The organism is Pseudobacillus sp. 179-B 2D1 NHS, from assembly GCF_045370945.1.
In the GTDB taxonomy this organism is placed as follows: Bacteria; Bacillota; Bacilli; order Bacillales; family Domibacillaceae; genus Pseudobacillus.
Genome location: NZ_JBIQDP010000006.1, coordinates 1 through 57671 on the forward strand (window position 1 = coordinate 1; position 57671 = coordinate 57671).

The window sequence follows — 57671 nt, forward strand, 5'->3', positions numbered from 1 at the left end:
TAGAGAAAGTACCCGAGACGGTTCAAAGCGGTAGAAAAGATTTCCCCGGTACTTTCAATCCCTTCCCCCTGTTGTCCTCCGACTTTCCAGGAAAGCTGATTTATCATAAAATATACAACTCCTTCAGTACATTCGGATCTTCAAAACTATTACTTTTTTAGTTTATCACTTTTACAGTTGAATCACTATAGCTAAACGTGACCCTCATCCCGGAAATCGACTTGAAAAATTCGTCCAAAGAAACTTTTCTACTTGGCTGGCGGAATAGTACTTTTGAAGAATCTCTGTCCATTGCTCGTAGGCCTCATATGAATCCCAACCTTGAATCATTTCGTCAATGCCATCAAAATCCGAGCCGAAACCAAGATGGTTTTCACCCCCCAGTTCACAAATATGCTCTACGTGCTTCAGCAAGTCTTGAGCATATACCTTTCCATGTTCCTTAATAAAAAACGGTACAAAGGAGAGGCCGACCACGCTATCCTTTTCAATTAATGCTTGAATTTGATCATCTTTCAAATTGCGCGGATGCGGACAAAGGGTGTAGCAATTTGAATGACTAGCAATTGGATGATCAGCCTGTTCCATTACATCCCAAAAGGCCTTCTCCGACAAATGAGATACATCTGTCCAAGCCTTCCATTCATTCAGCATACGGACAACGCGACTTCCAAATTCAGTTATACCCGCTCCCCTTTTAGTCATAGCACCGTCTGCCAAAGCATTAGTGTGATTCCACGTTAAACCGACGGACCTTACACCGAGCCGGTATAGGGTCGATAGCTTTAATGGGTCTTCTTCAATTGCCTCACCGCCTTCGAGCGTAAGTACGGCGCCAATTTCTCCGTTTTTCAGCTCTTCCAATTCCCGCCTAGTTGTAATCACTTTCATATCTGGATAGGGATCAATCACCTTCTTGTAAAATAAATCAATTTGCTCTAATGCCGAGCGGAACCGATCGTTTGGCCTCACTGAAGTTGGAAGAAAGATCGCAAAACATTGAACCTTGGCTTTCGCTCGTTTAAGTCTTTTGTGTGTCACATGCAAGGAAGGATCATCAAAATTTTTCCTTGGATCTTTTTGTAATTGATATAAGACGTCACAGTGTGCATCAAACACCATTTTTCTCATCCTTTCAGAAATGTTTCTGATTCATAAAGGCGAAACAACAAAGCGTAAAAAAAGAAAAACCCGCCTTAAGAAAGCAGAGCAGAAGACTAATCCTTCTTCTCCTGTACTATCAAAAGGCCGGTTTTTATCCATATTTATGATGTTATCGAGGTTCGACAATCAATTTGATTGCAGTTCGTTCTTCTCCTTCAATCATAATGTCTGTAAAAGCTGGGATGCAAATTAAATCTACCCCGCTTGGAGCAACAAATCCTCGTGCAATCGCTACTGCCTTGACCGCTTGATTAAGCGCACCAGCCCCAATTGCCTGAATTTCAGCCGCCCCTCTTTCCCGAAGAACACCGGCAAGTGCACCAGCTACAGAATTAGGATTAGATTTTGCCGAAACTTTTAATATCTCCATTTCTTGTCCTCCTTTTGTTAAACGATACCGAATGCTCATTTAAGTGAACATAGTTGCTCGCTATCCTTCCATTTCTACTATATTCGAGGACAGGCTCCTGTATTACAGACTTCAACTAAGAAACCCTAGGAACTTCACATAGTAGCCTTTTCAGCTAGAGAAAAAGCAGAGCGCGCTTTAGCAGGCTTATCTTGCTCGGGTCACTCGTTAAACAAAAGGGGACACCAGGCTACTCAGCAATAAATGGTGTATCCTCATTAATGAGAATACGGTCAATAGCTTTGGCTTTTCCTGTTTTTTTATCAACTTCAATCAAACAAGCGCTTAATTGTGTTCTTCCACTTTTCGGCACTTCAAACCGCACCGGCAGCCCTGTGACAAATTTCTTTAAAACTGCTTCCTTCTCCATACCAAGAATCGCATCATATGGTCCTGTCATTCCAACATCTGATAAGTACGCTGTGCCTTTTGGCAAAATGCGATTATCCGCTGTTTGCACATGAGTATGTGTTCCTATCACAGCAGACACATTTCCATCTAAAAACCAGCCAATTGCCTGTTTTTCACTTGTCGCTTCCGCATGAAAATCAACAAAAACAATCGGCGTCCGTTCACGTGCTTTGGCGACGAGTGCTTTGGCTTTTTCAAAGGGACAATCAAGAGCGGGCATAAATGTACGCCCTTGAAGATTAATCACTGCCGCTTCTACACCGGCACGCTTAATGAATAACAATCCAGTTCCTGGAGTGCCTTCTGGAAAATTAGCCGGCCGAACGAGTGCATTGGCCTCATCAATAAATTCGAAAACATCCCTATTATCCCAAGCATGGTTGCCAAGCGTAACCACGTCAGCCCCGTCTACTAAAAACTGGCGGTAAATTTTTTCGGTAATCCCCCGTCCTGAAGCAGCATTTTCTCCATTAACGATTGTCAGCTCTGGCCGATACTTATTTTTAAGTCTTGGTAAATACTGATTAATCATGTCGCGCCCTGGAGACCCGACAACATCGCCTACAAATAATATCCTCATATAAATTCCTTTCCTTACCTTTATTTCCCCATAGGGAAAGCGGTGTGATCACTCACACCGCTTTATTTCGCATATTCCACAGCACGCGTTTCTCTTATGACTGTTACTTTAATATGACCTGGATAATCAAGCTCTCCCTCAATTCGTTTCCGAATATCACGTGCCAGTCGGTGCGCTTGCAAATCATCCACCTGTTCAGGCTTAACGATAATCCGCACTTCGCGTCCAGCTTGGATAGCAAAAGATTTCTCTACGCCCTCATAAGATTCGGCAATTTCCTCGAGTTTCTCCAGGCGGCGAATATAGTTTTCCAGCGTTTCACTGCGGGCACCCGGTCTGGCAGCGGACAGTGCATCGGCTGCAGCCACGAGTACAGCAATAATAGAAGTTGGCTCAGTGTCTCCGTGGTGAGAAGCAATACTATTAATAACAACTGGATGCTCTTTATATTTTGTCGCGAGTTCCACACCAATTTCTACATGGCTTCCTTCCACTTCATGATCGACAGCTTTACCGATGTCATGAAGCAAGCCGGCACGGCGGGCAAGTGTTTCATCTTCCCCAAGCTCTGCTGCCAACAAGCCAGTAAGGAAAGCAACTTCCATGGAATGCTTCAGCACATTCTGGCCGTAGCTTGTACGATATTTCAATCGACCAAGAATTTTAATCAAATCCGGATGTAATCCATGAACACCTACTTCGAAAGTTGTCTGCTCACCGACCTCCCGGATATGCTCATCTACTTCTCTGCGCGCTTTATCTACCATTTCTTCGATACGCGCTGGATGGATACGTCCATCCTGTACGAGTTTTTCAAGAGCAATCTTGGCAGTTTCCCGACGAATTGGATCAAATCCAGAGAGAATTACTGCTTCCGGTGTATCATCAATAATCAAATCAATACCTGTCAGCGTTTCCAGTGTACGGATGTTTCGTCCTTCCCGTCCAATGATACGACCTTTCATTTCATCATTTGGCAAAGTAACAACTGATACAGTTGTTTCTGCCACATGATCGGCCGCACAGCGCTGAATGGCAAGAGAAAGGATTGACTTCGCTTTCTTGTCTGCTTCTTCTTTCGCTCGGTTTTCTTGCTCTTTTGTCATTACAGCAATATCGTGCGCAAGCTCTTGCTCCGTTCGATCCAAGATAATCGAGCGGGCTTCGTCCCGAGTAAGACTGGCGATTCGTTCTAGTTCCGCCTGCTGCTTTTTGATCATCTCTTCCACTTTGCTGTCCATCTCTTCAATATGTTGTTGTCTCTCAGCAAGAATCTCCTCTTTTTTCTCGAGCTGTAATTCGCGTTTATCCAGCGATTCATCTTTTCGGTCGAGGTTCTCTTCCTTCTGTAACAAACGATTCTCTTGTTTTTGCAATTCGTTTCTTCGTTCACGAAGTTCTAACTCCGTGTCTGTACGAAGCTTGTGAATTTCATCCTTTGCTTCAAGCAGGGCTTCTTTCTTTAGCGATTCTGCCTCACGCTTTGCGTCGTCAATAATTTGCTCTGCAGCACTTTTAGCTCCTGCAATCTTTGATTCTGCAATGGACTTTCGAACAAAATAGCCAACAACTACACCGACGATTAGGCCAAGCAAAATGAAGATGATTGTAATGGGTTCCATCCTTTCACCTCCTCTTGCTATGAACTTTTGCCATGCTTTTAACATGTCGGCTGATACATTGTGTTATCATTTCAATATACAGCTTCTCATTTCCATTTTTAAGAGAAAAAAATGTAAAATATACATCTCAATTTTATAGTTGTGAAAATTTCTTGTCAAGAGTTTCATCACGGTAACAGTCTTCTTCGAGACTAATAAAAAACAAGAGGAGCGATGTCTCCTGACACCGCTCCTGTTTATTATTCGTCAAGCAAACTGAATTCTTCTGTCTCTTCTGCTTCCTCTACTTCTACAAAGTCAGCATCAAGACCATAATGCTGGCGGATCTTCATCATAATCTCCTGACGAACAGCCGGATTTTCCTTTAAGAACTGCTTTGCATTCTCACGCCCTTGACCAAGGCGTTCCTCATTATATGAATACCAAGCACCGCTCTTTTGAACAATATCTACCTCTGATCCCATATCGATGATTTCACCTTCTCTAGAGATTCCTTCTCCATACATGATATCGACTTCTGCTACACGGAACGGAGGAGCCACTTTATTTTTCACTACTTTAATCTTTGTTTTGTTTCCTACAATTTCATTTCCTTGTTTCAGTGCTTCAGCACGGCGAACTTCCAGGCGGACGGAGCTATAAAACTTGAGCGCACGGCCTCCAGGCGTTGTTTCCGGGTTACCGAACATAATCCCGACTTTCTCACGAATTTGGTTAATGAAGATTGCAATTGTTTTAGATTTATTAATAGCACCAGACAGCTTGCGAAGCGCCTGTGACATTAAACGTGCCTGCAGGCCGACATGGGAGTCGCCCATTTCTCCTTCAATTTCAGCCTTTGGAACAAGGGCTGCAACCGAGTCAACAATCAGGATATCGATAGCACCGCTTCGTACGAGAGCTTCGGCAATTTCAAGTGCTTGCTCGCCTGTATCCGGCTGAGAAAGCAACAACTCATCAATGTTGACTCCTAATTTCTGAGCGTATACAGGATCAAGCGCATGCTCTGCATCAATGAAAGCAGCTTGACCGCCGGCAGCTTGTACTTCAGCAATAGCGTGAAGAGCCACGGTAGTTTTACCAGAGCTTTCCGGCCCATAGATCTCAACGACCCGACCGCGTGGATAACCGCCTACACCAAGGGCTGCGTCAAGAGCAAGCGAGCCGCTTGGACTAGTGGAAATTTTCCGGTCTGTTTGTTCTCCTAATTTCATGATAGACCCTTTACCAAATTGTTTTTCAATTTGCTTTAAGGCCATATCCAATGCTGCTTGACGATCGTTCACTAAAATTCCTCCTTAAAATTAACAATCTATTAAGTAAATGCACAGTGACATGTTGTTTCATAATCTATACTAACTATACCTTTTTATTGAGACAATTTCAAGTAAAAAGCGAACATTTATTCGGTTTTTTTATTTTTCCTCCTGAGAAGAAGAATGGATAAGAAACTAGAAAAGTAGTAGAAGAAATAGCGGAAAAAAAGAAGAAAAAAAAGTAACTCCTGCTTTTTTATTTTATCATAAAAAAGCAGGAGAGGATAATTTTAAGCCTGTCATATTCTTTATTTAATAAGGAAAAGCGTTAAGCTTCTACAGCTACGCCAGTCGCTTTTTCAATCGCCTGATTCAAGTCAGCAATCAGGTCCTCAGTTGACTCCAGTCCGATGGATAAACGGATCATTTCTTCTTTCGTACCCGATTTTGCTAAGTCTTCACTGCTTAATTGCTGATGTGTGGTAGAAGCCGGGTGAATAATGAGTGACTTGCCATCCCCCACATTGGCAACATGTGACCACAGTTTAATGTTATCAATCACTTTTTTACCTGCTTCGCGGCCGCCTTTAATGCCAAATACAACAATAGAACCAAACGTATTAGCCAAGTATTTCTTCGCTAATTCATGAGATGGATGATCCTCCAAGCTTGGATGAGATACCCAATCTACTGCCGGATGATTTTTCAAATAATCGACGATAGCAAGCGTGTTTTCATGATGGCGCTGAATACGTAAATGCAACGTTTCCAGCCCTTGAAGCAACAAGAAAGCGCTATGGGCACTCAAGGAAGGGCCAAAATCCCGTAACAACTGTACGCGTAATTTGATAGCAAAGGCTGGGCCTTCCAGGTCCGCAAATCTTAAACCATTATAAGATTCATCCGGCTCCGTAAAGCCAGGAAACTTTTCACTGTTCCAATTGAATGTTCCTCCATCTACTACTATACCACCGATGACTGTTCCATGGCCGCTGATCCATTTCGTAGCGGAATGAACGACAATGTCGGCCCCTCGAACAAGCGGATTAGCTCCGTAAGGAGAAGCAAACGTATTATCTACAATGAGCGGAATACCATTTTCATGAGCAATATCTGCCACCTTTTCCACATCAAGCACATTCAAGGAAGGATTTCCGATAATTTCTCCAAACAGAGCTTTTGTTTTTGGAGTGATCGCTTTGCGGAAATTTTCCGGATCAGTAGAATCAACAAACTTTACATTAATCCCGTATTTAGGAAGCGTATTGGCAAAAAGGTTATAGGTGCCTCCGTATAAATTAGCTGCCGCTATAATTTCATCGCCCGCGTGAGCCAGATTAAGAATTGAAAAGGAAATGGCAGCCATTCCTGATGAGAGCGCCACTGCTGCTGCTCCCTTTTCCAATGCAGCCACACGCTTTTCAAACACATCTACTGTCGGGTTGGTAATACGCGTATAAATATTTCCTGGCTTTTGCAAAGCAAATAGGGCGTTAGCATGATCTGTATCTTCAAATACATAAGAAGTCGTTTCATAAATCGGAACGGCACGGGCGCCAGTAACCGGATCCGGCACTTGTCCTCCATGAAGTAAAATTGTTTCTTTGTTCCACTGTTCGTTTGTCATCATTAATCCCTCCCAATTATTAAATAAAGCGCTAGTAACCTGAAGAATAACTAAAAAGCCCTCTTCTGTTGTAAGAAGAGGGCTTTATTATAGGATCCTCCTCTTATCTCTCAGGCACATACGCCTGCAGGAATTAGCACCGTTTCAGACAATTTGTCTGAAGGTTGCCGGGCTTCATCGGGCCTAATCCCTCCACCGCTCTCAATAAGAGTACTTCTATTTAATTGCGTAACTCATAATCTCTTGGTTTTTATTATATAGCATAGCGATCAGAATAGTCAATAATATTCCGAATGTTTTCACTTATCTCCAGCAAGCTCAGCCAACAAATAATGACACCCATACTTAACTGAGCGCTTTCTAATTCCTTCGCGGCTGCCTACTAATTGGAGTTTAAATACTTTTGTTTCCCTGTGCTTTGAAGCAAGACCAATCCATACAGTACCAGGCGAGTGTCCTTCCGATTTATCCGGTCCCGCCACTCCGGTAAAGCTAATACCGAAGTCAGCATTCAAAAGACTGCGGACATTTTCCGCTAATTCAATAGCACACTGTTCACTAATGGCACCATAACTTTCAAGCGTTTCTGGCTTCACTTGCACGAGTTTTTCCTTTGCTTCATTGGAGTAGCAAACAATCCCGCCATTAAAGAAAATGCTCGCTCCGGGAATAGCTGTCATTTCACTTTGAAACAATCCCCCTGTTAAGCTTTCAGCTGCTGCTAACGTATGAGATGTTTCCTTTAAGCGCTCCGCTAGCTCACGGGCAATGGACGTATCATTATAGCCATAAAAGTATTCCCCGACCCGGCGAAGAATTTCCTCCTCTGCTTCTTGTATCATCTGTAAGGCGGTTTCTTCCGATTCGTGTTTAGCAGTGATTCGCAGTGTTACCTCTCCATCACCAGCAAGCGGGGCAATCGTCGGATTTTGTTGTGCGAGTAACAAATCCTCTACTTCTGTTTCTAAAGCAGATTCTCCAATACCAAAAAACCTTAATACGCGTGACTCTATTTTTTCAACTTTTTCAAGCACATCTAATAGCGCCGGCTTTCCATAGCGGACAAACATCGGCTGCATTTCCCGGGGTGGCCCAGGCAAAAGCATATAGAAATGATTCTTTCCTTTTACCATCATCCCTGGCGCCATGCCATGATCATTCGCTAAAACGAGACAGCCCTCCATGACCAGGGCCTGTTTTTTATTGTTTGGTGTCATCGGGCGCTTCGTTTTTACAAAGTAGTTTTCAATACTTTTTAAGGCCTCTTCGTTATAAACAAGCGGACGACCAATATGAGCGGCAATTGCTTCCTTTGTTAAATCATCCTTCGTAGGACCAAGCCCACCTGTAAAGATTAGCAAGTCCGCTCTTTTTTCCGCTTCCTTTATTGCATCGAGCACACGGCTACTATTGTCCCCAACAACCGTATGATAGTACACATTCACCCCAATTTCCGCTAATTGCTGAGAGAGAAACTGGGCGTTTGTATTTGTAATTTGCCCTAACAGCAACTCGGAACCAACTGCAATAATTTCTGCATTCATTTTTGTCATCCCTTCTCTTATTCAGGCCCTGTTAAAGATGAATATTGTTTTTTCGATAGTTGATTGTAGCAGAAGAAAGTGTCTTTAGCGGAGAAAGTGAGTCCTGGTAAGATGGCGCACAGACCGCCAGCGGAAAGCGTCCGCCTGCAGTATAAATCAACAAGCAAGTAATGGAACAGGGCCTTTATTAAAAATAAGGCTGCTCCATAAGCAGCCTTATTTTATATAGTATCGTGGTAAATTTTAAATACTATAAACACAACGGGGCTTACTTTGGAGCAACCTTTTCTTTTACTTTGAATGTTTAAACACGCCACGGTTAAGATAGAAGTAATCCCAGCCGGACCAAACGGTAAAGAATGCCGCTATCCAAAGGGCGATATCTGCAAATGGAATTCCTAATCCTTCAAATGGCGCATTATGAAGCAATAAAGCCGCAATGGCAATAATCTGCGCCCACGTCTTAATTTTCCCAAGCATATTAGCCGCAACCACTTCGCCTTCTCCAGCTAAGATTAACCGTAAGCCCGTTACCGCAAACTCCCTGCTGATAATAAGAATGACAATCCAGGAAGCAGCTAAATTAAAATCAACAAGCACGATTAAGGCTGCTGATACAAGTAACTTATCAGCGAGCGGATCTAAAAATTTCCCCAAGTTTGTGACCTGGTTTAATTTTCTCGCATAATAGCCATCAACCCAGTCAGTCGTTGAGGCTAAAATAAATAGCATGGCTCCCCAAAAGTGGGCAGCCGGCATGGTGGTACCAAATACTGTAAGGTCCCCCCAATTAAACTCAACTAACATGATCACCAAAAAGAGCGGGATCATTAAAATCCTTGAAACAGTAATTTTATTCGGTAAATTCACAGTCGACCCTCCAACTATTCTATCGACAGACAACTTACAAAGAAGCTATCCAAAAAACTGCCAAATTATTGTCCGGCAGGTTTCGCCTGAATAATAATGTCTTGTCTTACCTGTTTGGCAGCCGGAAGCTGATACGCCAGCGTTTCGCCGTTTACTTTAATTTCCGTATCCGGTGCAAAGCCAACGACAATTTTCGCTTCTGTCTGTCCTGTTAAATTAAATGTTTGCGACTGTCCTTTTGCCAACATATTATTATAATAGCTTTTTCCGCTTCCATCAGTTACTCCTATCCATGTCTCCCCTTTAGATAGAATAGTTACCTCGAATTTCTCTGCATTTTGAAGAACGTATGTGGCTTTTCTGCCGCTCGCCCCTGCTGCAGTTAAGGTTTGTGCAGGCTTAGCAGGCTCTTCGACTTTCTCTTCTTTTTTAGGCTCTTTGTTCGTTTCTTTTTTTGGCTCCTTGGCTTCTTTCTTATCATCCGTCTGGTCTTTCGGCTGTTCAACAACGGTTTCTTCCTTCACCGCTTTGTCATTAGAATCACTCTTAGGGATAAGAAACCAAACTAGAAAAAGTGCTCCGACAACAAAAGCCGTCACTAAAATCCTCGGTAAATATTCAAGAAGCTTGGACGGTTCAGCTGGCGCCGTCGTCCGTACTTTCTCTACTTTTGTCGCTCTTTGAGGAATTTCATCTTCATAGGAAGAGGGAATTTCATTTTTATATTCTTCAAACAATTGCTCATGGTCAAGCCCAACCGCTTCAGCATATTGCTTGATAAACGCCCGTACATAAAATTTGCCGGGCATCAGCTCATAATTCCCCTCTTCTATGCCCTTTAAATATCTTTTCTGAATCTTTGTCATTTCCTGCACATCTGCTAAGGATAGCCCTTTCGCCTCCCGTGCTTCTCTTAAGCGGTTTCCTAATTCTGTCACCCATAACACCTTCCATAATTAAAAGTTAAAACCACCAAAGTCCATATCCTGGAATAAGTTGTTCTTCTCCACCGGCTCGTATGTAATTTCTTCATCAGGATGATTGCGAAGTTCAATAATATAATCAAAGTCCTCTAAACTGTACTCGCTATTTTGTACAAAAATATCTGGATGTTCCACTACTTTAACGGCAGGCAGTCTCATAATTTCCCGAACGAGCTGCCAATGTCTTTCATTGGCTCTCTTTATCGATACAACCCCATCCATAATAAAAAGGTGATTTGGATTGTATTCGTCCCGAATTAACTGATCACGAACAGTTTGCTTAATCATTGTCGACGAAACGAATAACCATCTCTTATTGGCACAAACACTTGCCGCTACAATGGATTCTGTTTTTCCAACTCTTGGCATGCCACGAATGCCAATTAATTTGTGCCCTTCCATTTTATACAATTCTGCCATAAAATCAACGAGAAGTCCAAGTTCATCCCGAACGAAACGGAATGTTTTTTTGTCGTCCGCATCTCTTTGGATATAGCGGCCATGCCGGACAGCCATTCGGTCTCTTAGTTTAGGTTCCCTTAATTTAATAATTTGAATCGTGTCCATCGTCATTAAAATGGATTCAAGCCTTCTGATTTGGTCTTCGCTTTCTGCCAACATTAAAAGGCCGCGGCTCGCCTCATCCACGCCATTAATTGTTACAATATTAATGGAAAGCATACCGAGTAGCGAAGCAACATCTCCTAACAGCCCTGGACGGTTTTTAACAATTTTATATTCTAAATACCATTCTTTTTTGGACATAGATAACGCTCCTAGCGGCTTCATCAAAAAGCCCATTAATGATAATGTCTAGGTACTATCATATATGATTTATCTCTGTAATGAAAGAAAAAAGAGAGGGAAAAGCTCCCTCTCTTAGCGACTACCATTATTTTGAACTAATTTTACCATCATGCTTGCAATTGCTCTTTGTTCTTCTTCTGAAGCAACGGACCACAAATCAGATAATACTCTTTCCTGCTCGTTTTTCGGGTCGACTTTGTTGGCAAGATAATCACCAACTTGATAAGCCATATTATTGATTACATCATTGTTCATTCCTGAGTTTGTGGCTTGATTTAATTTGTCTCCCAAGAAGTTTTTCCATTCGTGCCAATTTTCGAGTACTGACATGTCGTTGTCCCTCCTTTATTGAGTTGCAACATTAGTTTGTTCCCCGAGAGAAAAATTATGCATATGAATCATGTGTACCAGCCGCCATTTACAGCAAGCACTTGACCTGTTATGTAAGAAGCTGCAGGTGAACAGACGAAGTAAACCGCTTCAGCTACTTCGGCTGCAGCACCAAGACGCCCCATTGGAATATCAGCTGCTATTTCTGCTTTTTCTTCCATTGTAAATTTTTCCATCATAGGTGTATTAACCGCTCCCGGAGCAATCGCGTTCACACGAATATTGGAAGGAGCTAACTCTTTTGCTAATGCCTTCACAAATGCAATTTGGGCGCCTTTTACCGTCGAATAAGCTACCTCACAAGCGGCCCCTGTCTGTCCCCACACCGAAGAAACTAAAACAACTGAGGGTGAAATTGCTTTGCGAAGCTTTGGAATTAACTTTTGCACAATGATCATAGGACTTTTGACGTGAAGCTGCCAAAGCTTATCCATTTCCTCTTCTTCAATCTCTTGAAATAAGCTGTAGTGAGCCGTTCCTCCTGCAAATACGGCAGCCTCCAGGGCAAATAACTGGCTCGACAGAAAGTGAGCACCTGCAGCAGAAGTTAAATCTGCCTGGATCGGGATCACCTCTGCTCCCATGTTTTCCAGCTCTTTTTGTAACGACTTTATTTTTTCTTTTCCTTTATAGTATTGCAAATACAAGTTCCATCCTTCTTTTGCTAGCTTCCTGGAAATTTCTTCTCCTATTCCTCCGCTCGCTCCTGTAACAAGCGCATACTTCTTCACTGTTTACTCCCCCATTCTCTCTACACAAGGAAGCAGCTGGACTCCCTTTCCCCATGATGTCATGAAAAAAGAGAATCCAGCTGCCCTGCTACCTATTTATGCCTGTTTAGGCAAGATATAAAAAGCGGTCAGGCGGTTTTCTGCCACCATTCGTTCGGCAGTGTTCTTTACATCTTCCAGCGTAATTGCTTCCAAGAGTGGCACTACTTCAAATAAATCCATTTCATTGAAGGCATAACGAATAAATTGATTGGCAATATATTCTGGTGAATTAACCGATCGTAAAAAAGAACCGATCTTTTTTCGAATAGACCGCTGTACGGCCTCTTCTGTTAGATGCTTTCCTTCTTTCGCTTCAAGCAAAATAGTACGAATGCGTTCTCCCAGCTCCTCCGGCTTGGTTGTATCTCCACCGACCATCGCAAAACCAAAGCCCTTCTCCTGGGTAAAGTCGTAATAAAATGTTTCATCAATTAGCCCTTCTCGATAAAGCTGATAATAGAGCGGGGAACTTTTTCCAAAAAGTATATCAAGCAATATATTCATCGTCAGTTCCCGCTTTTGTAATTCTTTTCCCTGCAATTCAGTATCGATTGCTTTGATACCAACTTGACACTTCGGTAATTGAACATTCATTTTAAGAACTCGTTTTTTCTCGTTAACCTCTTCTGGCTCCTGCTCTATCAAACGTTTGATTTCCTCTTGCTTTTGATACTCTTTTTTTGCTTGATTTTCGCGAACGAACCCAATGGTTTTCTCGGGATCAACCGAGCCAACTATAAACAAAAGCATGTTGCTCGGGTGATAAAACGTGCGATAACACTCGTATAAGTGATCTTTTGTAATTTCTGCGATGGATTCTACCGTACCAGCAATATCAATCTTTACTGGATGGTTGTGGTACATATTCTCAATAAGGCCAAAATAAGCCTGCCAGTCTGGATTATCATCATACATACGTATTTCCTGACCAATAATGCCCTTTTCCTTTTCCACTGTCTGTTCAGTGAAATACGGATCTTGGACAAAGTTTATAAGTGTCTCTAGATTGTCCATTACTTTGTCTGTGCTGGAAAACAGGTAGGCTGTTCTCGTAAAAGAAGTAAAAGCATTCGCTGAGGCGCCTTGACGGCTAAAATATTGAAACACGTCGCCATCTGCTTTCTCAAACATTTTATGCTCCAAAAAGTGAGCAATCCCATCTGGTACCCGGACATACTCGCTCCCTCCCTGTGGGATAAACTGATTGTCAATGGACCCATACTTTGTCGTAAAGGTAGCGTATGTTTTATTAAAGCCTTTTTTCGGAAGTACATACACATCTAATCCATTATCCATTTTCTCAAAATACAATTCTTCCTGCAGCTGATCAAACAGAATTTTCTCCATTATTCTTCCTCCGTTCCCGACAGAAAGTACACCGTATCTATTTCCACTTTATTGGCAACCGCTACAACTTCCTCTATTGTCATTCGCTCTGCTGCCTCCAGCCAATTATCAATCGTGACTGCCGTTTTGCCTATAACATTATGATAGAGCATTTCAATAGTACCTCTCGCTGTATCAAGCGTCTCAAGTATCTGGTTGCGGATGACGGCTTTTGTTTGCTCCAGCTCTCTTTCAGAAACTTCTCCCTTTTTCATCGCTTGAAGCTGCTCAGCAATGATCTTTACAGCTTTGCTGTAATTTTTGCTGTCAATTCCTGAAAGAACCATCAAGAAGCCTTTATGGCTTTCCAAGCGGCTCGCTGCGTAGTAGGCTAGGCTTTCTTTTTCCCTCACATTCATAAACAATTTGGAGTGAGAAAATCCACCAAAAATCCCGTTAAACATCTGCAAAGCAAAGTAGTCATCGTCACCAAAAGTAATATGAGTGCGATAGCCAATATGAAGTTTTCCTTGATTGATTTCCTGCTTTTCTACAACTTCTTTGGGCTCAGAAGGTGAGGCTGCTTGTTTCGCTGATTGGGGAGATCGGGGATTTCTGTTGTTGAACTGAAATAAGCGGCCAGCTATTTTTTCCACTTGATCAGCTTCCACATCTCCAACGATATACATATCCATTTCATCTTCCGAAAATGCTTGTTCATAATACTTATATAAATCGGTTTCATTTATTTCATCTACTGCTTCATACAGGCCGTTTGCCTGAAGAGCATAAGGATCTCCTTTGTACATCTCTTCGAGGAGACGAGCGCTTGCAAAACGCATTTTATCATCATAGATGGACTGAATTCTTTGTTTTAGATTACGCTTTTCATCTTGTACCGTATCTTTATCTAACGCTCCATTGCTCACTTTCGGTCTCTGCAAGATTTCATGCATAAATTGCAACGCTTTTTCGAGCAGCGGCTCTCCTGCTTTTAGAAACTTCTCATTCGCTACTTCCAATGAAAAGCTCATCACATGAAAGTCTCCTTTTTTTGCTACATCTACATAAAAACCAGCACCATATAAATCGTCAAGATATGAACGCAGATGTGTGGATGTTGGGTACTTTTCCGAATTGCTTTGAAGAACATAAGGAAGCAAAGCCCTCTTCGTTACAGTTTCTTTTTCAAGCGGAGCTTTCATCCTAAAGACAATCGTATTTGTCTTATATTTATCAGTCTTTACGATGTGTAATGTGTACCCTTCTTTTTTTATAATATTTTCATTGACTAATGTCACTAAAATACCCTCCTTTTCCAGCAGCTATGTCTATATTTTTATCCGTTTATCCTATAATTCATGCCCATATTTATGAAAAACTTAATTTCACTATACATGAGAGGCGCCTAATTGAAAATTGAAACGTACCATCCGAGTAAAATTCTTCAAAATCTGGCTAATGTAGATTCAGTTTTTACACAAACGATTGTGCGGCTGACAAGAAATATCTATCCGACTCTTTTACCTTATAGTTCACAAGCCTTCCTATTTTACATCTGTAAAATAAACGTCAGTATTCTTCCTTCCTGTGTTTAAAGAAAAATCCCCTCTCTATCAAGAAACACTTCTTGATAGAGAGGGGATTTGCTTATTGATACATTGTGGTACTTTCGCTTTTCTTTTGTTCAGCTGCAGGCGCTAGCGCGTACGCTGATTTCGCTCTCTCTATCGAAGTCTGAAAATCGACTTCTTGTCGGGAGCTCCAATCCGCTAGCGCGCCAATCAAGCGCCTTTCGCTTTTCTTTGTCCGGCTGCAGGCGCTAGCGCGTAGGGCGGTTTCGGCCTTTCTGCAGGAGCCACAGAACGTCTCCCACAGAAATTCCTCCAACCCCTTATCGCGCTAATCAAGCGCCTTTCGCTTTTCTTGTTTGTTACCTGCTGCCTTTGATGTATGGGGTTCCGGACGCTTTTGGTGCATCGGCCCGACCAATAAATCCAGCAAGGGCTAGAATTGTCAGCACGTAAGGGGCGATTAATAAGTAGACTGCCGGAATATCCTCTAAAAATGGAATACTTGATCCGACGATACTTAAGCTTTGAGCGAACCCAAAGAAGATCGCTGCCCCCATCGCTCCGAGCGGATGCCATTTTCCAAAAATCATTGCTGCCAGAGCCATGAAGCCTTGGCCTGTAATTGTCGCATGGCTAAAGTCGAGTGAAATAGACTGGGCATACACGCCTCCGCCCAAACCACCGAGCAAACCAGAAATGAAAACAGCAATGTAGCGCATTTTCGTTACATTTACACCCATTGTATCTGCTGCCATCGGATGCTCTCCTACCGCTCGCAAACGCAAACCAAATGGAGTTTTAAATAGCACATACCAAGAAACGAAAGCCAGGGCAATCGCTACAATAGCCGGGTAAGAGATATTTGAAAAGATTAACCGACCAATCACCGGAATATCACTTAAAACTGGGATATCCACTTTTTTAAAGTTGAATTTAATAATATCTGTCTGACCTTTATCGTAAAGCATTTTCACTAAAAACAATGATACACCGAGAGCTAGAAAGTTAATTGCCACTCCACTGACAACTTGATCGGCACGGAAAGTGATCGAAGCTAGCGCATGAAGAAGCGATAGCAATCCGCCGACGATCATCGCTGCAATCAGAGCCACCCACGGGGTAGCCGCTCCAAAGGTTGAAGCGAATGTTAGATTAAATACAATAGCTGTAAACGCCCCAATAATCATCAGCCCTTCAAGACCGATGTTAACGACACCGGAACGCTCGGAGAAAACACCGCCTAATGCAGTGAAAATAAGCGGGGCGGCTGCGAAAAGAGACGATGAAATAATAATGGATAAAATCGTTAATGTATCCACTTATTTCTCCTCCTTTTTGAATCGGCTGAGAAGCCATTTTATCATATAGCTGGAAGCAACAAAGAAAATAATTAAAGCAATAACGATTTCAACAAGCTCGTTCGGCACACCTGATTCAATTGGCATATTTAATGCTCCAACTTTTAAAGCACCGAATAGTAAAGAAGCGAGCACAACACCAATAGCTGCATTTCCACCAAGAAGTGCTACAGCGATTCCATCGAAGCCTATGCCGGAAAATCCAGAGTGCAAGAAGGCATTTCCAAACGTCCCTAGCCCTTCCATCGCTCCTCCAAGACCAGCAAACGCACCTGAAATGACCATTGAAAGAACAATATTGCGACTGACATTCATACCGGCATACTGGGAAGCATGCTGACTAAAACCAACTGAACGAAGCTCGTATCCGAGCGTTGTTTTTTCAAGAACAAACCACATAATAATAGCGGCAATAATTCCAAGATAAATTCCGTTATGAAGGGAAGAAAAATCTGTGATCGATTCGAAGAACGGAGATTTTAAACTAGCTGTTTCTTTCACTGCTTCCGTTGCATCAGACTGATCACTAATAACATTTCTTATTAAATGATTTGTCACGTGCAAAGCAATATAATTCATCATAATTGTCACAATAACTTCATGGACATGGAGACGAGCTTTTAACAACCCTGGAATCAGTCCCCAAAGTGCACCGGCCGCTGCCGCTGCCAAAAGAGAGAGCGGTAAGTGAATGGCTTTCGGCAAATCGAAAGCTACCCCAACCCAAACTGAAGCCAACCAGCCAACTAACAGCTGGCCTTCCACACCAATATTGAACAGGCCTGTCCGAAATGCAAATGCCACAGCTAGACCGGCAAATATATACGGAGTCATTTGCCGAAGCGTTTCACCGAGATAGAAGGTATCCCCAAATGCGCCATTCCAAAGTGCAACATAACCGCTGATCGGATTGTAGCCGCTGATTAACATAATAATGGCTCCTGTAATTAATCCTAACAATACAGATACAACAGGGACTGCCATATTAGAAAACCGTTTAGACATTCATCTCACCTGCTTCCTTTCGTTTGGAGCCAGCCATCAACAATCCAAGCTCTTGCTCGGTTGTTTCTTTTGGATTAACAATAGCCACAATCTCTCCTTCATAAATAACAGCGATCCTGTCGCTAATGTTAAGGATTTCATCTAATTCAAAGGAGATTAGCAATACCGCTTTTCCTTTGTCCCGTTGCTCGATGAGTCGCTTATGAATAAATTCAATCGCACCAACATCCAGTCCACGGGTTGGTTGAGCGGCAATAAGAAGATCGGGATCACGGTCTACTTCCCGGCCAATAATCGCTTTTTGCTGGTTTCCGCCTGACAATGCGCGAGCCGGTGTATATTCCGATGGCGTCCGCACATCATATTCCTTGATCAATCGGCCGGCCTTTTTATAGATCTCTTTATAATTTAAAACGCCTGCTTTAGAATAAGGTTGCTGATAATACGTTTGTAAAACCATGTTCTCCCCTATCGGAAAATCAAGTACAAGTCCATGTTTATGGCGATCTTGAGGAATATGCGCTACCCCTTGCTCTGTTATTTTCCGCGGCTTGAGATTCGTAATTTCCCGACCGCTGACAAGAATTGAACCGCTTTCGGCTTTTTGAAGCCCGGTAATGGCCTCGATCAGCTCGCTCTGTCCATTGCCGTCTACCCCGCAAATACCGACAATCTCTCCAGCATGGACAGTTAAATTTAATCCTCTTACTGCCGGAATGCCTCTTGTATCCTTGACGAATAAACTTTTGATTTCCAACACACTGTCCTTCGGTTGCGCTTCCTGTTTATCCGTTTTGAATGTAACTTCCCTTCCGACCATTAAGCTGGCTAGATGGTTAGGGTCCGTTTCCGATACATTCACTGTACCGATCCCTTTTCCTTTACGGATAACCGTTACACGATCACACACTTCCATGATTTCTTTCAATTTATGTGTAATCAGAATAATAGACTTGCCCTCTTTAATAAGGGTTTTCATGATTTGGATGAGCTCTTTAATTTCCTGCGGAGTTAATACAGCCGTCGGTTCATCAAAAATTAGTATTTCTGCACCCCTGTAAAGAGTTTTTAAAATTTCGACACGTTGCTGCATTCCAACGGAAATGTCTGACACTTTCGCTGTTGGATCTACAGCCAGTCCATATTGTTCAGAAATTTCTCTAACTTTTTGCTCCGCTTGCTTGATGTCAATTTTCCCACCTGACTTAGGCTCTTTTCCGAGAATAATATTTTCGGTGACTGTAAATGTATCAACGAGCATAAAGTGCTGATGGACCATGCCGATACCCAGTTCATTTGCCACGTTGGGATTGGAAATGTGAACTGTTTCGCCATGAACTTTGATTTCACCTTTTTCAGGCTGATATAACCCAAATAAAACATTCATCAACGTGGACTTGCCTGCACCATTCTCCCCAAGCAACGCATGAATTTCTCCCTTGCGCAATTGAAGCGTTATATCATCATTGGCAACAAATCCATTGAACTCTTTGCGAATGCCGAGCATTTCAATAACATATTCCACCTGACTCACTCCTCATCTAAGGTCTTTTCTTGCCGCACAGGCTATCGTGTAGATAAACGAATTAATGATTGCAAGTAGGATGTCTGACCTTCTATCACTAGGATTTTTGCAGAACACAGAGCTTCCCGGCATTTTGCAGACAAGCAAAAGCGCCAGCTTAAAAATCCTAACAAACATACAGACGTGCTGCATTCTTGTTACCATTTTTAAGCCGGGGCAAATCTTCTTAATTCTCTGATTTACCCCGGGAGTACTACGTTATTGCAGAGTGGCTAGATTATTTTCCTTCAGGCTTTAAAGGAACCTTCACTTCACCGTTTTTAACTTTTTCTGTCCATTCTTGAACGGCTTTCTTTACGTCCTCACTTAAATTATCTTGAGTTGGAGCAATGCTTACAGCGTTGTCTTCAAGACCGTATTCAAGTAATTCCCCACCTGGGAACTTTCCTTCTTTTGCTTTTGTAGCTAGATCTTTTACAGCGATATCTACACGCTTAACCATAGAAGTTAATGTGATATTTTCTTCTTTTCCATTGACTGTCACTTTTCCTTCTTCAGCTTGGTCACGGTCAACACCGATTACCCAAACATCTTTATCAGGGTTTTTCTGCTTTTCGTTTTTCGCTTCTGTAAATACTCCATTACCTGTCGCACCAGCTGCATGGTAAATAATATCGATGCCTGATCCATACATAGCAGAAGCCATTTGCTGTCCTTTGTCTGCTTTATCAAACGCACCAGCATACTCAATTTTCACAGTTGCTTTAGGATTAACCGCTTTCACACCAGCCTGGAAGCCAGCTGCAAATTTGTTAATTAAGTCACTGTCAGTTCCACCGATGAAGCCAATTTTATTGGATTTAGTAGTCAATCCAGCTGCTACACCGACAAGGAAAGAACCTTCATGCTCTTTAAATGTAATGCTTGCTACGTTATCTTGGCCTTCGATCACATCGTCAACGATAGCAAAGTGGCTGTCTTTACGCTGTTTTGCTACTTCTTCAATAGCTGGCTTAAGTTTATAACCAATTCCATAAACCAGATCAAATTTATTACGAACTGCTGTATTTAAGTTCGTTTTGTAGTCAGCATCTGACTTTGATTGGATATAGTCATAGCCGCTTGTTCCTTTTTCCAGGTTGTTATCCTTGCCAAACTCCTGTAATCCTTCCCAGGCAGACTGGTTAAAGGATTTATCATCCACTCCACCTACATCGGTAACCATAGCTACCGTAAACTGATCATCTTTCTTGTTGTTGCCCTTTTGGCTTTTCTCTCCATCATCATTGCCGCCACCGCATGCACCAAGGATCGTACCGGCTGCAAGAACAAGGGACATGGCAAGACCAAACTTGCGTTTTGTCATCAAGATAACCTCCTAAAATTTAAAGTTAGTAGAAATGTTTCCATAAAAGCTAGAACCGCTTTCTCAAGACGTGGAAACTGAATTTATCCGCTTTGAAGTAGTTCACGGAGTAAAGAATCGGCTGATCTGTTTCATCAAAATGCAATTGTTTTAAGATGAGCAGAGCAGTTTCAGGATCGCATTGAAGAATGGGTGACACTTTCTCATGATAGCCAAACGGTTCAATTTGGGCGACCGCGTGGGAGATCTTCCGACTGCTTGTCCGATCAAGCAGTGAAAAAAGTGATTCATCGCCATAGTTATAACTCTCCGGATAATAGTTAACCGGAATCTTATCCAAACAATAGACAACCGGTTCCCCGTTAGCTGTGCGCACCCGTTCGATTACAAATATTTCTTCGTCCGGTCCGCAGTCAAACCGCCGCATATCTTCTTCAGTCGGGTTTTGTATACCCGAATTTAAAAAGATCGTTCCCGGCTCCATATTTGCTTGAATGATCATGTCCGTTACACTCTTCAGCTGCTCAATGCCTGAGGTAAACAGCGGTTTTGCGTTTACAAATGTTCCGACTCCATGCCTGCGGATAATGACATTTTCCTCTTCAAGAATACGCAGGGCCTCTCTTAGGGTAGCACGACTCACCCCTAGCTGCTTGGCTAGTTCGAACTCGGAAGGAAGCTTTTCTCTCTCCTTATAAACCCCTGCTTCAATATCTCTTTTCAAACGATCAATTACTTGAAGGTATAAATGCCGGCTATCCGACTTTATTGTCATGTAACCACCCACTTTCTTACAACGTCAGACCTCTGATGTATAACATTTCTACTAATTTAAGTTTAAGATAGCACTTTTTGTCCAGATTGAAAAGATAAAATCAATGATTCATGTTATTTGTTTTTTATGTATACAATTCCCTCGCATAATTATGAAAAACCCCTTGATTAAGCCTATATTTAACTTTATAATTATTAGCTCGACGCGAAAAGGACATTCATCATAAAAGCCGCCGGATAGGAAACTCGGCGGCTTTGTCATTATTGCATATGCTCCTCTGCCTGTTTAGAAATTAAAACTGTTCGTGGTTTGCTGCCTTCATATGGGCCAACAACTCCTCGCATTTCCATCTCATCGATCAACCGTGCTGCACGGCTATAGCCAATACGAAATCTTCTTTGCAGCATAGAGACAGAAGCAGTTTGCATATCTGCTACCAGCTGAACTGCCTCTTCATATAGCTCATCCTCCACCTCACTCGTCGTTTCCGGTGTATCGTCAGGGATCATGTCTTCTTGATATTGCGCTTTTTGTTGAGAAATCACATAATCAACAACTTCTTCTACTTCTTCATCAGATAAAAACGCTCCCTGAACGCGGATCGGCTTGGAGGCGCCTGAAGGAAAGAAAAGCATATCCCCACGGCCTAAAAGTTTTTCCGCTCCTCCCATATCCAGGATGGTTCTCGAGTCTGTCATTGAAGATACGGCAAAAGCAATTCTTGACGGAATGTTTGCTTTGATCACACCAGTAATGACGTCGACAGAAGGTCGCTGAGTGGCAATGATTAAATGAATGCCTGCTGCTCGTGCCATTTGGGCAAGCCTTGTAATAGAATCTTCTACATCGCCCGAGGCGACCATCATCAAGTCAGCCAGCTCATCAACGATAACAACAATATAAGGAAGAAGCGGCTGCTTTTCTCCTGTCTCTTCGTTATGGCGTTTCACATGGGTGTTATACCCTTCAATGTTTCTCGTTCCGCTGTGAGAGAACAGATCATATCTACGCTCCATTTCTCCTACGACTTTCTTCAGTGCTTGGGAAGCTTTTTTTGCATCTGTTACAACCGGCGCCAGCAGGTGAGGAATGCCATTGTAAACATTTAATTCCACCATTTTCGGATCAATCATCATGAGCTTGACCTCATGCGGTTTTGCCCGCATTAAGATGCTAGTAATAATCCCATTTATACAAACACTCTTCCCACTTCCTGTAGCTCCAGCTACGAGTAAATGGGGCATTTTGTTTAATTCAGCCGATACTGCCTCTCCGGTAATGTCGCGTCCAAAAGCAATCATTAGCTTGGATCCTGGTTTTTCATTAGCACTTGCTTCTAATACTTCCCGAAGCGAGACCATAGCTACCTCCGAATTAGGCACTTCGATTCCAATAGCCGATTTTCCGGGGATTGGCGCTTCCATCCGGATATCCTTTGCGGCTAACGCCAGGGCGAGGTCATCACTTAAACTAACAATCTTGCTGACTTTTACCCCCACATCAGGATGCACTTCATACTTAGTCACAGCAGGCCCTAGGTGAACCTGGGTGACTTTCGCTTTCACACCGAAGCTTTGGAATGTTCTTTCTAACTTCGCTGCATTTGCATGGATTTGTTTGTATTCTCTGCTTTGGTCCGTTTGCTGGGGCCTTGTTAACAGGTTAATCGAAGGAAGCTGATAATCTTTGTTTTCTACCTCTGTAAAAGTCATAGAAGGTGCTCGATCATCCTCTTCTTTTTCAGCGGCCTGGGCTGGCCTTGCCTTTTCTTCTTTTCCCCGTTCTAGAACGGGCTCCGCTTCCTCCTGATAAGCACGCTCGGTAAAACTTGAAATAATCGGCTCCGGAGCCGAATAATTGTCTTCATTATTAGTCAATGGGGAATGTGGCTCTACTGTTCTTTCAGATGCTCTTTCAGGTATTTTTTCATCCTCTTCCACCCGATCAGCCCGTCTTGTCTTTCTCTCATCCTTCCACTCTTTCATATCTTGGAGAAATACAGCCCACTGCTTTTTAAAGTTTTTCTGTCCGGCTGCAAATAGTTTGTTAAAAATTTCTCCAAACGATCGGCCGGTAATTAAAATCAAACCAATCATGATAAGAACGAAACTCAAAATTTTTGTGCCAAGCGTATCAAATAAAAAGTAGGAAACAGCAAATAGCGTGGCACCGATCATCCCGCCTCCCAGGTCGTGGCTGCTGGCCGTTCCTTCTTTTACCTCCAGCCAGTAAAGATCCCATGTGTTAATTAAGACGCTCGGCTCATTAAACGACCGACCGTTTCCAAGCAGCTCAAACAGCTTTACATGACTTAAAAGTAATACGCTCATCAAAATAACATACAGTCCCACCTGTTTCCTGCGAAACAGAAGAGGCCTCTTACGTTTTGCCATTATGTAAATTCCATAAAGGATCGCAGCGATGAAGCCAATCATATACCATTCGCCGAGGAAAAATCGAAAAAAATAAACGAAAGCATTGCCTACTGCGCCGAGTCTTATGATGCCGATGAGGCTCAAGGCAATGGTGATGATTCCAATTAACTCCAGCTTAATCGCTTCTTTGATTTGCATTGATTTTTTTGTCCGCTTGGACGATTTTTTCTTCTTTTTATTTGCCATAGCTCCCACCTAATCATTGGATTAAAACAAAAAGCAAGAAAGCAGCCGATGGGGCTGCTTTCTATATTATAGCATATTTGTTCGTATCTATCTAACGATGTTTAAAGGGAAATGAATTGGCCGGGTGTTACTTGCTGGTTTAAATAGTGGGACGGATCGGTACTGAGAATACGGACAACTTTATAGCGATTTTCCTCACGCTCTGCAAAAAGTGGAATACCGTTCCACGAAATAAATTCCAGATTATTCCCTTGAGTATCTTCGGGGTAAATATGCTCATACGGCATGACTGTATATAAAATCATTGGATCATCGCCCCGCCTTGCTCTTTAGCAGCAATCAATTCATTTAGCTTCCTCATCGCTTCCCCGATTCCGCCTACTTCTTTAATTAAGCCGTACTGGACAGCGTCCTTGCCAACTACATTTGTACCTATATCCCTTGTTAAGTTCCCCTTTGCCAACATTAGTTCCTTAAACTTTTCTTCTGAAATAGCTGAGTGCTTTGTAACAAAATTGACTACTCTTTCCTGCATTTTATCCAAATACTCAAAGCTCTGTGGAACACCAATCACGAGACCAGTCAGCCGGATTGGATGAATGGTCATAGTAGCCGTGGAAGCAATAAAGGAATAATCACAGGAAACAGCAATCGGTACACCAATAGAATGCCCTCCTCCAAGAACAATGGAAACAGTTGGCTTTGACAATGAAGCAAGCATCTCAGAAATAGCGAGCCCTGCTTCAACATCTCCTCCCACAGTATTTAAAACAATGAGCAGCCCCTTGATTGAGGGGTTTTGTTCAATGGCCACAATTTGCGGAATGACGTGCTCATATTTTGTTGTTTTATTTTGCGGAGGGAGCTGCAAGTGCCCTTCAATTTGGCCAATAATAGTGAGGCAATGTACAGGAGAATCACTTGAAAGCTGGGGGACATTTGTCTGTCCGAGCTGTTGAATTTTCTCCATTAAAGAAGATTGGGGTTTCTCATTTTGTTCTTCCGGCTCTGTTTCTTCCATTGTTTTCTTTTCTATATCCATATCCAATTTCTCCTTTCGAAGGCGACGCATTCTAACGCCTAACTTGTATATGAATATTCTCTTCATCCTGACTGATATTATTCAAAAGCTCCAGAGAACAATAAACAAAAAAATAAGCCCGAAGGCTTATTTTTAATTTTATCATTCGTAGAGTATCTTCTTTTTATCGGTGGAATAAAAAAGGCTTTTCCGCCGCTGAACGAGCGCCTTCCGCTTTTCTATTGTCCAGCTGCAGGCGCTAGCGGCTCGAGGTCATAAGCCCATCCAGCCAGAAGATTAAAAAACAACCTTCCAGCTGGCTTGTCTTATGCTTGTCGCCGCTGAACGAGCGCCTCCGCTTTTCTAGACTTCCATGATGATGGGAAGGATCATTGGACGGCGTTTCGTTTTTTCAAATAGGAATGAATTCAGTTGATCTCTAATATCTTGCTTAATGCTTGACCAATCAAAAGATTCGCCAGCCATATTTTTTTCTACGATATCAGTGATTAATTTCGTCGATTGCTCCATCAGTTTCTCGGACTCTCGTACGTACACAAAACCACGCGATATGATCTCTGGACCGGAGACAATCCGTTTTTGTTTTTTGCTTAGCGTAATGACGACAATGAAAATTCCATCCTGTGACAAAAGCTTACGGTCTCGCAAGACGATGTTGCCTACATCTCCTACGCCGATTCCATCAATCAGGACATTGCCTGCAGATACTTTAGAGCTGACGCGCAATTTATCGTTTTTATATTCAATCACATCCCCTTTTTCAGGGATATAAATGTTCTCCACGGGTACGCCTGTTTGAGCAGCTAGCTTGGCATGGGCTTTCAACATGCGGTATTCACCCTGAATAGGAATAAAATAACGTGGTTTCATGAGATTGAGCATAAACTTTAAATCTTCTTGGAAGCCGTGACCAGAAACATGCACTTTACGGCTGCCTGTTACCACATTTGCCCCGGAACGATAAAGAAGATTCACTGTCTTTGCCATAAGCAGCTCTAATCCCGGAGAAGGCGTAGCCGTAATTAAAACTGTATCTCCCTCTTTAATTCTTACGAGCTTGTTCGTTCCTTTTGCCATTTTTTGCAGTGCTTCAATTGGTTCTCCCTGCACGCCCGTTGTTAAAATTACAATTTCATTTTCCGGATATTCAGCAATTTCCTGCAGGCTAACCAATACATCTTCTTGAACATTTAAATAGCCTAGCTTGATCGCCACATCGTTCACACGCTGCAAGCTTTTACCGCTGACGGCCACTTTGCGGTCATTCTCGTAAGCAGCGTCAAATACTTGCTGGATACGAATTAAATTGGAGGCATATGAAGCGACAATAATACGTCCTTTTGCCATATGAAAAGCATCCGATAACTGGCTAGCAATCACTTCTTCAGACGTTGTGTGGCCCGGGCGCTCTGCCTCTGTAGAATCAGATAAGAGCATAAACACCCCATTCTGGCCAATTTGAGCCATCTTTCCAATATCAGGTGAATAAAGACCTTTTGCGGCCTGATCAAACTTAAATTCCCCCGTATGCACGATGGCTCCTTCGGAAGTGTGAATGGCTACACCAACAGAATCCGGAATGCTATGAGTTGTGCGGAAAAATGTTACTTCCACACTATCAAAACGGAGCCGCGTATCTGAATGCACCGTATAATACTTTACTTCTTCCTTTACGTTCTCCTCACGTAAACGCATTTTTGCCAAGGCAATTGTCAGCTTCGTTCCATACACAGGCGCTTTAATTTTTTGCAGCACATAGCCTAACGAGCCGATGGCGTCTTCATGTCCGTGCGTTAAAAAGATCCCTTTAATACGTTCTTTATTATCAATTAAATAAGAAATATCAGGGATGACGATATCGATTCCGAGCATTTCATTTTCCGGGAACATGAGCCCGCTGTCAATTATAAAAATCTCTTCATCCACTTCGACTACCGTCATATTCTTTCCAATTTCACCTACTCCGCCAAGCGGAATCACTTTAATCGTTTCGTTTTTTTTCTTACTCACTATAAATTTCCTCCTATACTTAAGAACACCCGTCCCATCACATTATGTTTATTATAAGGGATGAAGGAAAGTAAAGCCAATACTATCTGTCTCTGGGAAAGCTTTTATCTGATTTTAACAAAAAAATCCCGACAAGCGGGCTCCTGCTGAAATGAGGCAGAAAAAGCTTTCTGCAGCTGTATCAGCCAGGAGACCTCAACCTATCGGGAATTTTTTTCGTTTACACTAATTTCTGTAAAGCGGTGCGTTCAGCTTCTGTAAGTGGAACGAGCGGCAAACGTACAGACCCCATATCCATGCCTTTTAACTGCAAGGCCGTTTTTACAGGCACTGGACTTGGAGAAGCAAATAATTGTTTAATCAGCGGCAAAAGCTGTTGATGAAGTTTTGCTGCTTCCTTGTAATTGCCATCTAAAAAGGCTGAAACCATTTGTTGCATCTCATTACCTGCAACATGTGAAGCGACAGAAACGATACCAACTCCTCCAATTGAAAGGATCGGAAGTGTCAGGCTATCATCGCCACTATACACCTGAAAGTCATCGTCTGTGCCAGCAATGATTTCAGTGACGGCGTCTAGATTTCCGCTCGCCTCCTTCACTGCCACAATATTAGGCAATTTAGACAATCTAATAATCGTTTCAGGCTCGATATTCACACTCGAACGTCCAGGAATATTATAGAGCATCACGGGTAAAGAAGTCGCTTCGGCAACCGTCTTAAAGTGCTGATAGAGCCCTTCCTGATTCGGTTTATTATAATAAGGGGCAACAAGCATAATAGCGTCCACGCCCGCCTCTTCAGCTTTCTTTGTCAACTCAATAGACTGTCGCGTATTATTGCTACCAGTACCCGCTATAACAGGTACTCGTCCATTGGCTACTTTAACTGTATGGCGGAACAAAGCGACCTTTTCTTCCGCCGTCAGAACTGGAGATTCTCCAGTAGTTCCAGCAATAACAAGTGAGTCTGTTCCATTATTTATTAAATAATTCACCAGTTGGGTCGTTCTTTCAAAATCAACATTTTCTTTTGAGTCAAACGGTGTCACCATAGCAGTTGACACCCGTCCGAAAGAAGTCATACTCCTTTTCCTCCTTCAAACAGCCGGCTTAGTTATTTTCATATTCAAACTGATCCTCGTGCAAAAGGAAAGCATCATGAAGCGCGTTAACCGCCGTTACGAGCTGTTCGTTTTTAACGAGCACCCATATAGTTGTATGACTGTCGGCGGATTGCAAAATACCGACTCCTTGTTCCGACAAGGCCGTAACAATTTTAGATGTCACACCCGGTACGCCTGTCATGCCAGCACCGACGACTGATACTTTTGCACAGTCTTTCTCCACGTCAGGCTCATAATCCATTTCTCTTAAAACAGAAATAGCACGATCAGCCATCTCTCCTGCAACCGTATAAACTACACCTGTTGGAGAAATATTGATGAAGTCCACACTGATCTTTTCGTTGGCCATGGCTTTAAATACTTCCGCCTGCAAGTTATACTGATCTTTTTTCGCCTGTACTTTAATCTGTGCTACATTGCTCACATGGGCAATTCCTGTAACGAGGCGCTCACGAACGTCCGGCCCTTGATTCGGCTTCGTAATCGAAGTAACAAGCGTCCCAACGCCGTCAGACTGAGTAGAGCGGATACGCATTGGCACTTTGGCCTGCATAGCAATCTCCACAGCACGGGGATGAATGACTTTCGCTCCCTGATAAGCCATGTTGCACACTTCAGTATAAGTAACAACAGAAAGCGGCCGCGCCTTCGTAGCAATACGAGGATCGGCTGTCATGATTCCTTCGACATCTGTAAAGATATCTACCCATTCTGCCTGTAGGGCAGCACCGAGAGCAGCAGCCGACGTATCGCTTCCTCCGCGTCCAATTGTTGTAATGTCACCCGTTTTAGAAGCTCCCTGGAAACCAGCTACGACGACTACATCATGCGAATGAAGGGCTTTTAGCAGCCTGTCGCATCTCATTTCAAGGATTTTAGCATTCGTATGGTCATCATTTGTTATAAATCCTGCCTGAGCCCCAGTCATGGCACAGGCAGTTATGTTGCTCTCTAATAACATATTTGTAAAGACGAGGCTGGATATAACTTCACCGCAAGACAAAAGCATATCCTGCTCTCTCGCTGTCAGTTTCATCTCTGTTCCATTAACTAGAGATAAGAGTGTATCTGTTGCATAAGGATCTCCCTGTCGTCCCATCGCAGAAACAACCACTACAACTTTATATCCTTCTTTGATCGCTGATTCAATATGCCGCTTAGCGTGGCGGCGTGATTCTTCACTGCGGACGGATGTGCCGCCAAATTTCTGTACGATAACTTTCACTATAAACACCTCTGCATTTCCGTGATGAGATCATCCTACGATCACTTTTCTTTTACAAGCTCCATCTCAATCAATGTTTCAGCAATTTGAACAGAATTCCAGGCAGCTCCCTTGAGCAGGTTATCAGAAACAACCCACATATGGAAGCCTGTTTCTTCATCCAGGTCTTTGCGCACCCGTCCAACAAATACTTCTTTCTTTCCGATGCAATGCGCAGGCATTGGATACACTTGTTCATCCGGATTATCTTGCAAAACTACCCCTGGTGCATCCTGCAGTTTATGTTTAATATCAGCTGCTGACAATCCCTTAGTGTCCACTTCAAAGTAAACAGACTCCGAGTGCCCAGTTTCTACAGGAAGGCGTACACACGTAGCTGCTACACTAAGCTCTGGCATGTGCATAATTTTCTTTGTTTCATTGATCATTTTCATTTCCTCAAACGTAAAGCCGTTTTCCTGAAATTTGTCAATTTGAGGAATGGCATTAAAAGCAATTTGATAATGCTTTTTATCACTGCCTACTGGCAAAATTTCTGGCGTTACTTCTTTGCCATCAAGAATATCTTGTGTTTGGCTATACATTTCATTGATGGCTTTCGCTCCTGCTCCAGATACAGCCTGGTAAGTCGATACAATCACCTTTTTTAAACCGTACGATTGGCGGATGGGTTCAAGAGCAGCCACCATTTGAATCGTTGAACAGTTCGGGTTAGCAATGATTCCATTATGTTTTCTTAAATCTTCTTTATTTACTTCCGGCACAACGAGCGGAACATCTTCGTCCATGCGGTAAGCGCTCGTGTTATCCACAACAATCGCTCCCCGTTTCACTGCTTCTGGAGCAAGCTGTTTAGAAATGCTGCCCCCGGCACTGAACAAAGCAATGTCGACTCCTTCAAAGCTCTCGGGCTTTGCTTCTTGTACAATTACTTCTTCCCCTTTATAAAGAATCGCTTTTCCTGCAGAGCGTGCAGATGAAAGCAATGTTAATTTACGGATTGGAAATTCTCTTTCTTCTAATGTTTGAAGCATTTGTTGGCCAACTGCTCCAGTTGCGCCTACAAGAGCAATATGAAATCCTTTTGTATTCATCCTTCTTTTTCCCCTTTCAAATTCCCTATGAACAAATAGACTTGTGCATATGTAATAGTTTTTAAACAATATTAAATAGTAAAAAAAATAGAATAGCACTTTTAATAGCTACTATTTTATCATATTAAAGTTCGAAAAGAGCAATAAAATGCTGAGTTCTTAAAAAAAGAGAAAAAAGGGGAGAAATTAACTCCCGTAGCGGAACCGTTCAATAATAACCGGCTGTAGTTGCTTTCCTTCTAGAGCGGATTCGATTGTCTCTGTCAGACTGTCCATTCTCGCTACCATAGAATTTGGTTTTTTTATCGGGTCATCCTGACCAAACGGAACAAAATACACATTTTTTACAGGCATAAGCCTCATAATGTTCATTCCATTTAAACCGAGGGCATCATTGGTTGAAATTCCGAGAACGACAGGCTTCAAATTCCGCAATGTTGCTTTAGCCGCCATCAATACCGGTGAATCTGTCATGGCATTGGCAAATTTGCTAAGTGAATTGCCGGTAATTGGAGCAATCACCATGCAATCGAGTGGGATTTTTGGGCCGAGCGGCTCGGCTGCCACGATGGAATCAATCACTTTTTTCCCTGTCACTTTTTCAATCTTCTCTACCCATTCTCCCACTTCACCAAAGCGTGTGCCTGTTCCTTTTACCGTAGCTGTTACAACTGGAACTACGTCTGCTCCAAGTTCGACAAGCTTCTTAATTTGCGGAAACACTTCCTCATACGTACAATGAGAGCCCGTAATGCCGAATCCAATTCGCTTCCCTTTTAATGACATCTTCTAATCTCCTTTCGTAGTATTTATGTCTCCTAACAAGTCCGCAATCACGCTCGCTAAAATCTGTCCGGCGGTTTTTGGGGCCACAATTCCCGGCAACCCTAAAGCAAGGATTGCTTTGATGCCTCGCTTTTTGGCAAATTGAAAGTCTGTTCCTCCTGGCTTGGAAGCTAAATCAATAATTAACATATGAGGCTTCATCCTGGCGATGGATTGTGCGGTAATGACTAAAGAGGGAATTGTATTAATAATGATATCTAGCGACTCTGCTTCTTTAGGGAGCTGGTCAATGGAAAACGGTGTCAGCCCCATTTCAATTGCTCGCGCTAAATGTTCGCTCCTTCTTGCACCAAGCTTTACATTTGCCCCTAAGCTGTCAAATGTCCTAGCCACGCTCATTCCTACTCTGCCCATGCCAAGAACAGCAACAGAAGAGCCATGTATGGTAAAATCCGTTTGCTGGATTGCCATCATTACTGCACCTTCCGCAGTTGGTATGGAATTATAAATCGATACATCATCCCGGTCGAATAGGCGAATGAGTGTTTTTCCTGTTTGTGCAGCAAGCTTCGTCAGTACCGGAGGACTAATGCCTGTAAATAGAATGCAGTGATCGGGCGTTTTTTCAAGCATGCCTTTCGTTAAACGGAGATGATGAGATGAAAAGATTGCTTCAATTTCACCTGTTGGTTGCAAGCCAGCTACCGGTAGAATAATGGCATCTAACTCGTTAAAAGGCAGTTCCGCCAGCTTCTCCTTTACCGCCCCCGTAAAGCTTTGTTCGAGTTGGTCAAACCCAACTAGATACACTTTTGCATCAAGTTCTGTTAATTTCCTGATGATTTCAAGCTGGCGGGCATCTCCGCCTAACACAGCCACCTGGAGCCCTGTCAGCATCGTTTTCACCATCCCTTTCTTCTCGCTTCTACATTGTATGAAAAAATAGAATTTCGGTGAAATGAATAAAAAAATCTCTTGCTATATGCAAGAGATTTTCTAATTATATAGTAACGGCCCCTGGAAACTTTCCGTCTGGACTAATCAAAGCCGCCGAATAATCATTGTTGAAGATTTTATTACCGAGATTATTCACCTTCTCCATCGTTACTTCATCAATTAAACTGACGATTTCATCAAGCGTACGATGCTTCTTTAACAATAGCTCATTCTTACCATTGCGGCTCATGCGGCTATTGGTGCTCTCTAGACTGAGCATTAAACTGCCTTTTAGTTGCTCTTTGCTATTATGCAGCTCTTTACCGCTGATTCCGTCCGCTTTCAACGTAGCTAGCGTTTGCTGGATTGTTTCAAATAATTCGTCTAGCTGTTCTGCTCCAGTGCCGCCATATATCGTGACAAGGCCGCTATCTCTAAAAGAAGAATGATAAGAGAAGACCGAATAAGCAAGCCCACGCTGTTCGCGTACTTCCTGGAAGAGCCGGGAAGACATGCTTCCTCCTAAAATATTATTCAAAACAATTAAATTGTACACATCTTTATGGCCAATCGGCAATCCTTCAAATCCGAGGCAAAGATGCGCCTGCTCAGTTTCTTTTTTCCGGGCTACTTTTTCCGTAAATGTTTCAGGCGATATCGCATGATCTGGACGTTGTCCCCCTTGATAAGAGCCAAAAAGCTTCGCTGCATGCTGAACTAGCTCTTCGCTGACATTACCTGCAATAGAAATAACAACGCGATCAGGTGTATACATATCATGCATGTATTGTTTTAGTTTTTCCCTTGTAAAAGAAGCCAGTGTTTCCTCAGTGCCAAGTATCGGATAACCAAGCGGATGACTTTTATAAAAAGCCTTGCTCAGTAAATCATGGACAATGTCATCTGGTGTATCTTCATACATCTTAATTTCTTCTGACACTACACTTTTTTCTTTATTCATTTCTTCCTCAGCAAAAGCCGAATTAAAAAACATATCAGCCAGCGTATCCACAGCATAAGTCGCATGATTATCAAGCACCTTAGCATAGTAACAAGTATACTCTTTCGAAGTGAACGCATTGACCTGTCCACCGATGCTGTCAAAGCTTTCGGCAATCTCTTTTGCTGATTTTGTATCCGTCCCTTTAAAAAACATATGTTCTAAGAAATGGGAAATACCATTATTTTCAGGTGTTTCATCTCTTGAACCTGTCGCGATCCAGATACCAATAGCTGCTGACCGCACAGTCGGTATTTCTTCCATTACTATTCTAACCCCATTGTCACAAGTAAACTTTTTTATCAATGTAATCCTCCTATTTCAGCCGCTGTAAAAAAGCCGAGTTCGTTAATGACTAGATGATGATGTATGTGAAATAATTCTAGTTTCGCTTAGCAAGTTGGATACAGTGTCCACTTTTAATTGTTTAGCCTTTAGCTTTCTAACCAATGTGTCTAAAGAAGCGGACGATGATTCAGTCGGATGCATTAAAATGATCGCCCCTGGATGTACACGGCTTATGACCCTATTAATAAGAGCTTCGGGCGTAGGTTTCTTCCAATCAATCGTGTCTACTGTCCACAAAGTTGTATTCATTCCGAGCTGATGAGCAGTTTCTACTGTCGCGTCAGTAAAGCTGCCGCTTGGAGGAGCGAACAGCAGCGGACGGGTTCCTGTTGCTGATTCAATAACTTTATTTGTCTTTTCCATCTCTTCTCTGGCACGCGCCTTGCTTAGGCGTGCCATATCCGGATGAGTGTAAGAGTGATTTCCTCCTTCATGTCCAGCATCTATAATCATTTTAGCAAGATCAGGGTGTTTTTTTACCCATTGCCCTTCGAAGAAAAAGGTAGCATGAATTGAATGCTTTTTCAACACTTCTAACATTTCCGGTAAATATTCTTCCCCCCATGCTACATTAATAGCCAAGCTTACCATTGCCTTGTCAGAATGTCCACGATAAATTGGAGCGGGGGGCAAGTCCTTTAAATGGACCTTAGGTGGTATTTGTTTATATATTAAACGGCTTTCTTGAAACCTTCCATCTTTTTTCATCAATTGGTAGGACTTCTTTTCATTTACTTTCAGTCCATTATAACCGGGTATTGCTTTCCATACTCGATCAATCTTGGCATTCTGAGGTGAAACATAGCGATCTTTCGCTTCTTGTTGGATCTGTTGAAGCAATGATGGTCCGCTTTGATGGGCGAATTGCGCCTCGTTCTTTAATTCCTCGAGATAACCGCTGATCAATTTGCTTTCAACGAAAAAGAACATAATCATTCCAATGATTAATACACTAATCATATGTTTTATTTTTCCCATTGTCCATGCCTCCCCCCATTGTTTTAAAATTATGAAAAATAGGGGGATTATAGAACATGCGAAAAAACCAGAGGAGCATCCTCTGGTTTTTGATTATGACTGTTGGCCTTGTTTTTCAGCCGCTTCTTTTTGTTCTTTTAATACAGTCTTACGCGAAAGATTTACCCGGCCCTGATCGTCAATACCAATGACTTTGACGAGAAGTTTATCACCAAGTGCCACAACATCTTCCACTTTGCGAACACGCTCTTCAGCTAGCTCTGAAATGTGAACAAGCCCGTCTTTACCAGGGAACAACTCAACAAATGCGCCAAATTTCTCGATGCGCTTGACTGTACCATCGTATAGCTGCCCTACTTCGACTTCACGAACAATATCTTCGATGATTTTCTTTGCAGCATTATTCTGCTGGGCATCCACTGAAGAAATAAAGATTGTGCCATCTTGCTCGATATCAATTTTAACGCCTGTTTCTTCAATGATCTTATTGATCTGCTTGCCGCTTGGTCCGATTACATCACGGATTTTATCCGGATTAATAGTCATCGTTAAGATTTTCGGTGCGTAATCTGACAGCTCGCTGCGCGGTTCAGCAATGACAGATATCATATGATCTAAAATATGCATACGGCCTTTTTTCGCTTGTTGAAGAGCTTCTTCTAAAATTTCACGGCTCAAGCCTTCAATTTTAATATCCATTTGTAAGGCTGTAACACCTTTTTCTGTACCGGCCACTTTAAAGTCCATATCTCCAAGGTGGTCTTCCATTCCTTGGATATCCGATAGAACAGTGTAATGTTCGCCGGATTTTACAAGGCCCATCGCAATACCGGCTACTGGTGCCTTGATCGGAACACCGGCATCCATCATCGCCATCGTGCTGGCACAAATACTCGCCTGAGAAGAAGAACCATTTGACTCCAACACTTCTGATACGAGGCGAATCGTGTATGGGAAGTCTTTTTCACTTGGAACGATCGGCTCTAAAGCCCGTTCTCCTAACGCTCCATGACCGATTTCACGACGGCCTGGCGCTCGTAATGGACGAGTTTCTCCTACGCTGAAGGAAGGGAAATTATAATGGTGCATGAAGCGCTTGGACTCCTCGATGCCAAGTCCATCTAAAATCTGTACATCGCCTAGTGCACCGAGAGTACAAATACTTAGTACTTGTGTTTGTCCTCTTGTGAACATAGCAGAACCATGTGTACGGGGCAGTAAACCGACCATAGAAGATAGCGGACGGATTTCATCGATTTTTCGGCCATCTGGTCTTACTTTTTCAACTGTAATAAGGCGGCGGACTTCTTCTTTGACGATCTTGTCCAAGATTTGTCCGATCTGCTTTATTGTTTCTTCCTCTGCCTCTTCGGCTGTAAACTTCTCAACAACGGTTGCTTTTACGGCGTTAATCGCATCTTCGCGTGCATGTTTTTCCTGCACTTGAATCGCTTCGACCATTTCCTTTTCACAGATAGAACGAACCTGCTGTTCAAGATCCGCATCAAGCTCGTACAAATCGATTTCGATTTTTTCTTTTCCTACCGCCTTGACAATTTCCTCCTGAAAAGCGATTAAACGCTTAATTTCTTCATGGCCGAACATGATGGCTTCAAGCATGACCTCTTCAGGTACTTCATCTGCTCCTGCTTCTACCATGTTAACCGCGTCTTTTGTTCCAGCTACAGTTAAGTGCAAGTCACTCTTTTCAAGCTGTTCAACAGATGGATTAATAATAAACTCTTCGTTTACACGGCCAACGATGACACCGGCAATCGGGCCTTCAAATGGAATGTCAGAAATACTTAATGACAATGATGAACCAAACATAGCCGCCATTTCGGAGGAGCAGTTTTGGTCCACACTCATCACTATGCTGATTACTTGTACTTCATTGCGGAAACCATCCGCGAATAATGGGCGGATTGGACGGTCAATCAGCCGGCTTGCCAGTGTTGCTTTTTCACTTGGACGGCCTTCTCTCTTAATGAAACCGCCTGGGATTTTCCCAACAGCATATAAGCGTTCCTCATAATTAACTGTTAGCGGAAAGAAGTCAAAAGGCTTTGCTTCCTTTGAAGCAGTAGCTGTACTTAGTACGACTGTATCTCCATAGCGGATCAACGCCGCTCCATTAGCTTGTTTAGCGACCTGGCCAACTTCAACAGTTAGCTCACGACCTGCCCATTCTATGGAAAATGTTTGTTTCCCTTGCTCCATAAATGAACCCCTCTCTGTACCAATAAATGTTGTGATTGCGTATCATCCTAACTATTAGCATAACACTCGGGATGATTCATGCAAAGTTATATCATTGAATTTATCTATCTTATATATTCTCTGCTGAAAAATATAAGTTACTCATTCACTTTTTATTTTCTTTTGGAATTAAATCCCAACTGTTTTTCTCCTAATAAAAAAGCGGGAACAAATCCCGCTTTCTGAACGGCTTAGCGACGCAAGCCAAGCTTTTGAATTAATTCACGGTAACGTTGAACATCTTTGTTACGAAGGTAAGTTAATAGGTTACGACGACGTCCAACCATTTTCAACAAACCGCGACGTGAATGATGGTCTTTTTTATGAGTGCGTAAATGCTCGTTAAGTGTATTGATTTGCTCTGTAAGCACAGCAATTTGTACTTCCGGAGAACCAGTGTCACTTTCATGAGTTTTGTATTGGTTGATAATTTCGTTCTTGCGTTCTTGAGTTAAAGCCATTGTAATTCCTCCTTAGTTTTTATAAAATCCCCTGTTACCAAGCATGCGTTGGAGCGGCGCGATGCTGAGCAAAGGTTCAAATAATGCATTTTTAATCATAGCTTATCTTAAGAAAAAATGCAACCTCTTTACCTTTCCGCTGCAAAATACGTAACAGCCGCCTGCTTGTCTTTGTCAATTTGAGCCACAAGGGCATCGATCCCATCAAATTTCTGTTCCCCACGCAGCCGGGCATACCATTTAACAGAAACCTCTTCTCCATATATCGAGTGGTCAAAATCAAAAATATGAACCTCTACCGACAGACTGTGCTCATCGGGATGCTTGAATGTCGGACGGTAGCCGATATTGCAAACTCCTTCATACCATTCATTTTTCACTTTTAATTTCACTGCATAGACGCCCGTTTCAGGGATGAGATAATCTTCATCCACTTCCACATTTGCGGTGGGAAATCCAATTTTGCGGCCACGCTTGTCTCCATGAATGACTGTGCCCTTTACCTCATAAGGCCTTCCGAGCAAACGGGCTGCCTCTTCCACATTTCCTTCCCCAAGAAAGTGGCGAATTTTTGTGGAACTAACTTTCTCTTGCTCATACTCCCATTTATCAATCGTTGTTGAAGCAAAGACATCACGCGAATGAAAAGGAAGAGTTTCCATTGTGCCCTTCCCAAGGCGGCCATATGTGTAATCAAATCCGGCAACGACATGCTCCACATGGAGACCAATAATATATTCATCAACAAATTGCTGGGGTTCGAGTGCTGCAAAATCAGAGGTGAATCGGACAATAAACAAATAATCTACCTCTAGTGACTCTATTTTTTTAATTTTTTCATCCATTGGAGTAATATATTTTATTGGTTTATGTGTATTTCCAAGGACGACGGACGGATGAGGATCAAATGTCATCACCGCACTTTTTATGCCCTGATTCCTTGCTTTCTCTACCGCCGCACGAATGACTTGCTGGTGCCCGGTATGGACTCCATCAAAAAAACCAAGAGCCATCACTAAAGGGGGCAAATTATTTTTGTCTAAGTTATGGGGATGATGCAACATATACACTTTCACCGTTCTCACCTGTCCTCCTGTCAGTCAGCTAACACTTTAACTGGCTTTACCTTCCCCGGTTTATCCGGGTGAAGCTTATAAATTGCCAGTAGACTCTCTTCATGAAATACTGCCGCTTCTTGTGCCTTTTCAGGCCATTCTGTCGGAGTATCCAACACAGAGCCGTTGATTACTTTCTTTGCTAATGTATCATTTATTGCCCATTTCGGCAAATGCTTGACCCCTTTTTCAAGAGGCTGAAGAATGGAGGAAGCGGCGTCTTCTTCCTGAAGTTTCCTCAGTTCCTCCAATGTGACGCATTGCTGTTTATTAAATCCGCCGGACGCCGTCCGTACGAGCTTAGACATGTGCGCTGGATAACCAAGTCGTTCGCCAATCATAACAGCCAGCGTCCGGATATATGTTCCTTTGCTGCAAGCCACCCGAAAAGAAAACCGAATGACCTCTCCCTCATACCATTCTCTGTCGTCCAATAATTCCAGCTCGTGAATGGTTACCTTTCTTGACGGTCTTTCCACTTCAATTCCTTGACGAGCATACTCATACAGCCTTTTCCCCTTTACTTTCACAGCGGAAAACATAGGCGGTGTTTGCGTGATTTCCCCAGTCAGTGATTGCAACACCGAGAGGACTTCGGCTCGTGAAATTTTTGAACGTATGGGTTGTTGTTCCACTATTTCTCCAGAAGCATCTTCTGTAGTTGTGGAAAAACCAACCGTCACTTCCCCTTCATATATCTTTCCTGAATTCATTATGTACTCAGCAAGCTTTGTTGCCCGTCCGAGACAAATAGGCAGCACTCCTTCTACATCAGGATCGAGGGTTCCAGTGTGCCCCACCTTTTTCATCTTCAAAATTTTACGCACTTTAAACACACAGTCATGGGAAGTCATTCCTTTTTCTTTCCAAAGTGGAAGTATTCCATCCATTCGGTCTCTCTCCTTTTTCAGGCATAAAAAAAGGTCTGGCCCCTTAAGAAGAAATGAATATAGCTCAGAAAAAGCGTCTATATCTCATTCACTGAAGAGGCCAGAACCTTATGATCCTTTATTGTTTATCAATGATCTGTGGAAGGGCTGTTGATTTCTCTTAATAAAGTATCGATACGGTTGCCATATTCGATCGATGCATCCATTTCAAAGAGCAGCTCTGGAGTTTTACGCAGGCGAATTCTCTGTCCTACTTCCGAACGGATAAAACCTTTTGCTTTGGTTAAAGCTTTCAAAGTACCCTCACGCTCTTCTTCATTGCCAAGCACCGTAATATACACGGTAGCCTGTTGAAGATCGCCAGTCACTTCAACGTCAGTGACAGTTATAAAACCAATGCGCGGATCTTTTACTTTCCGGTTCAATATATCCGTCAGCTCTTTTTTCATTTGTTCACCGACACGATTCGAACGAAGACTCATCTTTCTCACCTCACTATAGCCATTCATAGGAAACAGCGAGCCGTTCCCACTCAGGGAAAGAGTCAAGAAAATGCAAGGCATTCGCCAGCTCCCTTTCCGCCGCTTTCTTGGATGAAGCGACAGTGACAACAGCTAGTTTCGTACGCTGCCAAACATCTTGATGATCAATTTCTGCTACGGAAACATTTAATTTTTGCTTTAAGCGTGTAACTGTACGCTGTAGCACTGCCCGCTTTTCCTTTAAAGAGTGCGAGTCATAAATCAAATATTCTACCTCAGCATAACCGATCATTTGCGCTCAATTTCTTCCTCGATGAAGGCTTCGATAATGTCGCCCTCTTTCACATCATTAAAGTTTTTAATCGTAATACCGCACTCATACCCTTGGCTGACTTCTTTCGCATCATCTTTAAAGCGTTTGAGCGCATCGACTTCCCCTTCAAAAATAACAATGCCGTCACGGATTAAGCGAACACCGCTATCGCGAGTGATTTTTCCTTCTGTTACATAAGAGCCAGCAATTGTTCCAACTTTAGATACTTTAAATGTTTGGCGTACTTCCGCCTGGCCAATAATTTTCTCTTGGAACTCAGGGTCGAGCATACCTTTCATCGCCGCTTCAATCTCTTCGATCACTTTGTAAATAATACGGTGTAGACGAACATCCACTTCCTCTGTTTCCGCTGCCCGTTTCGCATTCACGTCTGGACGAACGTTAAAGCCAATGACAATAGCGTTGGATGCGGAAGCAAGGATAATATCAGATTCGGTGATCGCACCGACGCCTGTGTGAATGATTTTTACATTTACGCCTTCCACTTCTAATTTTTGAAGAGCTGCTGCTACCGCTTCAAGCGACCCTTGAACGTCAGCTTTTAAAACGATATTTAAGTCTTTCATTTCCCCTTGTTTCATATGTTCAAACAAATTATCAAGACTGACACGTGATTTCTCGCTGCGTTGTGCTTGCAACGCTTCCTGGGCACGAGCTTCACCAATTTGTCTCGCTGTTTTTTCATCTTCAAATACAACGAAACGGTCTCCAGCTAATGGAACGTCATTTAAACCGGTAATTTCAATTGGTGTAGAAGGACCAGCAGTTTTAATACGGCGTCCAAGGTCATTCACCATTGCCCGTACACGGCCGAATGTATTTCCGACAACAATCGGATCTCCGATGTTTAATGTGCCGTTTTGCACAAGCAGTGTAGCAACAGAGCCGCGGCCTTTATCCAACTCAGCCTCAATCACCGTGCCGATTGCCCGGCGGTTCGGATTAGCTTCGAGTTCCGCTACTTCTGCTACGAGCAGAATCATTTCAAGAAGCTGTTCAATACCTTCTCCTGTTTTCGCGGAAAGCGGAACAAAGATCGTATCGCCGCCCCAGGCTTCTGGAACAAGCCCTTGCTCCGTTAATTCCTGCATGACGCGATCAGGATTAGCTGTCGGCTTGTCGATTTTATTTACCGCTACGATAATTGGCACTTCAGCCGCTTTCGCATGATTAATCGCTTCGATTGTTTGCGGCATAACGCCGTCATCTGCTGCCACAACAAGGATCGTAATATCGGTAATTTTCGCTCCGCGGGCACGCATCGTTGTAAATGCAGCATGTCCTGGAGTATCGAGGAAAGTGATTTTCTTATCATTGGCCTCAATCTGGTAAGCACCGATATGCTGAGTAATTCCGCCAGCTTCTCCTTCGGTTACCTTTGTATGGCGAATTGAATCAAGCAGGGTTGTTTTCCCGTGGTCAACGTGCCCCATGATCGTCACAACCGCTGGCCGTTCTGTTTTCTCGCTTTCCTCATTTGCTTCTTCAAAGTAAACCTCTAAATCTGCTTTATCAATTAAAATTTCTTCTTCTACTTCTACGCCGTATTCGCTTGCTATGAGCTCAATTGCATCTTTGTCAAGCTCTTGATTAATCGTTGCCATCACGCCTAGCATAAACAGCTTTTTGATAATTTCAGATGGCTCTCGATGTAGTTTCTTGGCCAATTCTGAAACCGTCAATGAGCCTGCAAACGTAATTTTTTCAGGGAGTTCTTTTACCTTTGGCGGCTGTGGAGCAGCGACTGGTTTTACTTGTCGCTGTTTGTTTCCTTGCTGCTTGCCTCTCCCTTGATTTTTATTGTTCCCTTTTCCTTGATTAAATCCTTTTTGCTGAGAATTTTTCTGTCCGCCTGGCCCTTTGCTTCCTGGCTTTCCTTTGCTCGCAGATGCTCCTCGTCCTGCTCCCTGGGAACTGCCAGCTGGCTTAGTGGACGTACCTGGTTTAGATTGATTAGATTTAGTTTGTTTGTTTGTGTTTTCGAAAGATTTTTCCAATTTTTGTATAGCCTCCTCGTCAATAACAGTCATATGGTTAGAGACTTCTACATTCAACTCTTTGAGTTTTTCAATGACTACTTTACTTGACACGTTTTTTTCTTTTGCATATTCATGTACTCTTTGCTTACTCATATGTTCACCCCCGCATAGTATCATCGAGGAGAGTGGAAAGCTTTTTAGCAAACCCCACGTCTACAACAGCTACGACTACCCTCGCCTCTTTGCCAATGGCCTGGCCAAGGACTTGCCGATTATCAACCCACCTTAACGGCACTTGATAATAGGCTGCTTTGTCCTGTATTTTTTTTCTCGTATTGGGTGATGCGTCTGCTGAAAGCAGAACCAGCTTCGCTCGGCCTTTTTGAATTTCTTTTACTGTCAGCTCTTCGCCTGAGATAATTTTTCGTGCTCTATTGGCTAATCCCAGCAGTTTGGCCCACTGAGGTTCATTCATCAGCTATTTCGTCTCCTTTTCTACGTAAGAGAGGAGTTCTTCAAATACACTGTCTGGCACATCGGCATTCAGTTGTCTTGATAGAATGCCTTTATTTTTTGCCAGCTCTACCGCTTCTTTCGTTTTTGACACATACGCACCGCGACCGGATTTTTTCCCGGTTAAATCGACCGATACGTCTCCCTCTTTTGAACGAACTACACGTACCATTTCTTTTTTTGCTTTCATTTCACCTGTAGCTACACATTTTCTTAACGGAACCTTCTTTGGGCGATTCATTTTCTTCACCTCTTATTCGATTTCTTCGGAGGAAAAGTCATAGGCGCCTTCGTCTTCAACAGCAGATGCTGCATGATCACGCGGATAGATTCCAGCTTCCCGGGCGTCTGTCTCACTCTTAATATCAATCTTCCAACCTGTTAATTTTGCCGCTAGACGGGCATTTTGTCCCCGCTTGCCAATAGCGAGAGATAATTGGTAATCCGGGACAATTACCGTTGTCGCCTTTGCTTCTTCATCCACTTGTACATCAATTACCTTCGATGGGCTTAATGCATTGGCAACGAAAACAACTGGGTCCTCAGACCACTTGACGATATCAATCTTTTCACCTTTTAGTTCGTTAACAATCGCCTGCACACGGCTTCCTTTTGGTCCCACACAAGCACCGACCGGATCGACCTCAGGGTTTTCTGCATATACAGAAATTTTAGAACGGTCGCCCGCTTCACGAGAAACCGAACGAATCTCTACTGTGCCATCAAAAATTTCCGGTACTTCAATCTCAAATAACCGCTTTAGCAGCCCTGGATGAGTCCGTGAAACGAAAATTTGGGGTCCTTTCGTTGTCCGCTCTACTTTGGTGATATAGACTTTTATGCGGTCGTGTGGCTTATAGCTCTCGTTTGGCATTTGCTCAGAAAGAGGAAGAAGGGCCTCGATTTTGCCAAGACTGACATAGATAAAACGGGAGTCTTGACGCTGGACGATCCCCGTCATAATATCTTCTTCACGGTCAATAAATTCTGAATAGATAATGCCTCTTTCTGCTTCTCTCACACGCTGGGTAACGACCTGTTTAGCTGTTTGTGCAGCGATCCGTCCAAAATCCTTCGGTGTCACTTCAAGTTCCACAATGTCTCCCAGCTCATAAGAAGGATTGATTTCTCGCGCCTCCGCTTCGGAAATCTCAAGACGGGAATCAAATACTTCATCTACCACTTCTTTCCGGGCAAACACTCGCATTGTTCCTGTTTCAAGATTTAAATCAACACGGACATTTTGCGCCTGGTTAAAGTTTCGTTTATATGCTGAAACCAGCGCTGCTTCGATCGCTTCAATAATTAAATTGCGCTCGATCCCTTTTTCTTTCTCCAAATATAAAAGAGCATCATATAATTCAGTGCTCATCGGACGTTCCGCCCCCTTACATAATAATAAACTGTCAACTTTGCTTCATGAGATGAACCAAGCTAGGCCGAAAGCTCGGCTGTCTTCCTTTCATTTAAGAAAATGAAACAGCCAGCCGGGCTTTCGCAATCTTTTCCAATGGAATAGTCACTTGCTTCTTTCTCGTTTTGATTAAATACTCGATGACAAGCTCTTCTTGTTCAAACGATAACAAAGTGCCTTCAAATGTTTTTTCTCCATCAATCGGCTCGTAGGTTTTTACGTGCACACGCTTTCCGACCGCCCGCTCATAATCACGAGTTTTCTTAAGCGGACGCTCTGCTCCTGGAGAAGAAACTTCCAAAAAGTAGTTATAAGGAATGGGATCTGTCTCATCCAGCTTTTCACTCAGCCGCTCACTGACCATTCCACACTCCTCAATATCTACTCCTGTTTCTTTGTCAATGTAAACACGAAGGAACCAGCTTTTCCCTTCCTTTACATATTCGATATCGACTAATTCTAGGTCCAGCTCTTCAGTAATTGGTTTTACTAGCTGTTCGACTGTTTCAACTACTTTGCTCATATATACCCCCTGGTTGAATAAAATTCCTGACCAAGAATGAAACTCCTTTACAAAGACGAAAGAGTGGGGATGCCCCACTCTTTCAAAGAGAGTTATCAATTAGTATTTCCATTAAAATATACCATATCCCTTTATTTTATGCAACTCGTCGGCAATTTGCCTTAGAACAGCGAGAGCTGATTCTGATCAGGCAGAGAGACAAGACAGCCATGGTTATCTAAATACTCGATGATCGTTTTAGATACCTTCCCGCGCTGCTGCAAGTCTTCTTTAGACAGGAACTCTCCTTCTTCCCGGGCTTTTACGATATTGTAAGCAGCATTGGTGCCAAGCCCCGGAATCGAATTAAATGGCGGAATCAACGAGTCACCATCAATAACAAATTGGTCCGCACTTGAGCGGTATAAATCTACTTTTTGGAAGGTAAAGCCGCGCTCACACATTTCCAGCGCTAGCTCTAATACCGTTAATAAACTCTTTTCTTTAGGAGACGCTTCTAATCCTTTAGCGTTAATTTCCTCAATAAGTGATTTGATAGCAGCCGATCCCTTGACCATCGAATCAATATCAAAATCCTCTGCCCGCACCGTAAAGTATGCTGCATAATACAGAAGGGGCAAATGAACTTTAAAATAAGCAATCCGTACAGCCATTAATACATAAGCTGCAGCATGGGCCTTCGGGAACATATATTTAATCTTTTTACAGGAATCGATATACCATTCCGGCACTTTATTATTGCGCATTTCCTCTTCCATCTCATCAGTTAAGCCTTTACCTTTACGGACAGACTCCATAATTTTAAAAGCGAAAGCAGGATCAAGTCCCTGATAAATCAGATAAACCATAATATCATCCCGACAGCCAATTACATCACTTAGTTCACAAATGCCATTATGGATGAGCTCTTGGGCGTTTCCGAGCCATACATCTGTTCCGTGGGACAGCCCTGAGATTTGGACGAGTTCCGAAAATGTTGTTGGCTTCGTGTCCTCAAGCATTTGACGGACAAAGCGCGTTCCAAACTCCGGAATGCCAAGTGTACCGGTTTTACACATGATTTGCTCCTCTGTTACACCGAGCGATTCCGTGCCGCTGAATATTTTCATCACTTCGGGATCATCCGTCGGGATCGTTTTTGGATCGATGCCGGATAAATCTTGCAGCATCCGAATAACCGTTGGATCATCGTGTCCTAAAATATCGAGCTTTAACAAATTATCATGAATAGAATGGAAGTCAAAATGTGTCGTGCGCCATTCTGATTTATCACTGTCCGCCGGATATTGGATCGGCGAAAAGTCATAAATGTCCATATAATCTGGTACAACGATAATTCCGCCAGGATGCTGACCCGTTGTCCGTTTAACCCCAGTACAGCCCTTTGCCAGCCGGTCCACTTCTGCGTTCCGGAGCTGCAGATTATTATCTGAAGCATAACCTTTCACATAACCGAATGCTGTTTTATCTGCCACTGTACCAATCGTTCCCGCCCGGTATACATACTCTTCCCCGAATAGTACCTTCGTATAATTGTGGGCCCTCGGCTGATATTCTCCGGAGAAGTTCAAGTCGATATCCGGAACCTTGTCTCCTTTAAACCCAAGGAATGTTTCAAACGGAATATCATGCCCATCCTTTTTGTATCTGACCTGGCAGTCCGGACAATTTTTATCAGGCAAATCAAATCCAGAGCCAACAGAACCGTCATTAAAAAACTCCGATCTTTTACACTGCGGACAAACGTAATGTGGCGGCAATGGGTTCACTTCTGTAATTTCTGTCATGGTAGCCACAAACGAGGAGCCGACGGATCCACGGGAACCAACAAGATAGCCGTCATCGAGTGATTTTTTTACGAGCTTATGAGAAATAAGGTAAATAACAGCGAATCCGTGTCCGATGATGCTTTTTAACTCTTTTTCTAATCGTGCTTCAACGATTTCCGGCAGTTCTTCTCCATAAATCCGCCTTGCCATGTCATAGCTCATCTGGCGAATTTCTTCATCGGCCCCTTCAATTTTTGGCGTATAAAGATCATCCTTGATCGGCTTAATTTCAGCAATGTTCTCTGCTATTTCATTAGGGTTCTTAATCACAATTTTTTCTGCTGTCTCTTTTCCAAGGAAACTGAAGGCATCAAGCATTTCATTCGTCGTGCGGAAATGGACATCCGGCAACTCATGGCGGTTAAGCGGATTCGCCCCTCCTTGAGAACTAACCAGGATTTTACGGTGAATCTTGTCCGTTGGGTTTAGATAGTGAACATTCCCTGTAGCTACTACAGGAAGCTGCATTTTCTCCCCCAGCTCTACGATTTTTTTGATAATGTCTTCAAGCGCTTTATTATCGCGAACAAGCTCCAATTCAAGCAGGTGGCTATACACTTCTTTTGGATGAACCTCAAGATAGTCATAAAACTTAGCCGCTTTTTCTGCCTGCTCCATCCCCTTTTGCATCATGCTTTCAAATACTTCGCCTTTATCACAGCCCGAACCGACAATGAGTCCTTCCCGATGCTTTTGGAGGACAGATCTCGGAATTCTCGGTACCCGGTAAAAATAATCTATATGTGAAATCGAAACAAGTTTAAATAAATTCTTCAGACCAGCATCGTTTTGTGCCAAAATTGTACAGTGATAAGGGCGAGCTCGTTTATAAGCACCGCCATCCCCCATATGGGTGTTTAAATCATCATGATAAACAATCCCTTTTTCATTCGCATCCTTGAGCATTCTTAAAAACAAATAACCCGTCGCTTCGGCGTCATAGATCGCCCGGTGATGCTGGGTAAGCTCGACATCGAATTTTTTGGCGAGCGTATTCAACCGGTGGTTTTTTAAAGTCGGGTATAAAAATCTCGCCAATTCAAGCGTATCGATAACTGGATTCGACGACTTGCCAAGATTGTACCGAACGTAGCCGGCATCTAAGAAGCCCATGTCAAAGGAAGCGTTATGGGCAACGAAAATGGCATCTCCTGCCCAATCTTTGAATTTTTTTAGTACTTCTTCGACTTCAGGGGCGTTTTGAACAAGATCATCTGTGATGCCCGTTAAATTAATTGTAGTCGCAGAAAGAGGATGGTGCGGATTAGCAAATGATTCAAAACGGTCCACAATTTCACCGTCTTTTATTTTCACTGCGGCCAATTCAATAATCGTATCATAAACAGCTGAAAGCCCTGTCGTTTCTACGTCGAACACCACGTAGGTTTCATCCGCAAGCAAGCGATGAACGTCATTGTAAGCAATCGGAACGCCGTCATCTACCAAATTAGCTTCCAAGCCATACAGCACTTTTATGCCATGCTTTTTCCCGGCACTATAGGCGTCTGGAAACGATTGAACTACTGCATGATCGGTAACGGCGATAGCCTTGTGTCCCCATTTAGCTGCTTGGGCTACCAAATCGCCTATTGGTGAGACGGCGTCCATTTGACTCATTGGTGTATGCAGGTGAAGCTCCACACGCTTTTCCTCTTCGGGAGCTGTATCCTGGCGCATAACTGGAGCGATCTCATTGACATCATTGGCAATCATGACAAGATCACGGACAAACGTATCATTTTGCACAGTCCCTCTTGCCTTTACCCACATGCCTTTTTTCAAACGGCCGAAAAGAGCTGCGTCCTCTTTGTCACGAGAAAACATTTTTACTAATATAGAGTCCGTATAATCAGTAATTTTAAATGTTAGCAGCGTACGGCCACTTCGAAGTTCTTTCGTTTCCGCATCAAAAACATATCCTTCAATCGCTATTCGGCGCTCTTCATCTTGAATTTCCTCCAGCTTTTTAAACTCGGCATCTTCTTTGATGGTTAAGCCAATCATAAGAGGACCACTAGCCACCTCTTGATCGTCTCCTGCATTTTCTTCCCGTTTCTGCATTTCAGCTACTGCCTGCATAGCTCTCTCCGCATCTTCCTTTTGTTTGGCTTCCAAAAACTGTTGGAATTCATCATTTGTTTCTGCCTCTGCAACTGCTATATCAAATGCTACCGGTGGAAAGCCATAGTTTTGATAAGTACGGCAAATCCATTCGCCATATTTATTTTTTAATGTCATGCCTTCTGTATCATTGCCAACACTAACGATTAATTTATTTCCTTTCACAGTAGGTGTACGTCTATTTAACAGCGCAAGCATCGGAGGAGAGATTCCCTCTAGCTGACTTACGCAAAAGGACCAATATTCACTGATCAACTCTTCTGTCACAGCTGTATTTTTTGCTTTTATTGAAAAAGTAACCTGCGCAATCTCTTTAAATGCATAATGTAGCGCATTTGTAAAAGTTTCAAGAAGCTGACAAGGAATAATAGTTTCGGTGACAAAAGAAAAATGCCAACGTTTGGTCTGTCTTTCTACTGTTAACTTTGCAATTTCAGCTCCCTCAAAATGGCGGACGACTGCATCTTCTGTCAATTTCAATTGCTGTAAGAGCAGCTGGAACCGCTGTCGTCTTCCCTGGGATTCTTCACTCATTTGCATGCCTCCCAATTGATTGTTCTCTTCTATTTTAACAGAAATTCAGAAAGAAAAAGCCACCTGATTCAGGTGACTTTAAATATTTATGCTGCACAAACTTAGATAGCAACAAAATTACCGCTCTAAAATTATTAACTTAGCTAAGTCTCTGCAGGAGAATCAGCCGATAACATTGACAATTAGATGGCTTGAAAAATCTCATGCAGCTTAGAGACAAGCTCATTTCGCTGAATTTCTATCATTTCACCGGTTTTGCGAACCTTCACTTCAACAATTCCCTCTGCTGCCTTTTTGCCTACTGTTACTCGGATAGGCAAACCGATTAAATCACTATCGGCAAACTTCACGCCCGGACGCTCTGCTCGGTCATCCATCAATACATCATAACGGTTCTCTCGAAGCAGACTGTAAAGCTCTTCAGCAAGTGTACGCTGACCTTCATCCTTCATATTGATTGGCACTAAGTGAATATCGAAAGGAGAGAGGGCCTTCGGCCAAATAAATCCTTGTTCATCATTAAATTGTTCAGCTACGGCAGCCAACGTCCGTGAAACCCCAATTCCGTAACAGCCCATGATCATTGGTTGCGTCCGGCCGTTTTCATCCAAATACGTGGCATTCATCGCTTCACTGTAGCGTGTGCCCAATTTGAATATATGGCCTACTTCGATTCCTTTAGCAAACTTAATGGTTCCTTTTCCATCCGGAGAAAGATCTCCTTCTTGAATAAAGCGCAAGTCCGCATACTGATCTACACGATAATCTTTTTCCGCATTTACATTTATAAAATGATAGCCTTCTATATTCGCTCCACACACACCATTCGTAATAGCTTTCACCGCATGGTCCGCAATTACTTTCACACCTTCTTTGGCGTTTACCGGTCCAAGAGAACCAATCGTGCAGCCAAGCACTTCGTTCACTTCTTCATGCTCGGCAAGCTCAACGACACCTGCCTGGAATAAGTTTTTCAATTTAATTTCATTCACTTCATGATCGCCCCGAACGAGAACGATGACATATTCTCCATCCACTTTAAAGAGAAGCGTTTTTAAACATTGCTCCGCAGAAACATTCAAGAGCTCTGCTACACTGCTGATTGTTTTAGCATCCGGAGTTTCCACTTTTTCCATTTGGCGCTCCGCTTCCCCGCTCTTTTCATAGGCAGTAACAACCGGAGCCATTTCAATGTTAGCTGCATAATCAGAAGAATCAGAGTAGGCAATGGTATCTTCACCGATCTCAGAAAGAACCATAAATTCATGTGTGTCCTTGCCACCCATCGCTCCTGAGTCAGCAATAACAGCTCGAAAATCTAATCCGCAGCGACGGAATACATTTGAATAAGCCGTGTACATCCGGTCATATACTTCCGCTAAGCTTTCATGAGAGGTATGAAAAGAATAAGCATCTTTCATAACAAACTCCCGCCCGCGGAGCAGGCCAAACCGCGGCCGCTTTTCATCCCGGAATTTCGTTTGGATTTGATACAAGGTTAACGGCAAACGCTTGTACGATTTTATTTCATCACGAACCAGGCTTGTAATCACTTCTTCGTGAGTTGCTCCAAGGGCAAACTCGCGTTCATGTCGATCTTTCAAGCGCATAAGCTCTGGGCCGTACGTGTACCAGCGTCCAGATTCCTGCCACAGCTCAGCCTGCTGTAAAGCTGGCATCAAAAGTTCTGCAGCTCCAGCGTTGTCCATTTCCTCACGAACAATTTCCTCTACCTTGCGAAGCACTTTTTTACCAAGCGGCAAATAACTGTATACTCCGCTGGCGTTTTGACGGATAAATCCCGCTTTTAACAGCAACTGATGGCTTTTTACGTCCGCATCAGCCGGTACCTCTCTTAATGTGGGTATTAACGTTTGGCTTTGTTTCATCACATACACCTCAGACTATTTTATTGTAAAAAGAATCGTTGAATATCATTCCATGTTACCACGATCATTAAAAGCATTAACAAGGCGAAACCAACAAAATGAACCATTCCTTCTTTTTGGCGATCAATCGGCTTGCCTCTGAGCGCTTCAACGAGGAAAAACAATAGGCGCCCGCCGTCCAATGCTGGAAGCGGCAGTAAATTCATAATGCCTAGGTTAATGCTTAACACGCCGGCCCACTTCATCAAGTTCATAATGCCTGACTTAGCTACTGTGTCAGTGGATACATAGATGCCAACAGGACCCGAAAGCATATCGATCGAAAATTGCCCAGTGACGAGCTTGCCGACCAACCGAATAATTTCTACTGTCCAAAAATACGTTTCTTTCGCGCCATAGGCGATGGAACCGAAGAACGATTTTTCTACTGGACTGTGTACACCGATTACTCCAATCTTTTGATCTTCCACCTCACGGACCTTCGGTGTTACTGGAATATCTAGTGTTTTATTGTCTCTTTCTACTGTAAAGTCAATCTCAGACTGGGGGTTTTTCTGAATGACAGTAACGATATCATTCCAGCTTGCTACCCCTTGTCCATTAATGCTAATAACTTTGTCGCCTTCCATTAAGCCCGCTTCTTTTGCTGCTCCATCGGAGGTCAGCTTGCCAAGCTCGGGCTCGTTTGTAGGCATTCCCTGCATCATAGCAATGAGAATAAAAACAAAAAAAGCTAAAATAAAGTTAAAGAGCGGACCTGCAAAAATAGCCATCGATCGCTGTCCTAGCGTTTTCGAGGCGAACTGTCGGTCCCATGGCGCGATCTGGCTCTCCACCCCATCCTCTAAAATAACGGCCTCCCGATGGATCGGAAACGTTTTAATTTCTTCTTCTCCGTCCTCATAGCCTCTAATAATAAGCTGATGTTCAAGATCGGCGGTCTCTACCTCAATTACTCGAGCTTCTGGATAACGGTCTTTACCAGAAACGATAACTTTGACAATTTCTTCATGCTCATTAAATAGAACACCGATGCGATGACCGGCTTTTAAATCTACCATTTCTGGGTCTTCCCCAGCCATGCGGACATATCCCCCTAGAGGAAGAAGCCGAAGAGTATATATGGTTTCTCCTTTTTTATGAAAAAACACTTTTGGTCCGAAACCGATGGCAAACTCTCGACAGAGAATCCCCGCCCGCTTGGCAAAAATAAAGTGACCTAGCTCGTGAAAAAAAACGAGGGCGCCAAATATAACGATAAACGCTATAACAGTATTCAATATAGATAACCACCTTTTTTATAAAAGTGAGTGGACGAAATTCCGTGTTTCTTTGTCGGTTTGCTGTATCGTTTCCAGATCGGGCTGCATAATGGACTGATGTTTTTCAAGAGCCCGCTCTACCATTTCATCAATTTGCAAAAATGTTATTTTCCCGTCAAGAAAAGCAGCAACAGCCGCCTCGTTAGCAGCATTCAACACAGTGGGAACTGTGCCGCCCGCTTTTCCCGCCTGATAAGCAAGCGCAAGCATCCGAAAACGCTTTTGATCCATCGGCTGAAAATGAAGCTTGCCCGCTTCCAGCAAATTGAGACGCCGAGCAGAAGGCAAAGGGAGCCGGTCTGGATAAGAAAGCGCATATTGGATTGGCACGCGCATATCAGGGGTACCTAATTGAGCGATTACCGAACTATCTTGAAATTCGACCATCGAATGAATAATACTTTCTCGATGTAAAATAACATCTATTTGCTCATATGGCAAATGAAAAAGCCAGTGTGCTTCAATAACTTCCAAGCCTTTATTCATCATTGTAGCCGAATCAATCGTGATCTTTGCGCCCATTGACCAATTTGGATGATTTAACGCTTCCTGTACAGTTACATTTTTTAATTCTTCTCGTGTCCGGTCACGGAAGCTACCTCCCGAAGCGGTCAGTATGAGGCGTGCAATGTTTTTCTCTTTTTCCCCTTGCAGACATTGAAAAATCGCAGAATGCTCACTGTCTACCGGCAAAAGAGCCACATTATGCTTTTCAGCGGCTGCCATAACTAAATGCCCGGCCGTTACAAGTGTTTCTTTATTTGCGATAGCAATTGTCTTACCTGCTTCAATCGCCTGCAGTGTCGGGCGTAAGCCGACACTCCCAAGCACAGCATTCACAAGAATGTCCGCCTTTTGATAAACAGCCGTTTCAACAAGTCCTTCTTGTCCGTACACCACTTTTAAAAAAGGAAATTCTGACTTTAGTTTCTCCGCGTCCTCCCGAAGCTCGACAGATACTAATTCAGGTTGAAACCCACTAATAATGTTCCGTGTTTCTTCAATATTTCGACCGGCTGAAAAAGCAACCAGCGCAAAATCATCACGATGCTCCCGGATCACATCCAGTGTCTGGCGGCCGATCGAGCCAGTTGCACCTAAAAGACTTAATTTCTTCACATCTTTCATCTCCTCAAACAAACTCTGCTGTCACACTAGATGCAGTAAATGAACAAGCGGAAAAACAAATAACCAGCTGTCTGTACGGTCCAAAATACCGCCATGGCCCGGCAATAAAGTCCCTGAATCCTTTACTTCGTAATGGCGCTTAAGAGCTGATTCTGCCAAGTCGCCAAGCTGTCCAAATACAGACAGCACAGCTGTAGCAATTAACAGTTTAAACAACGGTATATCCATATCCGCTAGCAGGGCAATAATCAAAGCGACGATTACTGCTGCAAAAATACCACCAACTGAACCTTCTACTGTTTTGTTCGGACTAATTTCCGGCCATAGTTTGCGCTTTCCGAGCGACCGGCCTACAAAATAAGCACCCGAGTCTGTCGCCCACGTAATTAGAAGGGCAAAAAAGACGAATATAGCGCCCGCTTCTCTCGTTTCTATGAAATAATAAAAACCAAAGCCGACATAAAGCGCAGCCAGAACGCAAAACCCTGCATCTTCAAAATGAAACTTATTTTTTGAAACAACCGTGTATGCTAGCATCAATAACACGAACAAGGCAGATAGCTGCAGCTTATCGTAGCCCACTTGTTCGATAGCAACAGTCAGGCGTTCCGGCATTAACACAATGCAGAGAAGTATGATAGAAAGCAGCCCGGGCATCGAAGCAGGAGCAATTTTTTTCATTTTTAATGCTTCCGTTAGGCCAATGATAGCCATTAAATAAGCCAATATAATAAAAGGCCAGCCGCCGTACAGCACGACCGGCAAAAAAGCGGCCGCCGCAATAACAGCGGTCAAAATACGTTGTTTCATGTCTCAAACTCCTAACTCTTGTCCTGATGAATAATTACGACAAACCACCGAACCGACGGGAACGGCGCTGAAAAGCTTCCACTGCTTCGAGCAAATCTGTTTCTTTAAAATCAGGCCAATTAGTATCGGTAAACCAAAACTCAGTATAGGCCAGCTGCCAAAGCATAAAATTGCTCAAACGAATTTCTCCGCTCGTCCGGATAAGCAAGTCCGGATCTTTTAAATGCTCTGTCATAAGATAGCTCGAAAAAAGCTCTTCATTTAAATTTTCCTCTAATAGTATACCATTTTTTGCATCATGAATAATATTTTTTACAGCCGTTAAAATCTCCGCACGACTTCCGTAATTTAAAGCAAAGTTTAATATTAATCCATCATTGCCACTCGTTTGTTCCATCGCTTTTTCTACCGCACTGAGCGTGTGTTTCGGTATTTGATTTCTCTCTCCCATCATTTGTACCTGGACATTTTCTTCAATCAATTCCGGTAAAAACGTGCCAAGAAACTCTTCAGGCAATTTCATTAAAAAATCCACTTCATGTTTCGGCCGCTTCCAGTTTTCTGTTGAGAAGGCATAGAGTGTTAATACTTTGACACCCAACTTATTAGCAAGTTTAGTTATCTTTTTTACCGTCTTCATTCCTTCATGGTGACCAGCAATTCGGGGAAGGGCTCTTCTTTTTGCCCATCTGCCATTGCCGTCCATAATGATTGCAATATGCTCCGGCACTAACTCCTCTTTAATTCTTTCTATTCGATCTTCGATATTATGGTCATCTGCTGTTTTCCATAATTTTCTCTTATTGATCATAAAATATCCTCCACGATGTAGCATCACCAAATTATAAACAAATCATTATCTATTATAATACCAAAATTGTTTGTTGATTACTTTGTAGAAATGGATGTATTTTTTTATTCAATAAAAAAAAGAAGAAAACCCTCTTACAGCGAAGAGGGTTTTTACATTAGACTTCCATAATTTCTTTTTCTTTATCCTTGGAAATACCGTCGATTTTGCTAATGAAATCATCCGTTTGCTTTTGCACATCATCCGTTAAGCCACGCAGCTCATCCTCAGTAATGTCGCCAGCTTTCTCCAATTTTTTCAGCTCTTCATTCGCATCACGGCGAATATTGCGAATAGCTACCTTTGCGTCTTCCGCTTCTTTTTTCACTACTTTAGCCAATTCCTTGCGGCGCTCTTCTGTTAAAGCAGGGAATGCAAGACGGATAACCGATCCATCGTTAGATGGCGTTAGCCCAAGATCCGATTTTAAAATAGCTTTCTCAATGTCACCCATCGCTGTTTTATCATAAGGCTGAATAACGAGAAGACGTGCTTCCGGCACAGATACAGAAGCAAGCTGGTTAATCGGTGTTGGTGCCCCATAGTAATCGACCGTTATCCGGTCTAACAATGAAGCATTCGCACGTCCAGCACGAATGGAGGCGAGCTCTCTCGTATACGCTTGAATTGCTTTAGACATTCTTTCTTTCATCTGTTCAATTGTTTGATTTGCCATTATTCCTTCCCCCTCACAATTGTTCCGATATTTTCACCCATAACTACCCGTTTAATATTGCCGTTTTCTGTAATAGAGAAAACAATAAGCGGTATGTCATTGTCCATACATAATGATGAGGCCGTTGAATCCATAACAGCAAGCCCTTCTTTAATGACATCAAGGTAAGACAATTGATCATACTTAACGGCATTTTTATCAACGCGTGGGTCTGCTGAATACACGCCATCTACATTATTTTTAGCCATCAAAATAACTTCTGCTTCAATCTCAGCGGCCCGAAGCGCAGCTGTTGTATCTGTAGAAAAGTAAGGGTTACCTGTGCCTGCAGCAAAAATAACCACTCGCTTCTTTTCGAGATGGCGGATTGCCCGACGGCGGATATAAGGTTCTGCTACCTGCCGCATCTCTATAGAAGTCTGAACACGTGTTTCAATCCCAAGCTGCTCTAGGCTATCCTGTAGAGCCATTGAGTTCATCACAGTAGCAAGCATGCCCATATAATCAGCTGTTGCGCGGTCCATACCCATTTCACTGCCGATCTTTCCTCTCCAGATGTTGCCGCCGCCTACTACGACTGCCACCTCTATATCGAGTTCAGCAATTTCTTTGACTTGCTCAGCAATTGATTTAATAACAGCTGGATTAATGCCAAATCCGGCCTCTCCTGCCAGCGCTTCCCCGCTTAACTTTAATACTACCCGTTTATATTTTGGAACGCTCATGTAAACCTCCGTATGTATGGTTATTGGTTTGCCTCGGCCTTAACCTTATGGAAAATTGCCAAACTCTAGATGAAATCCCTCACCAATAACCGGCAAGGGATTCCCATCTAACAATAACAATTTCTTTCTATCTTCACTCAATAGAAAAGAATTATTTTTTCACTTGATTCATTACTTCTTCAGCGAAATTGTCTTGACGCTTCTCAAGGCCTTCGCCCACTTCATAGCGCACAAGTGCAGTCACTTCTGCTCCTTTAGATTGAACGAACTTGCCCACTTTTTCATCAGGGTTTTTAACAAATGGCTGGTCAACTAAGCAAATTTCCTCAAAGAATTTGCCAAGACGGCCTTCAACCATTTTTGCTACGATATTCTCTGGCTTGCCTTCGTTCAATGCTTGTTGAGTTAATACCTCACGCTCACGAGCCACTTCTTCTTCAGAAACTGCATCACGGGAGATGTATTTAGGATTTAAAGCAGCTGCGTGCATGGCTACATCTTTTGCTGCACTTGAATCAGTTGTTCCTTCAAGAACAGTTAAAACACCAATGCGCCCGCCCATATGCAAGTATTCACCGAAGGCAGCATTGTCGCTTTTTGTTTTAATTTCAAAGCGTCGAAGAGTTAATTTTTCACCAATTTTCGCAATCGCTTCATTGATGAAATCACTAACTGTTTGGCCGTTATCCATTTTTTGCTCAAGTGCTTCTTCTACGTTTGCAGGCTTTTTAGCAAGCAAATGATCAGCTAATTCTTTTACAAGCACTTGGAAACCTTCGTTCTTTGCAACGAAGTCTGTTTCTGAGTTTACTTCTAAAATAACAGCAGTGTTGCCTTCGCTCTTGATAAAAGTCGTACCTTCCGCTGCAATGCGGTCAGATTTTTTGGCAGCTTTAGCCATGCCTTTTTCGCGAAGGAAATCAATTGCTTTTTCCATATCACCATCAGTTTCTGTTAGCGCTTTTTTACAATCCATCATACCAGCGCCAGTTTTTTCACGTAGTTCTTTAACCATTTGAGCAGTAATTGCCATAATTTATTTCCTCCTTTGAGTCATATGCTTCTTTACGATGCACAGTTTTACTTTTTTCTTTTTAAAAAAAGGTGATAAGAGAAGGTCTACTTATCACCTTTTTATCAGCTTTTACTCAGCTGCTGCTGTTTCTTCAACTTCTGTTGTTTCTTCAACTTTTGCTGTTTCTTCACCTTGTTTTGCTTCAAGGATAGCATCAGCCATTTTGCCTGTTAAAAGTTTAACAGCGCGGATCGCATCATCATTTGCTGGA

At 42.8% G+C, this 57671-nt stretch carries 52 protein-coding genes and 1 riboswitch (1 of these 53 running past the window's edge); of the genes, 1 reads left to right on the top strand and 51 read right to left on the bottom strand.

Going from position 1 to position 57671, the window contains the following annotated elements; translation table 11 throughout:
* Positions 1 to 204 precede the first annotated feature (204 nt).
* The 14 genes from ACH0BF_RS07715 to yfmF form a co-directional block, all read right to left on the bottom strand.
* On the bottom strand, positions 205 to 1122 hold the full coding sequence (locus tag ACH0BF_RS07715) for a dipeptidase (RefSeq protein ID WP_340854623.1): 918 nt from the start codon (positions 1120 to 1122) through the stop codon (positions 205 to 207).
* A gap of 151 nt (positions 1123 to 1273) precedes the next feature.
* Positions 1274 to 1534 carry a stage V sporulation protein SpoVS gene (gene spoVS, locus ACH0BF_RS07720; protein ID WP_041100119.1) on the bottom strand — a complete coding sequence of 87 codons (261 nt, stop codon included), beginning with the start codon at positions 1532 to 1534 and terminating at the stop codon, positions 1274 to 1276.
* A 229-nt stretch (positions 1535 to 1763) separates the two neighbouring features.
* Positions 1764 to 2564 carry a TIGR00282 family metallophosphoesterase gene (locus ACH0BF_RS07725; protein WP_340854626.1) on the bottom strand — a complete coding sequence of 267 codons (801 nt, stop codon included), beginning with the start codon at positions 2562 to 2564 and terminating at the stop codon, positions 1764 to 1766.
* Positions 2565 to 2626: 62 nt separating this feature from the next.
* Positions 2627 to 4186: a ribonuclease Y gene (gene rny / locus ACH0BF_RS07730; RefSeq protein WP_120037374.1), complete on the bottom strand. Its 1560-nt coding sequence runs from the start codon at positions 4184 to 4186 to the stop codon at positions 2627 to 2629.
* Between the two features lie 239 nt (positions 4187 to 4425).
* Positions 4426 to 5472, bottom strand: a complete 1047-nt coding sequence (gene recA, locus ACH0BF_RS07735) for a recombinase RecA (RefSeq protein WP_340854627.1) — start codon at positions 5470 to 5472, stop codon at positions 4426 to 4428.
* 298 nt (positions 5473 to 5770) lie between these two features.
* Entirely contained in the window at positions 5771 to 7069 is a 1299-nt protein-coding gene (locus ACH0BF_RS07740) for an O-acetylhomoserine aminocarboxypropyltransferase/cysteine synthase family protein (protein ID WP_340856437.1), read from the bottom strand.
* A gap of 100 nt (positions 7070 to 7169) precedes the next feature.
* Positions 7170 to 7280, bottom strand: a riboswitch (SAM riboswitch).
* An 88-nt stretch (positions 7281 to 7368) separates the two neighbouring features.
* Positions 7369 to 8613: a competence/damage-inducible protein A gene (locus ACH0BF_RS07745; RefSeq protein WP_120037368.1), complete on the bottom strand. Its 1245-nt coding sequence runs from the start codon at positions 8611 to 8613 to the stop codon at positions 7369 to 7371.
* 291 nt (positions 8614 to 8904) lie between these two features.
* The gene (gene pgsA / locus ACH0BF_RS07750; protein WP_340854628.1) at positions 8905 to 9483 is read right to left on the bottom strand and encodes a CDP-diacylglycerol--glycerol-3-phosphate 3-phosphatidyltransferase; all 579 of its coding nucleotides are present in this window, start codon (positions 9481 to 9483) and stop codon (positions 8905 to 8907) included.
* Between the two features lie 65 nt (positions 9484 to 9548).
* Complete coding sequence (locus ACH0BF_RS07755) at positions 9549 to 10421, bottom strand: helix-turn-helix domain-containing protein (RefSeq protein ID WP_340854629.1); 873 nt, start codon at positions 10419 to 10421, stop codon at positions 9549 to 9551.
* Between the two features lie 18 nt (positions 10422 to 10439).
* Entirely contained in the window at positions 10440 to 11231 is a 792-nt protein-coding gene (locus tag ACH0BF_RS07760; protein WP_120037362.1) for a YmfK family protein, read from the bottom strand.
* Positions 11232 to 11345: 114 nt separating this feature from the next.
* Complete coding sequence (locus tag ACH0BF_RS07765; protein ID WP_120037359.1) at positions 11346 to 11603, bottom strand: DUF3243 domain-containing protein; 258 nt, start codon at positions 11601 to 11603, stop codon at positions 11346 to 11348.
* Positions 11604 to 11671: 68 nt separating this feature from the next.
* Complete coding sequence (gene ymfI, locus ACH0BF_RS07770; protein ID WP_120037356.1) at positions 11672 to 12394, bottom strand: elongation factor P 5-aminopentanone reductase; 723 nt, start codon at positions 12392 to 12394, stop codon at positions 11672 to 11674.
* A 96-nt stretch (positions 12395 to 12490) separates the two neighbouring features.
* Positions 12491 to 13783, bottom strand: a complete 1293-nt coding sequence (yfmH, locus tag ACH0BF_RS07775; protein ID WP_120037354.1) for an EF-P 5-aminopentanol modification-associated protein YfmH — start codon at positions 13781 to 13783, stop codon at positions 12491 to 12493.
* A complete protein-coding gene (gene yfmF / locus ACH0BF_RS07780) occupies positions 13783 to 15063 on the bottom strand; it encodes an EF-P 5-aminopentanol modification-associated protein YfmF (protein ID WP_406909234.1) in 1281 nt (426 codons plus the stop codon). Before yfmF ends, yfmH begins: the two co-directional genes overlap by 1 nt.
* A gap of 345 nt (positions 15064 to 15408) precedes the next feature.
* Between yfmF and ACH0BF_RS07785 the strand changes: the two genes are divergently transcribed.
* Complete coding sequence (locus ACH0BF_RS07785) at positions 15409 to 15588, top strand: hypothetical protein (protein WP_406909235.1); 180 nt, start codon at positions 15409 to 15411, stop codon at positions 15586 to 15588.
* A gap of 107 nt (positions 15589 to 15695) precedes the next feature.
* Here ACH0BF_RS07785 and ACH0BF_RS07790 read toward each other — a convergent pair whose 3' ends face one another.
* The 37 genes from ACH0BF_RS07790 to rpsB form a co-directional block, all read right to left on the bottom strand.
* The gene (locus ACH0BF_RS07790; RefSeq protein ID WP_120037349.1) at positions 15696 to 16655 is read right to left on the bottom strand and encodes an ABC transporter permease; all 960 of its coding nucleotides are present in this window, start codon (positions 16653 to 16655) and stop codon (positions 15696 to 15698) included.
* On the bottom strand, positions 16656 to 17699 hold the full coding sequence (locus ACH0BF_RS07795; RefSeq protein ID WP_120037348.1) for an ABC transporter permease: 1044 nt from the start codon (positions 17697 to 17699) through the stop codon (positions 16656 to 16658).
* The gene (locus ACH0BF_RS07800; RefSeq protein WP_120037346.1) at positions 17692 to 19224 is read right to left on the bottom strand and encodes an ABC transporter ATP-binding protein; all 1533 of its coding nucleotides are present in this window, start codon (positions 19222 to 19224) and stop codon (positions 17692 to 17694) included. The genes ACH0BF_RS07795 and ACH0BF_RS07800 overlap by 8 nt, the downstream gene beginning before the upstream one ends.
* A gap of 277 nt (positions 19225 to 19501) precedes the next feature.
* The gene (locus tag ACH0BF_RS07805) at positions 19502 to 20590 is read right to left on the bottom strand and encodes a BMP family lipoprotein (protein ID WP_120037344.1); all 1089 of its coding nucleotides are present in this window, start codon (positions 20588 to 20590) and stop codon (positions 19502 to 19504) included.
* Between the two features lie 49 nt (positions 20591 to 20639).
* On the bottom strand, positions 20640 to 21365 hold the full coding sequence (locus ACH0BF_RS07810) for a GntR family transcriptional regulator (RefSeq protein WP_120037342.1): 726 nt from the start codon (positions 21363 to 21365) through the stop codon (positions 20640 to 20642).
* Positions 21366 to 21625: 260 nt separating this feature from the next.
* On the bottom strand, positions 21626 to 23986 hold the full coding sequence (locus ACH0BF_RS07815; RefSeq protein WP_340854638.1) for a DNA translocase FtsK: 2361 nt from the start codon (positions 23984 to 23986) through the stop codon (positions 21626 to 21628).
* A gap of 101 nt (positions 23987 to 24087) precedes the next feature.
* Positions 24088 to 24291, bottom strand: coding sequence for a YlzJ-like family protein (locus tag ACH0BF_RS07820; RefSeq protein WP_120037338.1), 204 nt, complete (start codon positions 24289 to 24291; stop codon positions 24088 to 24090).
* Positions 24288 to 25007: a ClpP family protease gene (locus ACH0BF_RS07825; protein ID WP_340856439.1), complete on the bottom strand. Its 720-nt coding sequence runs from the start codon at positions 25005 to 25007 to the stop codon at positions 24288 to 24290. The genes ACH0BF_RS07820 and ACH0BF_RS07825 overlap by 4 nt, the downstream gene beginning before the upstream one ends.
* A gap of 363 nt (positions 25008 to 25370) precedes the next feature.
* Positions 25371 to 27038, bottom strand: coding sequence for a ribonuclease J (locus ACH0BF_RS07830; RefSeq protein ID WP_406909236.1), 1668 nt, complete (start codon positions 27036 to 27038; stop codon positions 25371 to 25373).
* A 220-nt stretch (positions 27039 to 27258) separates the two neighbouring features.
* Positions 27259 to 28122 carry a 4-hydroxy-tetrahydrodipicolinate synthase gene (gene dapA, locus ACH0BF_RS07835; protein WP_120037332.1) on the bottom strand — a complete coding sequence of 288 codons (864 nt, stop codon included), beginning with the start codon at positions 28120 to 28122 and terminating at the stop codon, positions 27259 to 27261.
* 28 nt (positions 28123 to 28150) lie between these two features.
* On the bottom strand, positions 28151 to 29389 hold the full coding sequence (gene dapG / locus ACH0BF_RS07840) for an aspartate kinase (RefSeq protein WP_120037331.1): 1239 nt from the start codon (positions 29387 to 29389) through the stop codon (positions 28151 to 28153).
* Positions 29390 to 29430: 41 nt separating this feature from the next.
* Entirely contained in the window at positions 29431 to 30483 is a 1053-nt protein-coding gene (gene asd / locus ACH0BF_RS07845) for an aspartate-semialdehyde dehydrogenase (RefSeq protein ID WP_406909238.1), read from the bottom strand.
* Between the two features lie 186 nt (positions 30484 to 30669).
* A complete protein-coding gene (locus ACH0BF_RS07850; RefSeq protein WP_120037327.1) occupies positions 30670 to 31269 on the bottom strand; it encodes a dipicolinate synthase subunit B in 600 nt (199 codons plus the stop codon).
* A 3-nt stretch (positions 31270 to 31272) separates the two neighbouring features.
* Entirely contained in the window at positions 31273 to 32166 is an 894-nt protein-coding gene (gene dpaA, locus ACH0BF_RS07855) for a dipicolinic acid synthetase subunit A (RefSeq protein WP_340856440.1), read from the bottom strand.
* Between the two features lie 103 nt (positions 32167 to 32269).
* Positions 32270 to 33511, bottom strand: coding sequence for a M16 family metallopeptidase (locus ACH0BF_RS07860; protein WP_120037325.1), 1242 nt, complete (start codon positions 33509 to 33511; stop codon positions 32270 to 32272).
* 42 nt (positions 33512 to 33553) lie between these two features.
* The gene (locus tag ACH0BF_RS07865) at positions 33554 to 34531 is read right to left on the bottom strand and encodes a polysaccharide deacetylase family protein (protein WP_406909239.1); all 978 of its coding nucleotides are present in this window, start codon (positions 34529 to 34531) and stop codon (positions 33554 to 33556) included.
* A gap of 93 nt (positions 34532 to 34624) precedes the next feature.
* On the bottom strand, positions 34625 to 36751 hold the full coding sequence (pnp, locus tag ACH0BF_RS07870; RefSeq protein ID WP_340854645.1) for a polyribonucleotide nucleotidyltransferase: 2127 nt from the start codon (positions 36749 to 36751) through the stop codon (positions 34625 to 34627).
* Between the two features lie 230 nt (positions 36752 to 36981).
* Positions 36982 to 37251 (bottom strand): 30S ribosomal protein S15, encoded by a 270-nt coding sequence (gene rpsO, locus ACH0BF_RS07875; protein ID WP_049661588.1) that lies wholly within the window; start codon positions 37249 to 37251, stop codon positions 36982 to 36984.
* A 128-nt stretch (positions 37252 to 37379) separates the two neighbouring features.
* Positions 37380 to 38327, bottom strand: coding sequence for a bifunctional riboflavin kinase/FAD synthetase (gene ribF, locus ACH0BF_RS07880; protein ID WP_406909281.1), 948 nt, complete (start codon positions 38325 to 38327; stop codon positions 37380 to 37382).
* Between the two features lie 20 nt (positions 38328 to 38347).
* Positions 38348 to 39256 carry a tRNA pseudouridine(55) synthase TruB gene (gene truB, locus ACH0BF_RS07885; protein WP_120037319.1) on the bottom strand — a complete coding sequence of 303 codons (909 nt, stop codon included), beginning with the start codon at positions 39254 to 39256 and terminating at the stop codon, positions 38348 to 38350.
* A 128-nt stretch (positions 39257 to 39384) separates the two neighbouring features.
* A complete protein-coding gene (gene rbfA, locus ACH0BF_RS07890; protein ID WP_120037317.1) occupies positions 39385 to 39738 on the bottom strand; it encodes a 30S ribosome-binding factor RbfA in 354 nt (117 codons plus the stop codon).
* A gap of 13 nt (positions 39739 to 39751) precedes the next feature.
* Complete coding sequence (locus tag ACH0BF_RS07895) at positions 39752 to 40030, bottom strand: DUF503 domain-containing protein (RefSeq protein ID WP_120037315.1); 279 nt, start codon at positions 40028 to 40030, stop codon at positions 39752 to 39754.
* Positions 40027 to 42204 carry a translation initiation factor IF-2 gene (gene infB / locus ACH0BF_RS07900; RefSeq protein WP_340854648.1) on the bottom strand — a complete coding sequence of 726 codons (2178 nt, stop codon included), beginning with the start codon at positions 42202 to 42204 and terminating at the stop codon, positions 40027 to 40029. Before infB ends, ACH0BF_RS07895 begins: the two co-directional genes overlap by 4 nt.
* A 4-nt stretch (positions 42205 to 42208) precedes the next feature.
* Positions 42209 to 42526, bottom strand: coding sequence for a YlxQ family RNA-binding protein (locus tag ACH0BF_RS07905; protein ID WP_120037311.1), 318 nt, complete (start codon positions 42524 to 42526; stop codon positions 42209 to 42211).
* 3 nt (positions 42527 to 42529) lie between these two features.
* Positions 42530 to 42805 carry an RNase P modulator RnpM gene (gene rnpM, locus ACH0BF_RS07910; RefSeq protein WP_120037309.1) on the bottom strand — a complete coding sequence of 92 codons (276 nt, stop codon included), beginning with the start codon at positions 42803 to 42805 and terminating at the stop codon, positions 42530 to 42532.
* 12 nt (positions 42806 to 42817) lie between these two features.
* Positions 42818 to 43936, bottom strand: coding sequence for a transcription termination factor NusA (gene nusA, locus ACH0BF_RS07915; RefSeq protein ID WP_120037307.1), 1119 nt, complete (start codon positions 43934 to 43936; stop codon positions 42818 to 42820).
* 94 nt (positions 43937 to 44030) lie between these two features.
* Positions 44031 to 44501, bottom strand: a complete 471-nt coding sequence (rimP, locus tag ACH0BF_RS07920; protein WP_120037305.1) for a ribosome maturation factor RimP — start codon at positions 44499 to 44501, stop codon at positions 44031 to 44033.
* Between the two features lie 161 nt (positions 44502 to 44662).
* Complete coding sequence (locus ACH0BF_RS07925; protein WP_340854652.1) at positions 44663 to 48985, bottom strand: PolC-type DNA polymerase III; 4323 nt, start codon at positions 48983 to 48985, stop codon at positions 44663 to 44665.
* A 182-nt stretch (positions 48986 to 49167) separates the two neighbouring features.
* Positions 49168 to 50874, bottom strand: coding sequence for a proline--tRNA ligase (locus ACH0BF_RS07930; protein WP_340854653.1), 1707 nt, complete (start codon positions 50872 to 50874; stop codon positions 49168 to 49170).
* Between the two features lie 20 nt (positions 50875 to 50894).
* Positions 50895 to 52154 carry an RIP metalloprotease RseP gene (gene rseP / locus ACH0BF_RS07935; protein ID WP_340854655.1) on the bottom strand — a complete coding sequence of 420 codons (1260 nt, stop codon included), beginning with the start codon at positions 52152 to 52154 and terminating at the stop codon, positions 50895 to 50897.
* A gap of 18 nt (positions 52155 to 52172) precedes the next feature.
* A complete protein-coding gene (gene dxr, locus ACH0BF_RS07940; protein ID WP_120037298.1) occupies positions 52173 to 53315 on the bottom strand; it encodes a 1-deoxy-D-xylulose-5-phosphate reductoisomerase in 1143 nt (380 codons plus the stop codon).
* A gap of 30 nt (positions 53316 to 53345) precedes the next feature.
* On the bottom strand, positions 53346 to 54134 hold the full coding sequence (locus ACH0BF_RS07945) for a phosphatidate cytidylyltransferase (RefSeq protein ID WP_340854657.1): 789 nt from the start codon (positions 54132 to 54134) through the stop codon (positions 53346 to 53348).
* 34 nt (positions 54135 to 54168) lie between these two features.
* A complete protein-coding gene (locus tag ACH0BF_RS07950; protein ID WP_340854659.1) occupies positions 54169 to 54945 on the bottom strand; it encodes an undecaprenyl pyrophosphate synthase in 777 nt (258 codons plus the stop codon).
* Positions 54946 to 55102: 157 nt separating this feature from the next.
* Positions 55103 to 55660 (bottom strand): ribosome recycling factor, encoded by a 558-nt coding sequence (gene frr, locus ACH0BF_RS07955; protein ID WP_120037292.1) that lies wholly within the window; start codon positions 55658 to 55660, stop codon positions 55103 to 55105.
* Positions 55660 to 56385, bottom strand: coding sequence for a UMP kinase (pyrH, locus tag ACH0BF_RS07960; RefSeq protein ID WP_120037290.1), 726 nt, complete (start codon positions 56383 to 56385; stop codon positions 55660 to 55662). The genes frr and pyrH overlap by 1 nt, the downstream gene beginning before the upstream one ends.
* 151 nt (positions 56386 to 56536) lie before the next feature.
* Positions 56537 to 57418, bottom strand: coding sequence for a translation elongation factor Ts (gene tsf / locus ACH0BF_RS07965; RefSeq protein WP_120037288.1), 882 nt, complete (start codon positions 57416 to 57418; stop codon positions 56537 to 56539).
* 111 nt (positions 57419 to 57529) lie between these two features.
* On the bottom strand, positions 57530 to 57671 hold the end of the coding sequence (gene rpsB, locus ACH0BF_RS07970) for a 30S ribosomal protein S2 (protein WP_406909243.1). 599 nt of this gene lie beyond the right edge of the window; 142 of the gene's 741 nt are visible here — the last part of the coding sequence; its start codon lies off the right edge, out of view — the gene reads right to left on this strand; it ends in the stop codon at positions 57530 to 57532.

What these genes read in the sequence shown, in the direction of transcription:
- ACH0BF_RS07715 (WP_340854623.1), bottom strand. Translation starts at nt 1,122, where the DNA reads ATGGTGTTTGATGCACACTGTGACGTCTTATATCAATTACAAAAAGAT.
- spoVS (WP_041100119.1), bottom strand. Translation starts at nt 1,534, where the DNA reads ATGGAGATATTAAAAGTTTCGGCAAAATCTAATCCTAATTCTGTAGCT.
- ACH0BF_RS07725 (WP_340854626.1), bottom strand. Translation starts at nt 2,564, where the DNA reads ATGAGGATATTATTTGTAGGCGATGTTGTCGGGTCTCCAGGGCGCGAC.
- rny (WP_120037374.1), bottom strand. Translation starts at nt 4,186, where the DNA reads ATGGAACCCATTACAATCATCTTCATTTTGCTTGGCCTAATCGTCGGT.
- ACH0BF_RS07740 (WP_340856437.1), bottom strand. Translation starts at nt 7,069, where the DNA reads ATGACAAACGAACAGTGGAACAAAGAAACAATTTTACTTCATGGAGGA.
- ACH0BF_RS07745 (WP_120037368.1), bottom strand. Translation starts at nt 8,613, where the DNA reads ATGAATGCAGAAATTATTGCAGTTGGTTCCGAGTTGCTGTTAGGGCAA.
- ACH0BF_RS07760 (WP_120037362.1), bottom strand. Translation starts at nt 11,231, where the DNA reads ATGTCCAAAAAAGAATGGTATTTAGAATATAAAATTGTTAAAAACCGT.
- ACH0BF_RS07765 (WP_120037359.1), bottom strand. Translation starts at nt 11,603, where the DNA reads ATGTCAGTACTCGAAAATTGGCACGAATGGAAAAACTTCTTGGGAGAC.
- yfmH (WP_120037354.1), bottom strand. Translation starts at nt 13,783, where the DNA reads ATGGAGAAAATTCTGTTTGATCAGCTGCAGGAAGAATTGTATTTTGAG.
- ACH0BF_RS07795 (WP_120037348.1), bottom strand. Translation starts at nt 17,699, where the DNA reads ATGTCTAAACGGTTTTCTAATATGGCAGTCCCTGTTGTATCTGTATTG.
- ACH0BF_RS07805 (WP_120037344.1), bottom strand. Translation starts at nt 20,590, where the DNA reads ATGACAAAACGCAAGTTTGGTCTTGCCATGTCCCTTGTTCTTGCAGCC.
- ACH0BF_RS07810 (WP_120037342.1), bottom strand. Translation starts at nt 21,365, where the DNA reads ATGACAATAAAGTCGGATAGCCGGCATTTATACCTTCAAGTAATTGAT.
- ACH0BF_RS07815 (WP_340854638.1), bottom strand. Translation starts at nt 23,986, where the DNA reads ATGGCAAATAAAAAGAAGAAAAAATCGTCCAAGCGGACAAAAAAATCA.
- ACH0BF_RS07820 (WP_120037338.1), bottom strand. Translation starts at nt 24,291, where the DNA reads ATGATTTTATATACAGTCATGCCGTATGAGCATATTTACCCCGAAGAT.
- ACH0BF_RS07825 (WP_340856439.1), bottom strand. Translation starts at nt 25,007, where the DNA reads ATGGAAGAAACAGAGCCGGAAGAACAAAATGAGAAACCCCAATCTTCT.
- dapA (WP_120037332.1), bottom strand. Translation starts at nt 28,122, where the DNA reads ATGACTTCTTTCGGACGGGTGTCAACTGCTATGGTGACACCGTTTGAC.
- asd (WP_406909238.1), bottom strand. Translation starts at nt 30,483, where the DNA reads ATGAATACAAAAGGATTTCATATTGCTCTTGTAGGCGCAACTGGAGCA.
- ACH0BF_RS07850 (WP_120037327.1), bottom strand. Translation starts at nt 31,269, where the DNA reads ATGTCATTAAAAGGGAAGCGAATTGGATTCGGCATTACGGGCTCTCAT.
- dpaA (WP_340856440.1), bottom strand. Translation starts at nt 32,166, where the DNA reads ATGCTGACAGGGCTCCAGGTGGCTGTGTTAGGCGGAGATGCCCGCCAG.
- ACH0BF_RS07865 (WP_406909239.1), bottom strand. Translation starts at nt 34,531, where the DNA reads ATGGGAAAAATAAAACATATGATTAGTGTATTAATCATTGGAATGATT.
- pnp (WP_340854645.1), bottom strand. Translation starts at nt 36,751, where the DNA reads ATGGAGCAAGGGAAACAAACATTTTCCATAGAATGGGCAGGTCGTGAG.
- rpsO (WP_049661588.1), bottom strand. Translation starts at nt 37,251, where the DNA reads ATGGCTTTAACTCAAGAACGCAAGAACGAAATTATCAACCAATACAAA.
- truB (WP_120037319.1), bottom strand. Translation starts at nt 39,256, where the DNA reads ATGGATGGAATACTTCCACTTTGGAAAGAAAAAGGAATGACTTCCCAT.
- rbfA (WP_120037317.1), bottom strand. Translation starts at nt 39,738, where the DNA reads ATGAGTCTTCGTTCGAATCGTGTCGGTGAACAAATGAAAAAAGAGCTG.
- ACH0BF_RS07895 (WP_120037315.1), bottom strand. Translation starts at nt 40,030, where the DNA reads ATGATCGGTTATGCTGAGGTAGAATATTTGATTTATGACTCGCACTCT.
- infB (WP_340854648.1), bottom strand. Translation starts at nt 42,204, where the DNA reads ATGAGTAAGCAAAGAGTACATGAATATGCAAAAGAAAAAAACGTGTCA.
- ACH0BF_RS07905 (WP_120037311.1), bottom strand. Translation starts at nt 42,526, where the DNA reads ATGAATGAACCTCAGTGGGCCAAACTGCTGGGATTAGCCAATAGAGCA.
- rnpM (WP_120037309.1), bottom strand. Translation starts at nt 42,805, where the DNA reads ATGAATCGCCCAAAGAAGGTTCCGTTAAGAAAATGTGTAGCTACAGGT.
- nusA (WP_120037307.1), bottom strand. Translation starts at nt 43,936, where the DNA reads ATGAGCACTGAATTATATGATGCTCTTTTATATTTGGAGAAAGAAAAA.
- rimP (WP_120037305.1), bottom strand. Translation starts at nt 44,501, where the DNA reads ATGAGCAAAGTAGTTGAAACAGTCGAACAGCTAGTAAAACCAATTACT.
- ACH0BF_RS07925 (WP_340854652.1), bottom strand. Translation starts at nt 48,985, where the DNA reads ATGAGTGAAGAATCCCAGGGAAGACGACAGCGGTTCCAGCTGCTCTTA.
- ACH0BF_RS07930 (WP_340854653.1), bottom strand. Translation starts at nt 50,874, where the DNA reads ATGAAACAAAGCCAAACGTTAATACCCACATTAAGAGAGGTACCGGCT.
- ACH0BF_RS07945 (WP_340854657.1), bottom strand. Translation starts at nt 54,134, where the DNA reads ATGAAACAACGTATTTTGACCGCTGTTATTGCGGCGGCCGCTTTTTTG.
- ACH0BF_RS07950 (WP_340854659.1), bottom strand. Translation starts at nt 54,945, where the DNA reads ATGATCAATAAGAGAAAATTATGGAAAACAGCAGATGACCATAATATC.
- frr (WP_120037292.1), bottom strand. Translation starts at nt 55,660, where the DNA reads ATGGCAAATCAAACAATTGAACAGATGAAAGAAAGAATGTCTAAAGCA.
- pyrH (WP_120037290.1), bottom strand. Translation starts at nt 56,385, where the DNA reads ATGAGCGTTCCAAAATATAAACGGGTAGTATTAAAGTTAAGCGGGGAA.
- tsf (WP_120037288.1), bottom strand. Translation starts at nt 57,418, where the DNA reads ATGGCAATTACTGCTCAAATGGTTAAAGAACTACGTGAAAAAACTGGC.